General features: G+C 73.5%; 53 protein-coding genes (2 of these 53 cut by a window edge). 29 read left to right on the plus strand and 24 right to left on the minus strand.

Annotation, left to right across the window (positions count from 1 at the left end; all coding sequences use genetic code 11):
• Positions 1–111, plus strand: the 3' end of a protein-coding gene (locus ACGFIS_RS24990) for a GNAT family N-acetyltransferase (protein ID WP_392904182.1). 234 nt of this gene lie to the left of the window's left edge; 111 of the gene's 345 nt are visible here — the last part of the coding sequence; its start codon lies off the left edge, out of view; the stop codon is at positions 109–111.
• Between the two features lie 90 nt (positions 112–201).
• Here the strand turns inward: ACGFIS_RS24990 and rox are convergent, their stop codons facing one another.
• The gene (gene rox, locus ACGFIS_RS24995; protein WP_392904180.1) at positions 202–1,629 is read right to left on the minus strand and encodes a rifampin monooxygenase; all 1,428 of its coding nucleotides are present in this window, start codon (positions 1,627–1,629) and stop codon (positions 202–204) included.
• Between the two features lie 593 nt (positions 1,630–2,222).
• Here rox and rph point away from each other — a divergent pair.
• Positions 2,223–4,856, plus strand: a complete 2,634-nt coding sequence (gene rph / locus ACGFIS_RS25000) for a rifamycin-inactivating phosphotransferase (protein WP_392972711.1) — start codon at positions 2,223–2,225, stop codon at positions 4,854–4,856.
• A gap of 74 nt (positions 4,857–4,930) precedes the next feature.
• Here the strand turns inward: rph and ACGFIS_RS25005 are convergent, their stop codons facing one another.
• Complete coding sequence (locus ACGFIS_RS25005; RefSeq protein WP_392972713.1) at positions 4,931–6,448, minus strand: MFS transporter; 1,518 nt, start codon at positions 6,446–6,448, stop codon at positions 4,931–4,933.
• A 194-nt stretch (positions 6,449–6,642) separates the two neighbouring features.
• Between ACGFIS_RS25005 and ACGFIS_RS25010 the strand changes: the two genes are divergently transcribed.
• The 3 genes from ACGFIS_RS25010 to ACGFIS_RS25020 all read left to right on the plus strand — a co-directional run bounded on the left by ACGFIS_RS25010 (position 6,643) and on the right by ACGFIS_RS25020 (position 8,619).
• Positions 6,643–7,572, plus strand: coding sequence for an RNA polymerase sigma-70 factor (locus tag ACGFIS_RS25010; protein ID WP_392972715.1), 930 nt, complete (start codon positions 6,643–6,645; stop codon positions 7,570–7,572).
• 178 nt (positions 7,573–7,750) lie between these two features.
• The gene (locus ACGFIS_RS25015; RefSeq protein WP_392972717.1) at positions 7,751–8,248 is read left to right on the plus strand and encodes a pyridoxamine 5'-phosphate oxidase family protein; all 498 of its coding nucleotides are present in this window, start codon (positions 7,751–7,753) and stop codon (positions 8,246–8,248) included.
• A gap of 5 nt (positions 8,249–8,253) precedes the next feature.
• A complete protein-coding gene (locus ACGFIS_RS25020) occupies positions 8,254–8,619 on the plus strand; it encodes an XRE family transcriptional regulator (protein ID WP_392972719.1) in 366 nt (121 codons plus the stop codon).
• Between the two features lie 421 nt (positions 8,620–9,040).
• On the opposite strand, the gene ACGFIS_RS25025 is transcribed toward ACGFIS_RS25020, so the two are convergent.
• Positions 9,041–9,436: a RidA family protein gene (locus ACGFIS_RS25025; protein ID WP_392904168.1), complete on the minus strand. Its 396-nt coding sequence runs from the start codon at positions 9,434–9,436 to the stop codon at positions 9,041–9,043.
• A gap of 136 nt (positions 9,437–9,572) precedes the next feature.
• Between ACGFIS_RS25025 and ACGFIS_RS25030 the strand changes: the two genes are divergently transcribed.
• A complete protein-coding gene (locus ACGFIS_RS25030; protein WP_392972721.1) occupies positions 9,573–10,547 on the plus strand; it encodes a helix-turn-helix transcriptional regulator in 975 nt (324 codons plus the stop codon).
• Here ACGFIS_RS25030 and ACGFIS_RS25035 read toward each other — a convergent pair.
• Positions 10,529–10,738 carry a hypothetical protein gene (locus tag ACGFIS_RS25035; protein WP_392972723.1) on the minus strand — a complete coding sequence of 70 codons (210 nt, stop codon included), beginning with the start codon at positions 10,736–10,738 and terminating at the stop codon, positions 10,529–10,531. The two genes, ACGFIS_RS25030 and ACGFIS_RS25035, sit on opposite strands and share 19 nt — an antisense overlap.
• Positions 10,739–10,877: 139 nt before the next feature.
• Between ACGFIS_RS25035 and ACGFIS_RS25040 the strand changes: the two genes are divergently transcribed.
• Positions 10,878–12,149 (plus strand): PQQ-binding-like beta-propeller repeat protein, encoded by a 1,272-nt coding sequence (locus ACGFIS_RS25040; protein WP_392972725.1) that lies wholly within the window; start codon positions 10,878–10,880, stop codon positions 12,147–12,149.
• A 207-nt stretch (positions 12,150–12,356) separates the two neighbouring features.
• The gene (locus ACGFIS_RS25045; protein WP_392972727.1) at positions 12,357–13,406 is read left to right on the plus strand and encodes a hypothetical protein; all 1,050 of its coding nucleotides are present in this window, start codon (positions 12,357–12,359) and stop codon (positions 13,404–13,406) included.
• Between the two features lie 165 nt (positions 13,407–13,571).
• On the opposite strand, the gene ACGFIS_RS25050 is transcribed toward ACGFIS_RS25045, so the two are convergent.
• From ACGFIS_RS25050 to ACGFIS_RS25065, 4 genes are all read right to left on the minus strand, one after another.
• The gene (locus ACGFIS_RS25050) at positions 13,572–14,801 is read right to left on the minus strand and encodes a PQQ-binding-like beta-propeller repeat protein (RefSeq protein ID WP_392972729.1); all 1,230 of its coding nucleotides are present in this window, start codon (positions 14,799–14,801) and stop codon (positions 13,572–13,574) included.
• Positions 14,802–14,879: 78 nt separating this feature from the next.
• On the minus strand, positions 14,880–15,191 hold the full coding sequence (locus tag ACGFIS_RS25055; protein WP_392972731.1) for a hypothetical protein: 312 nt from the start codon (positions 15,189–15,191) through the stop codon (positions 14,880–14,882).
• 68 nt (positions 15,192–15,259) lie between these two features.
• Positions 15,260–15,697 carry a DUF4267 domain-containing protein gene (locus ACGFIS_RS25060; protein ID WP_392904148.1) on the minus strand — a complete coding sequence of 146 codons (438 nt, stop codon included), beginning with the start codon at positions 15,695–15,697 and terminating at the stop codon, positions 15,260–15,262.
• Positions 15,698–15,735: 38 nt separating this feature from the next.
• Positions 15,736–16,374 (minus strand): hemerythrin domain-containing protein, encoded by a 639-nt coding sequence (locus ACGFIS_RS25065; RefSeq protein WP_392972733.1) that lies wholly within the window; start codon positions 16,372–16,374, stop codon positions 15,736–15,738.
• Positions 16,375–16,446: 72 nt separating this feature from the next.
• Here ACGFIS_RS25065 and ACGFIS_RS25070 point away from each other — a divergent pair, with 72 nt between their 5' ends.
• Both ACGFIS_RS25070 and ACGFIS_RS25075 read left to right on the plus strand, forming a co-directional pair.
• On the plus strand, positions 16,447–19,692 hold the full coding sequence (locus tag ACGFIS_RS25070) for a BTAD domain-containing putative transcriptional regulator (protein ID WP_392904142.1): 3,246 nt from the start codon (positions 16,447–16,449) through the stop codon (positions 19,690–19,692).
• A 336-nt stretch (positions 19,693–20,028) separates the two neighbouring features.
• Positions 20,029–22,068 (plus strand): hypothetical protein, encoded by a 2,040-nt coding sequence (locus ACGFIS_RS25075; RefSeq protein WP_392972735.1) that lies wholly within the window; start codon positions 20,029–20,031, stop codon positions 22,066–22,068.
• Positions 22,069–22,085: 17 nt separating this feature from the next.
• Here the strand turns inward: ACGFIS_RS25075 and ACGFIS_RS25080 are convergent, their stop codons facing one another.
• Together ACGFIS_RS25080 and ACGFIS_RS25085 are read right to left on the minus strand one after the other, a co-directional pair.
• Entirely contained in the window at positions 22,086–22,283 is a 198-nt protein-coding gene (locus tag ACGFIS_RS25080; RefSeq protein ID WP_392972737.1) for a hypothetical protein, read from the minus strand.
• Positions 22,284–22,514: 231 nt separating this feature from the next.
• A complete protein-coding gene (locus ACGFIS_RS25085; RefSeq protein WP_392972739.1) occupies positions 22,515–23,537 on the minus strand; it encodes a tyrosine-type recombinase/integrase in 1,023 nt (340 codons plus the stop codon).
• Between the two features lie 123 nt (positions 23,538–23,660).
• Between ACGFIS_RS25085 and ACGFIS_RS25090 the strand changes: the two genes are divergently transcribed.
• Complete coding sequence (locus ACGFIS_RS25090) at positions 23,661–24,800, plus strand: hypothetical protein (RefSeq protein ID WP_392905104.1); 1,140 nt, start codon at positions 23,661–23,663, stop codon at positions 24,798–24,800.
• Positions 24,801–24,882: 82 nt separating this feature from the next.
• On the opposite strand, the gene ACGFIS_RS25095 is transcribed toward ACGFIS_RS25090, so the two are convergent.
• Positions 24,883–25,335: a DUF6069 family protein gene (locus ACGFIS_RS25095; protein ID WP_392904133.1), complete on the minus strand. Its 453-nt coding sequence runs from the start codon at positions 25,333–25,335 to the stop codon at positions 24,883–24,885.
• 131 nt (positions 25,336–25,466) lie between these two features.
• Here ACGFIS_RS25095 and ACGFIS_RS25100 point away from each other — a divergent pair, with 131 nt between their 5' ends.
• Positions 25,467–26,648, plus strand: a complete 1,182-nt coding sequence (locus ACGFIS_RS25100) for a sensor histidine kinase (RefSeq protein ID WP_392904130.1) — start codon at positions 25,467–25,469, stop codon at positions 26,646–26,648.
• Positions 26,636–27,298 carry a response regulator gene (locus ACGFIS_RS25105; RefSeq protein ID WP_392904127.1) on the plus strand — a complete coding sequence of 221 codons (663 nt, stop codon included), beginning with the start codon at positions 26,636–26,638 and terminating at the stop codon, positions 27,296–27,298. The genes ACGFIS_RS25100 and ACGFIS_RS25105 overlap by 13 nt, the downstream gene beginning before the upstream one ends.
• A 127-nt stretch (positions 27,299–27,425) precedes the next feature.
• On the opposite strand, the gene ACGFIS_RS25110 is transcribed toward ACGFIS_RS25105, so the two are convergent.
• Positions 27,426–28,040 (minus strand): TetR/AcrR family transcriptional regulator, encoded by a 615-nt coding sequence (locus tag ACGFIS_RS25110; RefSeq protein WP_392904124.1) that lies wholly within the window; start codon positions 28,038–28,040, stop codon positions 27,426–27,428.
• A 125-nt stretch (positions 28,041–28,165) separates the two neighbouring features.
• Here ACGFIS_RS25110 and ACGFIS_RS25115 point away from each other — a divergent pair, with 125 nt between their 5' ends.
• From ACGFIS_RS25115 to ACGFIS_RS25145, 7 genes are all read left to right on the plus strand, one after another.
• Positions 28,166–29,062, plus strand: a complete 897-nt coding sequence (locus tag ACGFIS_RS25115) for a virginiamycin B lyase (protein WP_392904122.1) — start codon at positions 28,166–28,168, stop codon at positions 29,060–29,062.
• A gap of 95 nt (positions 29,063–29,157) precedes the next feature.
• On the plus strand, positions 29,158–29,946 hold the full coding sequence (locus ACGFIS_RS25120) for an RNA ligase family protein (RefSeq protein WP_392904120.1): 789 nt from the start codon (positions 29,158–29,160) through the stop codon (positions 29,944–29,946).
• Complete coding sequence (locus ACGFIS_RS25125) at positions 29,930–31,054, plus strand: AAA family ATPase (RefSeq protein WP_392904117.1); 1,125 nt, start codon at positions 29,930–29,932, stop codon at positions 31,052–31,054. Before ACGFIS_RS25120 ends, ACGFIS_RS25125 begins: the two co-directional genes overlap by 17 nt.
• Before the next feature lie 128 nt (positions 31,055–31,182).
• Positions 31,183–31,689 carry a phage holin family protein gene (locus ACGFIS_RS25130; RefSeq protein WP_392904114.1) on the plus strand — a complete coding sequence of 169 codons (507 nt, stop codon included), beginning with the start codon at positions 31,183–31,185 and terminating at the stop codon, positions 31,687–31,689.
• Positions 31,686–32,114, plus strand: coding sequence for a DUF3618 domain-containing protein (locus ACGFIS_RS25135; RefSeq protein ID WP_392972741.1), 429 nt, complete (start codon positions 31,686–31,688; stop codon positions 32,112–32,114). Before ACGFIS_RS25130 ends, ACGFIS_RS25135 begins: the two co-directional genes overlap by 4 nt.
• A gap of 13 nt (positions 32,115–32,127) precedes the next feature.
• The gene (locus ACGFIS_RS25140; protein WP_392904110.1) at positions 32,128–33,186 is read left to right on the plus strand and encodes a YihY/virulence factor BrkB family protein; all 1,059 of its coding nucleotides are present in this window, start codon (positions 32,128–32,130) and stop codon (positions 33,184–33,186) included.
• 109 nt (positions 33,187–33,295) lie between these two features.
• Positions 33,296–33,862: a GNAT family N-acetyltransferase gene (locus ACGFIS_RS25145; protein WP_392904107.1), complete on the plus strand. Its 567-nt coding sequence runs from the start codon at positions 33,296–33,298 to the stop codon at positions 33,860–33,862.
• Positions 33,863–33,886: 24 nt separating this feature from the next.
• On the opposite strand, the gene ACGFIS_RS25150 is transcribed toward ACGFIS_RS25145, so the two are convergent.
• The gene (locus ACGFIS_RS25150) at positions 33,887–34,030 is read right to left on the minus strand and encodes a hypothetical protein (RefSeq protein ID WP_392904104.1); all 144 of its coding nucleotides are present in this window, start codon (positions 34,028–34,030) and stop codon (positions 33,887–33,889) included.
• A gap of 191 nt (positions 34,031–34,221) precedes the next feature.
• Between ACGFIS_RS25150 and ACGFIS_RS25155 the strand changes: the two genes are divergently transcribed.
• A complete protein-coding gene (locus tag ACGFIS_RS25155; protein WP_392972743.1) occupies positions 34,222–34,986 on the plus strand; it encodes an alpha/beta fold hydrolase in 765 nt (254 codons plus the stop codon).
• 165 nt (positions 34,987–35,151) lie between these two features.
• A complete protein-coding gene (locus tag ACGFIS_RS25160) occupies positions 35,152–36,201 on the plus strand; it encodes an alpha/beta hydrolase (RefSeq protein ID WP_392904099.1) in 1,050 nt (349 codons plus the stop codon).
• A gap of 134 nt (positions 36,202–36,335) precedes the next feature.
• Here the strand turns inward: ACGFIS_RS25160 and ACGFIS_RS25165 are convergent, their stop codons facing one another.
• From ACGFIS_RS25165 to ACGFIS_RS25175, 3 genes are all read right to left on the minus strand, one after another.
• Entirely contained in the window at positions 36,336–38,201 is a 1,866-nt protein-coding gene (locus ACGFIS_RS25165; protein WP_392972745.1) for a glycoside hydrolase family 3 protein, read from the minus strand.
• Between the two features lie 113 nt (positions 38,202–38,314).
• Entirely contained in the window at positions 38,315–39,517 is a 1,203-nt protein-coding gene (locus ACGFIS_RS25170) for an AI-2E family transporter (RefSeq protein ID WP_392972747.1), read from the minus strand.
• A gap of 75 nt (positions 39,518–39,592) precedes the next feature.
• The gene (locus ACGFIS_RS25175) at positions 39,593–40,162 is read right to left on the minus strand and encodes a YdeI family protein (RefSeq protein ID WP_392904092.1); all 570 of its coding nucleotides are present in this window, start codon (positions 40,160–40,162) and stop codon (positions 39,593–39,595) included.
• A 191-nt stretch (positions 40,163–40,353) separates the two neighbouring features.
• Between ACGFIS_RS25175 and ACGFIS_RS25180 the strand changes: the two genes are divergently transcribed.
• Both ACGFIS_RS25180 and ACGFIS_RS25185 read left to right on the plus strand, forming a co-directional pair.
• Positions 40,354–41,133 carry an NYN domain-containing protein gene (locus ACGFIS_RS25180; RefSeq protein ID WP_392904089.1) on the plus strand — a complete coding sequence of 260 codons (780 nt, stop codon included), beginning with the start codon at positions 40,354–40,356 and terminating at the stop codon, positions 41,131–41,133.
• A gap of 149 nt (positions 41,134–41,282) precedes the next feature.
• A complete protein-coding gene (locus ACGFIS_RS25185) occupies positions 41,283–41,645 on the plus strand; it encodes a YybH family protein (RefSeq protein WP_392904087.1) in 363 nt (120 codons plus the stop codon).
• Positions 41,646–41,741: 96 nt separating this feature from the next.
• Here the strand turns inward: ACGFIS_RS25185 and ACGFIS_RS25190 are convergent, their stop codons facing one another.
• A complete protein-coding gene (locus ACGFIS_RS25190) occupies positions 41,742–42,281 on the minus strand; it encodes a DUF1062 domain-containing protein (RefSeq protein ID WP_392904085.1) in 540 nt (179 codons plus the stop codon).
• A gap of 357 nt (positions 42,282–42,638) precedes the next feature.
• On the opposite strand from ACGFIS_RS25190, the gene ACGFIS_RS25195 reads away from it, so the two are divergent.
• The gene (locus ACGFIS_RS25195; protein ID WP_392906529.1) at positions 42,639–43,370 is read left to right on the plus strand and encodes an HAD family hydrolase; all 732 of its coding nucleotides are present in this window, start codon (positions 42,639–42,641) and stop codon (positions 43,368–43,370) included.
• Positions 43,371–43,497: 127 nt separating this feature from the next.
• Here the strand turns inward: ACGFIS_RS25195 and ACGFIS_RS25200 are convergent, their stop codons facing one another.
• On the minus strand, positions 43,498–43,761 hold the full coding sequence (locus ACGFIS_RS25200) for a hypothetical protein (RefSeq protein WP_392972749.1): 264 nt from the start codon (positions 43,759–43,761) through the stop codon (positions 43,498–43,500).
• A gap of 418 nt (positions 43,762–44,179) precedes the next feature.
• Between ACGFIS_RS25200 and ACGFIS_RS25205 the strand changes: the two genes are divergently transcribed.
• Positions 44,180–44,647 carry an acyl-CoA thioesterase gene (locus tag ACGFIS_RS25205; RefSeq protein WP_392906533.1) on the plus strand — a complete coding sequence of 156 codons (468 nt, stop codon included), beginning with the start codon at positions 44,180–44,182 and terminating at the stop codon, positions 44,645–44,647.
• Between the two features lie 135 nt (positions 44,648–44,782).
• On the opposite strand, the gene ACGFIS_RS25210 is transcribed toward ACGFIS_RS25205, so the two are convergent.
• Positions 44,783–44,911 (minus strand): hypothetical protein, encoded by a 129-nt coding sequence (locus tag ACGFIS_RS25210; RefSeq protein ID WP_392906535.1) that lies wholly within the window; start codon positions 44,909–44,911, stop codon positions 44,783–44,785.
• A 128-nt stretch (positions 44,912–45,039) separates the two neighbouring features.
• Positions 45,040–46,164: a DMT family transporter gene (locus ACGFIS_RS25215; RefSeq protein WP_392906536.1), complete on the minus strand. Its 1,125-nt coding sequence runs from the start codon at positions 46,162–46,164 to the stop codon at positions 45,040–45,042.
• A gap of 115 nt (positions 46,165–46,279) precedes the next feature.
• Here ACGFIS_RS25215 and ACGFIS_RS25220 point away from each other — a divergent pair, with 115 nt between their 5' ends.
• Positions 46,280–49,213 (plus strand): hypothetical protein, encoded by a 2,934-nt coding sequence (locus ACGFIS_RS25220; RefSeq protein WP_392972751.1) that lies wholly within the window; start codon positions 46,280–46,282, stop codon positions 49,211–49,213.
• A gap of 212 nt (positions 49,214–49,425) precedes the next feature.
• Positions 49,426–50,544, plus strand: coding sequence for a helix-turn-helix transcriptional regulator (locus ACGFIS_RS25225; protein WP_392906540.1), 1,119 nt, complete (start codon positions 49,426–49,428; stop codon positions 50,542–50,544).
• A 367-nt stretch (positions 50,545–50,911) separates the two neighbouring features.
• Here ACGFIS_RS25225 and ACGFIS_RS25230 read toward each other — a convergent pair whose 3' ends face one another.
• The 4 genes from ACGFIS_RS25230 to ACGFIS_RS25245 all read right to left on the minus strand — a co-directional run bounded on the left by ACGFIS_RS25230 (position 50,912) and on the right by ACGFIS_RS25245 (position 54,852).
• Positions 50,912–51,118, minus strand: coding sequence for a DUF3040 domain-containing protein (locus tag ACGFIS_RS25230; protein WP_392906541.1), 207 nt, complete (start codon positions 51,116–51,118; stop codon positions 50,912–50,914).
• A gap of 47 nt (positions 51,119–51,165) precedes the next feature.
• The gene (locus ACGFIS_RS25235; protein ID WP_392972753.1) at positions 51,166–52,770 is read right to left on the minus strand and encodes a glycoside hydrolase family 10 protein; all 1,605 of its coding nucleotides are present in this window, start codon (positions 52,768–52,770) and stop codon (positions 51,166–51,168) included.
• A 222-nt stretch (positions 52,771–52,992) separates the two neighbouring features.
• The gene (locus tag ACGFIS_RS25240) at positions 52,993–53,958 is read right to left on the minus strand and encodes a S1C family serine protease (RefSeq protein ID WP_392972755.1); all 966 of its coding nucleotides are present in this window, start codon (positions 53,956–53,958) and stop codon (positions 52,993–52,995) included.
• A 93-nt stretch (positions 53,959–54,051) separates the two neighbouring features.
• On the minus strand, positions 54,052–54,852 hold the full coding sequence (locus ACGFIS_RS25245) for an SDR family NAD(P)-dependent oxidoreductase (protein WP_392906545.1): 801 nt from the start codon (positions 54,850–54,852) through the stop codon (positions 54,052–54,054).
• 93 nt (positions 54,853–54,945) lie between these two features.
• Here ACGFIS_RS25245 and ACGFIS_RS25250 point away from each other — a divergent pair, with 93 nt between their 5' ends.
• Positions 54,946–55,432 carry the 5' portion of a spermidine synthase gene (locus ACGFIS_RS25250; protein WP_392906547.1) on the plus strand. It continues 203 nt past the right edge of the window, so 487 of the gene's 690 nt are visible here — the first part of the coding sequence; its start codon is at positions 54,946–54,948; the stop codon falls past the right edge of the window.

Consider the following 55,432-nt stretch of genomic DNA (forward strand, 5'->3'; position numbering starts at 1 on the left):
GCCCGCAGCATCCGGTACCTGTCGTGCGCCGACGCCCACGACGACCACCGGTTCTGGCAGACCCTGGGTTTCGAACCCGACATGGTGTGCCTGTCGCTCTACCAGAGGTGAGCCCGGGGCCGGCGGACCCTTCCGGGCGTCCGCCGGCCCCCCGCCGCACGCGGCGCAAGGCGGGCCCGTCCGGGCGGCGACCCGGCGCGGTCAGCCGGTGGCGGCGCCGAACCATCTGGACAGCCCGCCGAGGAGATCTTGCTGATCTTCACCGGCCCAGGCCACGTGGCCGTCCGGCCGCAGCAGCACGGCGGGTGCGTCCAGCCCCTCGCCGACGTCGGCGACGTGGTCGACCCGGTCGGCCCAGCCCGCCACCGAGAGCCCGCCGGTCTGGTCGAGGAGCAGCCCGCGGCCGGTGCGCATCAGCTCGTAGAGGCGGCCCTGCTTCAGCTCCACGTCCCGCATCCGCCGGCCGAGCAGTTCGTGGCCCTCACCGAAGTCGTAGCGGACGCCGATCGCAGTGATCTTCTCGATCAGGTGCCGGTTCACCTCCTCGAAGTCCATCAGTTCCGACACCAGCCGGCGCACCGCCCGCGGACCCGGCTCGGGCGTCATCAGCTGCATCTGCGCGCGGGTGTTGTCCAGGACGTCGGCGGCCACCGGGCGCCGTTCGGCGTGGTAGCTGTCCAGCAGCCCCTCCGGCGCCCAGCCGCCGACCTCGGCTGCCAGTTTCCAGCCGAGGTTGAACGCGTCCTGGATCCCGAGGTTGAGCCCCTGCCCGCCGGTCGGCGGGTGGATGTGCGCCGCGTCGCCCGCCAGCAGCGCCCGGCCGGCCCGGTACCGCTCGGCCAGCCGGGTGGCGTCGCCGAACCGCGACAGCCAGCGCGGTGAGTGCACGCCGAAGTCGGTGCCGGCGAACCGCCGCAGCTGCCGCTTGAACTCCTCCAGGGTCGGCGGGGCCGCACGGTCCTCGGCGACCCCCTCGGCGGGAACGACGACGCGGTACACCCCGTCCTGGAAGGGCCCGACGCCGAACCGCAGCTGGGTCTTGCGGACCTCGGCGACGACCGCGGCGACCGTCGCCGGGTCCTCGGGCACCTCCATCTCGCCCAGCAGCGTCTCGACCCTGGAGGGCTCGCCGGGGAAGCCGACGCCGAGCAGCTTGCGCACCGTGCTGCGGCCGCCGTCGCAGCCGACGAGGTAGCGCGAGCGCAGCCGCGCGCCGCCCGCCAGCTCAACGGTCACGCCGTCCTCGTCCTGGTTCAGCCCGACCACCTCGCAGCCGCGCCGGATCTCGGCGCCGAGCTCGGCGGCGCGCTCGGCCAGCAGGCGATCGGTGGTGGTCTGCGGGATGCCGAGGACGTAGGAATGCGCGGTGTCCAGCCGGTCGGGCGCGGGCTTGGCGATGGCGGCGAAGAAGCCGGCGACCGGGTGCCGCTCGCCGTGCGCGAGGAACCGCTCCAGCAGGCCGCGCTGGTCCATCACCTCGATGCTGCGCACGTGCAGGCCGAGCGAACGGACATACCTGGCCGGCTCCGCCTCCTTCTCCAGCACGAGCACCCGCACGCCGTGCAGCCGCAACTCGCAGGCCAGCATCATGCCGGTCGGTCCACCGCCGGCCACGATCACGTCGATCATGAGATCCCCCTTCGTCCTGATGGCGCTTCGCCCGGCCCCCACGCGGTCCGGCGGCGCGCCTCCCGCGCCTCCGCGGCGGCGCATGCGTCGCCGCGTCCCGCATTTCCGCAGGTTCTGGCCTCGGCGGACGATTCTGCGGCACGACCGGGGTCTTGCCGCAAGCCCCCCGGTGCGCTATACGTTGAGAGTGGCAAGGGGTGGGTTCTCCTCCTTGCCTCTCCTCTCCCCCGCCCCCACTCCCGTCCGCTGTGGACGTACCGTCACGCCAGTGGTGGATCCGCCGCAGGATCAGGTGCGGGTGAGAAGCGGCTCGGCGCCGTAGGCGTCCTGCGCCGCCCTGCTCGGGGCCGCGCGGTGTTCATCGGGACGGCGAGATCGGGTCCCTCTGCCTTGTCCCCGAAGAGCGCTGCGAGGGAATCAGCCCCTTCCGGGCGGCAGCGCCCGCCGAGTCCGAATGAGCAGCGGCCGGAGATATGGAACGCCGCTTGCCGTTGCTTTCATTTTACACAGGATTCGGGACCCTCATGAGGCTCGGATTCATGTTCCATAATCGCCTGTCGCAACCCGGAACCAATCGGAATGGAGCCGCGGGAATGGGCTACGTGTTGGGACTCGACGAGGTCGGCCGGACGCATGTCGCCGCCGTCGGCGGCAAAGGGGCTCACCTGGGGGAGCTCTCGCGGATCGAAGGCGTCCGGGTGCCGGACGGCTTCTGCGTGACGACGGACGCCTTCCGGCGGATCATGGCCGGAGCGCCGGCGATCGATGATCTGCTCGATCGGCTGGCGCGCCTCGAGCCCGACGACCGCGAAGCGATCGGCACGGTGAGCGCGGAGATCCGCCGGATGATCGAGGCGATCCCGCTCCCCCGCGACCTGGTGGCGGCGATCGGCGGCCCGCTCGCCCGGCTCGGCGAGCACGCCGCCTACGCGGTCCGATCCAGCGCGACGGCGGAGGACCTGCCGACCGCGTCCTTCGCGGGCCAGCAGGACTCGTACCTGAACATCGTCGGCGAGGCTGCGGTCCTCCAGCACGTCAGGCGGTGCTGGGCCTCGCTGTTCACCGAGCGGGCGGTGACCTACCGCCTGCGCAACGGCTTCGACCACAGAAGGGTCCACATGGCCGTGGTCGTGCAGCAGATGGTGTTCCCGCAGGCGGCCGGGATCCTGTTCACGGCGGACCCGGTGACCTCGAACCGGAGGACCGCCACCGTGGACGCCGCCTGGGGCCTCGGCGAAGCCCTGGCGTCCGGCCTGGTCAACGGGGACCTCTACACCGTGCGCGACGACGAGGTCGTCGCCAGGACGGTCGCCACCAAGCAGCGTGCCGTCCACGCGGCGGCCGAGGGCGGGACACGGGAGCGGACGGTCGAGCCGGAACGGCGGGAACAGCCGGTGCTGACGGACGCGCAGGCCGTGCGGCTGGTGCGCCTCGGCCGGAGGATCGAGGCGCACGCCGGTCATCCCCAGGACATCGAATGGTGCCTGGCCGGCGAAGACTTCCACATCGTCCAGAGCCGGCCGATCACCACGCTGTTCCCCGTCCCGGAGACCGCCGACCGGGACGACCACGTCTACATCTCCGTCGGTCACCAGCAGATGATGACCGACGCGATGAAACCCCTCGGCCTTTCCCTGTGGCAGCTGACGACCCCCCGGCCGATGGCCGAGGCCGGCGGGAGGCTGTTCGTCGACGTCGCCCGGGCGCTGGCCTCGCCGGTCGGCCGCGCGGGCATCATGGAGGGCGCCGGCAGGTCCGATCCGCTGATCAAGGACGCGCTGCAGACCGTTCTCGAACGCGGCGACTTCATCCGCACACTGCCCGACGACGTCAGCGCCGGTACCCCGGCGGCGCCCGCGCCGAGCGGTGCGACGGCCGCGATCGAGACCGACCCGGCCGTCGTCACCGAGATCATCGAGCGCGGCGAGGCCTCCCTCGCCGCCTTGGAGCGCGACATCCGCACCAAGTCCGGACCGGCGCTGTTCGACTTCATCCTGGCCGACATCGGCGAGCTGAGGAGGACCCTGTTCGACCCCCGGGGCCTTCAGGTGATCACCGCGGCGATGGAGGCGGCCTGGTGGCTCAACGACCACCTCCGGCAGTGGCTGGGCGTGAAGAACGCGGCCGACACGCTCACGCAGTCCGTTCCTCACAACGTCACCTCGGAGATGGGGCTGGCGCTGCTCGACGTCGCGGACGTGATGCGCCCGCACCGTGACGTGGTGGCGTTCCTGCAGCACGCCGAGGACGCGGGCGGCAAGGACGACGGTTTTCTGGACGACGGTTTCCTGGACGACCTCGCGAAGGTCGCGGGCGGCCGAGAGGCACGAGACGCCCTGCGGGCCTTCCTCGGCAAGTACGGCATGCGCTGCGCCGGCGAGATCGACATCACCAGGCCGCGCTGGAGCGAGCGCCCCGCCATGCTCGTGCCCACGATCCTCAGCAACATCAAGAACTTCGAGGCGGGCGCCGGCGAGCGGCGCTTCGAGCAAGGACGGCGGCAGGCCCGGGCGAAGGAGAAGGAGCTGCTGACGCGCCTGCGGGCCCTGCCGGACGGGCGGCGCAAGGCCGATGAGACCAAGCGGATGATCGACCGCGTCCGCACCTTCTCCGGGTACCGGGAATACCCCAAGTACCGCATGGTCAGCCGCTACTTCGAGTACAAGCAGGCCCTGCTCGCAGAAGCCGAACGCCTCGTGCGGGCCCGCGTCCTGCGCGAGACCGAGGACATCTTCTACCTCAGGTTCGACGAGCTCCACGACGTCGCGCGCACGCACCGCGTGGACGACGGACTCATCCGCGAGAGAAAGGAGGCGTTCAGGTCCTATCAGGCGCTGACGCCGCCTCGGGTGCTCACCTCGGACGGGGAGGTCGTCCAGGGTGCCTACCGGCGCGACGGCATCCCGTCCGGGGCGCTGGCCGGCCTGCCGGTCTCCGCCGGGACCGTCGAGGGACGGGCCCGCGTCATCGCGGACATGGCGCGGGCCGATCTCGGCACCGACGACATCCTGGTCACCGCCTACACCGACCCCAGCTGGACCCCCCTGTTCGTCGGGATCAAGGGCCTGGTGACGGAGGTGGGCGGCCTGATGACCCACGGCGCGGTGATCGCACGGGAGTACGGCCTGCCGGCCGTCGTGGGAGTGGGGAACGCCACCCGGCTGATCCGGGACGGGCAGCGCATCCGCGTGCACGGGACGGAGGGGTACATCGAGATCCTGCCCTGACCGGCCCGAGAGGTGTCAGGGACTCCTCCCGGGCGCGGCACGGCCCCGCCCCGTCCGGGCACGGCGGGGCGGCACTACCCTCTGACCGCCTTTTCCAGCCGGGGCGAGTTCTCGTCGGCGGCGTCGGTGGCGTCGGCGTCGTCCAGGTGCCCGGGGCGCGGGGTGTTCATCAGAACGGCGATGATCAGCGCGCCGGCCAGGAGGATCCCCGCGGCCCAGGTGCCGGCCACGCCGAAGCCCTCCACCACCGCCTGCTTGGCGACGGCGGGGCTCCCGACCTGGGAGGCGTGCGAGGCCAGGTAGTCCGCGGTCGCGCCGGTGGCGATGGTGTTGAGCAGCGCCGTGCCGATCGAGCCGCCGATCTGCTGCGCGGTGTTGACGCTGGCCGAGGCCACGCCCGAGTCGTCCTGGCCGACGTCGTGGGTGGCGTAGTTGAGCGCGACCGGCATGATCATGCCCGCTCCGAAGCCGAGCAGGAGCTGCGCGACGAGCACGCCGGCGGCGTAGCCGGTGCCGGTCTCCAGGGTCCGCATCCACAGCATGCCGGACGCGCTGATCAGCATGCCGGGGACGGCCAGCGTCCGCGGCGCGACCTTGGGCAGCAGCCGGGTGGAGAGCCCGCCGGCCGAGACCAGGACCGCCGTGACCATCGGGAGGAAGGCCACGCCCGTCTTGACCGGCGAGTATCCCTTGACGACCTGCATGTAGTAGGTCAGGAAGAGGAACGCCCCGAACATTCCGATGACGGCCAGGCCGACGGTCAGGTAGGCGCCGCCGCGGGTGCGGTCGGCGATCACGCGCAGCGGCAGCAGCGGCTGCGGCACCCGGCTCTCCACGAGGATGAACGCGGCGAGCAGCACCGCGCCGGCGGCCAGCAGGCCCGCGACCTGCACCGAACCCCAGCCTTGGGACTCGGCCCGGCTGGTGGCGTACACGACCGCGACCAGCCCGCCGGTCACCAGCAGCACACCGGGGACGTCGAACCGGGCCCTGCCCGCGTGCCGCGACTCGGTCAGCACCGCGTACCCGCCGATCGCCGCGATCAGGGCGATGGGGATGTTGACGTACAGGCACCAGCGCCAGTCCAGGTAGTCGGTCAGCGCCCCGCCCGCCAGCAGCCCGAGCGCGCCGCCCGCGGCGGAGATGGCGCCCCAGATCCCGAACGCCTTGGCGCGCTCCTTGGGCCGGGTGAACGTCACCGTCAGCAGCGACAGCGCGGACGGCCCGAGCAGCGCACCGAACGCGCCCTGCAGGGCACGGGCGGTCAGCAGCATCTCGAAGTCGGCGGCCGCGCCGCCGAGCGCCGACGCGCCGGTGAAGCCGGCCAGCGCGATCAGAAAGGTCCGCTTGCGGCCGGTGTAGTCGGCGATCCGGCCGCCGAGCAGCAGCAGGCTGCCGAACGCCAGCATGTACGCGGTGATGATCCACTGCCGGTCGCCGTCGGAGATCCCCAGGTCCCGCTGGAGCGACGGCAGCGCGATGTTCACGACCGTCGCATCCAGAACGATCATGAGCTGGGCCAGGCCGATGAAGAGCAGCGCAGCCCAGCGGCGCGAGGTTGCCCCCTCGGCCTGCGCCTTCGTGGTTGCCATGACGTCGTCCTCACTCGTGGAGTTGTGCCGCGCGGATCGTTCGCGCGGACCTGACGAACACGAGATGCCGGCGGCCCGCTCCCTGTGACGGCGCCGCCCTATGACGTGCGCCACCGCGCGCGGATGTCACACGGCGGCGCCGGACGGCGTCTTGTGCGCGCAGGGAATCGAGAGCGAACGGACGGGGGACGGCGATGAGCGAGCGAACCACGGACACGGGCGGGCCGCCGGCTCATGGCGACGGCGCGGACCCCGCCACCGAGGCGTTCGTCGCCCACCGCAACCTGCTGTTCACCGTCGCCTACGAGATGCTCGGCTCGGCCGCCGACGCCGAGGACGTCCTGCAGGAGACCTGGCTGCGGTGGGCGGGCGTCGACCTGGCCGCGGTGCGGGACCGGCGCGCGTACCTGGTCCGGATCACCACGCGGCAGGCGCTCACCCGGCTGCGCACGCTCGGCCGGCGCAAGGAGTCCTATGTCGGCACGTGGCTGCCCGAGCCGCTGCTGACCGCACCCGACGTGGCCGAGGACGTCGAGCTGGCCGAGAGCGTCTCGATGGCGATGCTGCTGGTGATGGAGACGCTCGCACCGACCGAGCGGGCCGTGTTCGTGCTGCGCGAGGTGTTCGACCTCGGGTACGACGAGATCGCCGAGGCCGTCGACAAGAGTCCCGTCGCGGTCCGCCAGATCGCCCACCGGGCACGGGCGCACGTCGCCGCGCGCCGGCCGCGCGACGTCGTCTCCCCGGCCGAGACCCGAGCCGCGATCGCGGCCTTCCAGCGGGCGGTCGAAACGGGCGACCTGCAGGACCTGCTGGACGTCCTCGCGCCGGACGTCGTCATGTTGAGCGACGGTGGCGGACTCAGGCGGGCCGTGCCGCGGCCCATCGTGGGGTCCGGCAAGGTGGCCCGCCTGCTGGCCGGCGGGTTGAACCGGTTCCGCGCCGTGACGTCGGCCGAGCCGGTCCAGGTCAACGGCCACCCGGGTCTCATCCTGCGGTTCAACGGCCGGATCGCCGGAGTCGTGGCGGTGCGGGTCGAGGACGGCCTCGTCACCGGCCTCTACGTCGTACGCAATCCCCAGAAGCTCTCGCGTGTGGAGCGGGAGACCGCGCTGAGCCGCTGAGACCGGACCTTGACGCCCCTTCGGCAGCGGGTACACCCGGCTGCACGGCCCGAGGACGGACCGCGTCCTGGAAATCGGCGTGCCCGCGGATGTCGAGAACGCGGCGCCGGCTCCGTCCCAGGGACACAGGCGGCCTCGGGCTCGAAGAGGCCGCAGAACGGCAGCGAAGGGGAAGACCGTGCAACCGAACGAGATCACCGAAGTTCTGAACCGGCCGCTCAGCCAGGAGATGCTGGCCCGCGACCTGACCCGCCTGGCCTACGTCGCCAAGGACGGAACACCCCGCAATGTCCCGATCGGGTTCTCCTGGAACGGCTCGCAGATCGTCATGTGCACGGCGAAGAACGCGCCGAAACTCACGTCCCTGCGGGAGAACCCGGCGGTCGCCCTGACGATCGACACAGAGGTGCACCCGCCGAAGATCCTGCTCATCCGCGGCCGGGCGGAACTGGACGTCGTCGAAGGCATTCCGGACGAGTATCTCGAGATGAACGGCTCCTATCAGATGACGCCCGAGCAGCGGGTCGAATGGGAGGCGGGGGTGCGTTCGCTCTACGACGGCATGGTCCGGATCGTGGTGACCCCGACGTGGGCGAAGCTGATCGACTTCGAGACGACCCTGCCGAGCGCGGTCGAGGAACTGATCCGGCAGCGGGACGAGCGTCAGGACGCCTGACCCGGGTGGGGAGCGGTCTGCGCTGGTCGCTGGAGGAACTGGCGACCCGCGCCCACCTCAGCCAGTCGTCACTGAGCCGCATCGAGGTGCGCCAGCGCATGACCGAGCCGCCGCCCGAGAACCCGGCGCGCATGCGTGCCCACCCGGGCCGCGAATGGCTCGTCGTCCTGTCGGGCACCGCGGTCCTGATGCTCGGCCACCGCCGCTTCCGCCTCGAGACCAATCAGGCCGCCGAGTTCCCCACGATGATGCCGCACGCGATCGGCGCCGAGGGCGGGCCCTGCGAGATCCTGGGCATCTTCGACCGCGACGCCCGGCGCGGCCACCAGCGCGATGGCTACGGCGACGACGCCCAGGGCGCTCCCGAGTGACGGCGCATGCCCCGCGACGGCCCGCGCAGCGGTGAGCTTTTGACGGAACGGACGGCCAGGCGAAGATCCTCGACACGGACGCCGAGGTCCTCGCCGAACACACCGCCTCCATCGGCCGCTACGCCCACGGCATCCTCCAGCGCATCCGCGGCGCCGTCGCCGAAACGCTCTCCCCCGAGGACCTCACCGCGCTCGACCGGCTCCCCGACCCCGGCGGCCCGCACGGCATCCTGCGCCGCGACGACCTGACGGTACGCACCGAGCGCACCGTCTGGGCCGCCCGCCGCACTTGACCCCGGACACGGAACGCCGGTTGAGAACGCGGTCCCGCTCGTGTCGCGCGAGTTGAGCGCCGGAGATCCCCCACCCGCCTCCCGCCCGTGCCGCCTCCGGCGGGGCTGCCGGAGGCGGCACGGTCGCATCATGCGACGGCGGTCCCCTCAAGCTCGACCATCAGGGTGGGGATCGCCAGCCGCGTCACCCCGAGCATCGTGGTGGACGGCGCGACCCCGGCGGCGCCCAGCCGTGACGCCAGCACGCCGTAGTGCTCGAAGAGCCGGTCGACGTCGGTGGTGTAGACGTTGAGCCGGACCAGGTCGGCGAGGGACATGCCGGCCTCGCCGAGCACGGCCTCCAGGTTGTCGAGGCTCAGCGCCAGCTGCGCCGCCATGTCACCGGCATGCTGGGGCTTGCCGTCGCCGCTCATCGCGGTCTGCCCGGCGCAGTACAGGGTCCTGGTGTGCCCGGAGACGATCTCACCCTGGTTGTATCCCATCTCCGCAGACCAGGCCCACGGGTTGACCGCCGTCCGCTCCATATCCGCACCAGCTCCATTCGAATCGTCGACATCACGTACGTCCATCGGCTCGGTAGCCGCGGTCTTCTTCGACATGCCGATAACCCTCCCGGCAAATCACGACATCCCGTGTCATGTATCCTGGTAGGGTTTTCGGATGCGCGCCGACCGGCTGGTCTCGCTGGTGCTGCTGCTGCGGCAGCACGGCCGGCTGCCCGCCGCCGCGCTGGCCCGCGAGCTCGAGGTGTCCACCCGCACCGTGCTGCGCGACATCGAGGCGCTGTCCGCGGCCGGCGTCCCGGTCTACGCCGAACGCGGCCGGCACGGCGGGTTCGCGCTGCTGCCCGGTTTCCGGACCGAGCTCACCGGACTGAACCACGACGAGGCGCTTGCCCTGCTGGTCGCCGGATCGCGGCGCGGCGCGCAGGCGTTCGGTCTCGGGTCGGCGCTCGCTTCGGCCATGCTCAAGGTGGTCGACGCCCTACCCGAAAGCTATCGGGACACCGCGGCCGGCGCGGCCGAGCGGTTGCTCATCGACCCGGAGACCGACCTCCTCTCGCGCCGGCTGGTCACCGAGGAGGTGCCCGACGCCATCGTGGCCGAGGTCCGGCGCGCGGTGTTCGCCGGGCACAAGCTGCGCATCCGCTACGCGGCCAAGGACAAGGCGCCGCAGTGGCGCACGGTGGACCCGATCGGGCTGGTCACCGTACGCGACCAGGGCTACCTGCTGGCCACGAGGGCCGGCGCGGACCGCACCTACCGGCTGTCGCGGGTCTTGGCCGCCGAGGAACTCGCCGAACCCGCACAGCGACCCGACCGGGTCGATCTGGACCGGGCCTGGCAGGAGCGCAGCACGCGGTTCCGGACCGGCGGCGACCAGGTCACCGTGCTGGTACGGGTGAACCCGGCGCGGCGGGAGGACCTGGTGGGCACCGCGCTGGCCGTCCGCGCCGAAGAGGCCGACGCGGACGGCTGGCTGCGGCTGGAGGTGTCCTTCCAAGATCCGAGGCACGCCGAATGGGCGCTGTGGCAGCTCGCCACGAACGCGGAGGCCCTGGCCCCGCAGTGGTTGCGCACCTCCCTGCGCGACCGCGCCGCCATGATCGCCACCCGCTACGGCGGGCCGCCCTGAGAGTTGGCCGGAGTGAACCATGTGGTGCGGAGGCGTCCGTTGCTTCCGTTCGGGGTCTCGTGGTCGGCCGCGAGCCGTCGAACAACCGCCGGCGACCGCCCGAACAGCACCGGGACCAGATGGACCCGCACCTCGTCCAGCAGCCCGGCCTCCATCGCCCGCTGCGCCGTGTAGGCGCTGGATCTCTGCATGGCCGGGCTTCAGGCGCTGTGCTGAATCGGCTCGGGCCCGCGCCGGTGAAACCGATTCGGTGATGCGGTTGTGACCGCCACCAGGCCGGCATCTTCGGGGCCAGCCTCTGTTGGACGCGTTCGGCTACAGTCTCTCGGCATGATCGTGATGGGTTACGGGGACGAGAGGCGCAGCGGGGCGTACCCGGTGGCCGGGCCATTCGGGCCGGGGCGGGTGGACTGGGTCGCTCGGACGTCGGCGCCCGTGCTGTGTTCGCCAATTCTGGCCGGCGGCGTCCTGGTCGTCGCGGACATGGTCGGCACCGTGTACGTGTTCGACGCGGGCACAGGTGAGCTGCGCTGGCGCGTGCCTGAGGAGGACGACCCTGGCCTCGTGGTGCGGGACGAGGACGGCGAGTGGCTGGACCCGGTCACGATGGCGGTGGCGGTCTGGCGCGACCGGGCGTTCGTCGCGGAGGCCGACTCGGACCAGTTCGAGCACTACGAGGACTCCGACAGCGAAGTGCGCATCCACGATCTGGCCACGGGTGAGCGGATCGGGGCAGTTCCAGGCGGCGGGTACCCGGCCGTCGTTGGTGACACGTTGTTGTTGTACGGCCTGAACGACGGGGTCCGGGCGTTCGAACTGCCGGGCCTGGGGCCGCTCTGGCATGCAAAGGACGCGGAGGGGCGCGTGCAGACCGTCCCGGCGGTCGGCCCGGACGGTGCCCTCTATCTACCGGGGGGCTTCGAGGGCAACAAGACCCACGGCGGCGTGATACGCCTGGACCCGCTCACCGGCGAAGTCACCGAGTTCGATGAAGACCAAGGCGAAGGCGAGGGCGAGGACGCGGAGTACGAGGGCTGGGATGTGACGAAGGCCGTCCACGCCGTGGCGGCCGAGGGGCTGGTGTGGTTGCCGGCCGACCGGCTGCGGTCCGGGGAGGACCCCCCGTTCGACGGGGCGATCACCGGCCGGGATCCGCGCACTGGGGAGGTCCGCTGGATCCACCGGATGCCGGAGACCCCGGCCGGCGCGGTGACGGTGGTGGATGGGACGGTGATCGCCGCGGTGAACGGTCCGGGCGACGGGGGCCACGGCGAACCGTCGTTCGCCAAGTCCGTGACGGCGATCGGCATCACCGACCGGGTAGTGCGGTGGACGCGCCCGCTGCCCGATACGGGTGCGGGCACTCCCGTCATCGCGGACGGCTTCGTCTACATGGCCGTGCGGGACGGGCGGGTGCTCGCACTCGACGCCGGGTCCGGGGACGTCCGCTGGGAGGTCGACCTCGGCGAACGGATCCTCGACAAGGAGGAGATGGGTTACTTCGACGTGGAATGCGCCTTTGAAGAGGACGGACAGGTGATCATCCCGGCCAACGGCGTGCTCTACGTGCGAACTCAGGCGGGGATCATCGCCGTGCGCTGAGCCGCGGCGCTCCAGGGGGATCCGGCGTAGCTCGGCCAGCAGGTGCGGTGGTCAGGCGCAACCTGTGCGGGCAATGAACTTAGAACTCCGGCCGCCGAGGCGGGCTGCGGATAATCGAGGCTGTCGCCATGCGGTAGACGTGCCACGCCGCGGTCAGGCGGCCTCAGGTGGGGGGCCTGTCAGACCTCGCCCCTACACTCCGGGCGCATGACTGCACTTGCTCTCTCCAGCCAACTCCCGGCCGGGCGCCTCTGGGACCTCGACCTTGTCACCGTCGACGGTCGTCTCCTCGTCGTCTGCGCCGTCGAGCCGGAAGCGTGGGTCTGGGAGCCGTCCGAGGACCGATGGACGCGGTACCGGCTGGACATGCCGTACCGCCCCGACGACTTCCGCGCGATGGTCGGGCACCTCCCGTCCGACAATGACAAGGCCGCCGAGCTGTTCACCAGAGTCTGCGCCGCCGTCGTGGACGGTCGAATCGTGGTCGGTGGGGCCGAGTACCGAGAGTCCTTCGCGCAGTGGGATCTGGCCAGCGGAGCTGTCCGCGTGCACGCGCGTCTCAACCACGGCGGTACGGGGAAAGTGGCGACGGTGCGGCTGAACGGGCGACCGTTCTTCATCAGCTGTAGCGAGCGTACATACATGTGGGATGCGGCACGTACAGACACCAACGGTGCCACGGACGTCGAACCAGCCGTGCTCTACGGAGACCGGGACACCGTCACCGGGATCGCGGCCGGCACGCTGAACGGCCGCCCGGTCGCGATCTTCGGCTGCGACGACGACAGTGTGGTGGTGTGGGACGTCGACACCCAGAGCGCCGTCAGAAAGTTTCCCTGTCCCGTGCCCGTGGCGGACGTCGGTCTGGCGACGGTGGACGGCCGCCTTCGGGTGGTGGCGGCCAGCGGGGACCGGGTGATCCTGGGGGACCCCGACACCGGGGCATGGGAGTGGGAAGGGCCGATCGACGAGGATTCGATCGAGTTTGACACAGAGTTCGCCGAAGAGGAGGAGGACTCTGTTTCCTGCATGGATGTCGGCGTCGTGGGCGGCCGTCCGGTCGCGGTGACCGGTTCGAAGGACGGGCGGGTGTGCGTGTGGTCGCTGGCGGAGCGCCGCCTCGTCCATGGGCCGTTCGACGAACACCACGGCAGGGAGGTTGTCGGCGTCCGCGTCGCTGATTGGGACGGTCGCACGGTCGCCATCACGGCGGGGCGGGACGGCCGGGTACTCGTGTGGGACCTCGAACGAAGCTGACGTCGTGCCTGGTGGCTCCCGGGGTGCTGCCTCCCGAACTGCTATCGACACGTTGCTGTGCGACGTGAACAAAGCCACCCGTTCGACTGTACGGGCGCGCGGCCTCTTTACGGAACACCACACCCATGGTCACTTGCGGCTCATCCGCTCACCATGATTTCCGGCTCAGCGCAGGAGCCGGACGCTTCGCGCGGTCTGGACCAGTACGGAGCCGTCACCGGGGACGAGACGCGCGGGCTCCTCTTCGTAGGGAGCCGTATCCGCGAGATCGTCGTCGGTGACGCCGAGCGGCTCGCCGCAGGTGTAGGTCCACCGGGCCTCGCCGGTCGTGGACTCCAGCGCGACGATCGTGCCGTCACGGGTGACGACGTGGACGACGCCGCCTGCCAGGGCCGGTGAGCCGACTGGGAAGCCGTCCAGGGGACTGCTCCAGGCCGGCTCGGCCGTCCGGGTGTTCACCGCGGTCAGCCGGGACTCGCCGGGCTCAAGGGGCGATCCGTCGGCGGCGTCCAGCTCCGCGGTCGCCGTGACGCACAGCAGCAGCCTGTCCGTGTACGCCGGAGCCTTGAACGGCTGGAAGTGGTACCGCCTGGGGAAGGGAGTCCAGGTCCACTCCTCGGTCCCGGTCTTGAGGTCGCATCCGACGAACTCCATGGCGTCCCACGGCCAGACATGCGGCCACGCACCATCCTCGTGGCCACGCAGCCGGGTGAACCACACCCGGCCCTCAGCGATCACCGGATGGGTCAGGCCGGGTACCTCCCAGTCGCCCGTGTTGTCGCCCATGTTTCGGGCGGGAGCGACGCATTCGGCGTTCTGCCGGTCGCCGATCGACCAGAGCCGCTCGCCGGTCCCATAGCGGAAGGCGTGCACCCCGCCGTGGACGTGATGGCCCTCGAAACCGTCCGTCACGACCATGATGCCGTCATGCGTGGCCGGTGGCGCGAGCAGGCTCGCCCCCGGAGCCTCCCACAGGCCGGTGCGGGTGGCCAGATCCACCGCATACGCGCCGTCCACGAGCAGGACGCCGTCGAACGCCGTGATGTGCTGGCCACCCCAGTCCCAGACACCGTTCACCTCGCCGGTCCGGCGGTCGAGCTCGACGATCTCTTCTTCGTGGAGGTGCAGAACTCCGGTCGCCGTGATGACCGCCGAGCCGGAGGGCGACGCGGGGCCCCACTCGTTCTGGTGGGACCACCTGGGCTCCCCGGTTCCAGCTTCAAGCCCGTGCACGCCGCCGTCCACGTCGAGGACCACGACGAGGTCGCCGTCCCAGGCGGGCGACCCGGTCAGTTTCGCCTCGCCCCGGAAGACCCAGGCCGTCTCGGGAGCACCGGAGATCGCCGCGCCGAGGTGTTCGCCGGTACGGCGCGCGTTTCCAAACGGAAGGATCATCCCACGGACTTTAGCCGCGAAGCGCCCCCGACCCATCCACTGTGTTGGGCCGGCGTCCGAGGCCGTAAGTCAGCGCGTTTAAACTCCCTCCTCATCCTCCACCACCCCACCGCCCAGGGTGTAGCCGGTCACGCTGACCCCCGGCGCGCTGCCGGACAGGCCGGTCAGACCCAGCGGTCCGGCCGCCGCCAGCACCTGCCCCCACTTCACGCCCGCGCCCACCCGGACCACGCGCTCCTCCGCGCGTACCTCCACCTCGTTCCCCTCCGCCACGGCCGCCACGGGCTGCCTGGCGGTCAGATTCCACGCGGTGGCCGCCTGTTCAAAGCCGTCGTCATCGGGCAGGAGCACGCGCCCCTTGAGGACACCGCGCAGATCGTTGATCGTCATTGTCGTCTCCCTTTCGAGTTCTCAGAGAATGCGAAGGAACACCGTGAACCCCTTCGGGCGTGCAGACGTCAGGCGGGCTGCGCGGCGGACGCTGGGGCGGTGGCCTCCTGGGCCTTGCGGGCCTTGCTGGTCTCGCGGAGGATCAGCAGGCCGCTGACCGCGATCAGCGCCGAGGTCAGGCCGTGGATGCCGAACGCGGCGGCCATGGAGCCGTGGTGGGCCAGTACGGTGATCATGTCGCCGAACGGGGCGACGGCCACCATCAGCAGGACCCAGCCCAGGGCGCGGCGTTGGCCTGTCACCAGCAGGACGCCCATGGCCAGGCCCATCGCGAGTTCGCGGTTGCCCTTCACGTTGAGGAAACCGCCGCCGTCGCCAGAGGGCCAGGTCGGCAGGCCGAAGCCCGGGGCGGACGTCTCGGGGGTCAGGATGAAGGACATTCCCAGGTAGAGGCTGAACAGGACGCTGGCGGTGGCCAGGACGGTGTTGATGTTCTTCAGCGACATGGTTCTTCCCTTTGACGTTCAGACGGGTCGGGGTGGGTTCAGCCGCGGACGCGGCGGATGTGGCGGGCGTAGCGGGGGCGGCCGATGACGTGCCAGATGACGCGGACCGGGCCGGGGAGGCCGCTGAGGACGATGGCGCGCTCGGCCGGGTTCGCGTCTTCCAGGACGGCGCCGAAGAGCGTGAGCAGGGTGAGCTTGGGGGCGTTGTTCACCAGGTGGTCGCCCAGGGAGGCCCACTCCTGTTCGGTGATGTGCTTGGCCGCGAGCGGGAGGAGGGTGGCCTCCTCGTCGTCGAGGTGTTCCAGCAGGACCGCGCGGTGCTCGGTGAGGGCGGCCACGAGGGTGTCGCGTTCGTCGGCGCCGGCGGTGGTCTCCCAGGCGGGGAACGCGGCGTCCAGCCGGGTCAGGGTGGCCGCGATGCGTTCGTGCTGGGCCTGCATGCGCAGGACGATGTCGGCCTCCAGGTCCACCCGGGAAAGCAGCGGAGGCCACAGCAGCTCGTCCTCGCCCTCGTGATGGTTGTGCAGGCCCAGCCGGTAGACGCGGAAATGGTCGGCGATCACCTTGGCGCGAGCGGTGTCACCCGGGGTGACGGCCGCGACGAGCTCCACCAGCAGCCGTGACTCACGGCGGAGCACGCGGTGGACGATCTCCATCTCCCGGGTGTCGACGCTCATCTGTTCCCGCCCTTCATCGGTTGCGACATGTTCAGGCTGCTCCCGGGTGTTTGGAGGGGACTTGGAGCCGACTTGGAACCGTCCACGTACGATGTGCGGATCATGGTCTTCATCCGGGTGCTGGGCGCGTTCGCGACCGAGGTGAACGGTGAGTCCGTGCACCTGGGCGGGCCGCGGCAGCGGGCCGTGCTGGCGTTGCTGGTGGCGGCGCGTGGGCAGGTCGTGCCGGTCGAGCGGATGATCGAGGACCTGTGGCGCGGGGAGCCGCCCGCGCGGGCGCTGACGTCCCTGCAGGCGTACGTGTCCAACCTGCGCCGGCTGGTGGAGCCCGGGCGTCCGCCGCGCACGCCGGCCCGGCTGCTGGTGAGCGCGTCGCCCGGTTATGCGCTGCGGCTGCCGCCGGAGTCGGTGGACGCGTGGCGGTTCGAGGACCTGCTCGACCAGGCCCGTACGGACACCGACCCGCGCGCCGCCCAGGCTCGGCTCGCCGAGGCGCTCGGACTGTGGCAGGGCCCGGCGTTCGCCGAGGTCGCCGACGAGCCGTGGGCCGCCGCCGAGACGGCCCGGCTGAACGAGCTGCGCCTGGTCGCCACCGAACTGCACGTCGCGGCGGGTCTGCGAATCGGCGACTCCGCCGCGGTGGTGCCCGATGCCGAGCGGCTCACCCGCGACGAGCCGCTGCGCGAGGAGGGCTGGCGGCTGCACGCCCTGGCACTGTGGAGCAGCGGCCGCCAGGCCGACGCCCTGGCGACGCTCCGCCGCGCCCGCGGCATCCTCGCCGAGGAGCTCGGGCTCGACCCTGGCCCGGACCTGACGGCGTTGGAGGAGGCGATCCTCACCCAGCGCACGGACGTCATGCGCGAGACCGTGCCACCGCCACCGCCGACCGCACCGCTGCCGCGGCCGGCTCCGATCATCGAGGCGCCGTTCGTCGGACGCGAGGCACAGCTGTCGGCACTGGTCACGGCCGCCGCCCAGGCCACTACCGACGGCGCCCGCATCGCCCTTGTCACCGGCGAGGCCGGGCTCGGCAAGTCGACGCTGCTGGAACACCTCGGCAGGCGGCTCGAACGTGACGGATGGCTGGTCGCCGCCGGGCACTGCCCCGAGGTCGACAGCGCGCCGCCCGCGTGGGCCTGGACCGAGGCGCTCAGAGCCGTCGCCGCGACCATGTCCCCGGGCGAGTTCGCAGACGACCTCGCGCCGCTGCTCACCGACACCGGACCGGTGAACGACGACGCCACCGCGGGACGGTTCCGGCTTCGCCAAGCCGTGTGGAAGTGGCTCGCGGCGGTCGCCGCGGAACGCCCGGTCGCCCTCGTGCTGGACGACCTGCACTGGGCGGACGCCGCCACGCTGGAACTGCTCGGCGGCGGCCTCGGCACGCGGGCCCCGATCCTGGTCGTCGCCGCGTACCGCGCGGACGAGAGCGGGCACCTCACCCAAACGCTGGCCTCCCTCGCGCGCGCCACGCCCCTCCGCCTGGCGCTGCCGGGGCTGAACGACGAGGCCGTCGCGGAGCTCGTACGGACCGAATGCGAGGCCGACGAGGAGACCATCGCCGGGATCGCCGAGCGCACCGGCGGCAACCCGTTCTACGTGCGCGAAAGCGCCCGGCTGCTGAACGGCGAAGGCGCGCTGGTCGCCCTCTCCGAGGTCCCCGAGGGCGTACGGGACGTCCTCCGCCGCCGGCTCGCACGGCTGCCCGAAGGCGGCGTGTCCATCCTCCGGCTCGCCGCGGTCGCAGGCCGGGAAAGCTCAGTTGACGTCCTGGTCAAGGCCGCCGACACCGACGAGGACGGTGTGCTGGACGCGCTGGACGCTGGCGTCATCGCCGGGCTCCTCGACGAGCCCGGCCCGGGCCACATCCGCTTCGTCCACGCCCTCGTCAGGGACACGCTCGTCGCCGACGTCAGCAGGTTGCGTGCCACCCGGATGCACGCCCGGATCGCCGCCGCTCTTGAAGGCACCGACGACATCGCGGCGCTGGCCCACCACTACGCGCGCGCCGGCTCACCGAAGGCCGTCGGCTACTGCGTCCGGGCCACCGAGCTTGCTGAGGCCCGCTACGCCCACGACGTGGCGGCCGACCTCCTCACCGACGCCGTCACCAACTCGACCGGACCGGACGAACGCGTCGAACTGCTCGGCAGGCTGCTGCGCGCACAGATCCGGGCTGGAGCCGTCGGAGCCGCCCGCGAGACCCGCCGTGAAGCCGTGGAGTACGCGGAGTCACTGGGCCGCGACGACCTGATGATCGCAGCTTTCACCGCGTGGACAGAGCCGACCGTCTGGCAGGTCCGTACGTATGGCACGGTGGACCGGCCCATCGTCGACCGCCTGAGCCGCCTGCTGGAGCGCGACCTGCCCCCTTCGGTGCGGTCCCGGCTCCTGACGGTGTACGCGAACGAACTGGTCGGCGAGGACGACCCGACCGTCCTGGAGGCAGCGCGGGAGGCACTCGACCTCGCCACCGGACCCCGGCTGCGGGCCGCGGCACTCGAGATCCTGGTCGGGGTCCACGGCGACGCCGAGCTCTGCCGGGAGCTCGTGGAGATCGGCACCGAGCACGATCTGCCGGTCTACCGCATCACCGGGCTGCTCAACCATGCCTGTGCCGCCGCCGAAGCCAACGACCCGGTGACCATGCACCAGGTGATCACCGAGGCCCTGGAACTCGCGCGCGCCTACCGGGTGCCCGAGGCGATCGCCGTCGCCGAGATCACGCTGGCGACCCTGGCGCTCATCGAAGGCCGGCTCGCCGACGCCGAACTCCTCTACCTCAAGGTCGACGAGGGCATGCGGCGCATCGGGTCGGTGCACGCCACGGGCTTTCTGCAACTCGCCCTGGCCACGATCTGGCTGAACGACGGCACGCTCGGCGCGCACCTGGACGACGTGCGCGCACTCCACGCCGCGCTCGGCCCCATGACCTCCGACCTGCTCGCGCTCGCCCTCCACGCCAACGGCCTGGACGCCGAAGCCCGCGCGGTCCGCGCGTCACCCAGCCCGATCCGCCCCGACTTCTTCTTCACCTTCTTCGCAACGTTGCGGGCGATGGCCATCGTCGCCTTGAACGATTGCGCCGCCGCCGAGGAGATCTACGCGACGCTGCTTCCGCACCGCGACGGCCCCCCGGCGGGCGCGACGAGCCTGTCGGTGGCGCTGCGCCCGGTCGCTCACACCCTCGGCGAGCTGGCCGTCTTCCTCGGCCGCGACCACCAGGCCGCCGCCCACTTCGCTCAGGCCGCCGCCATCGCCGACCGGTGGAACGCCCCCCACTGGGCCGCCGAGGTCCGGTCGCGAACGACCACCTAGCCTCTGCCTACGGCGCCGCACATCTGCAGCGTCCGGCGTCCAGATCAGGGTGTGGTGAGGACTTTGGAGTCGGCTGGAGTGAACCATGTGGCCTCCATCGCCCGCTGCGCCGTGTAGGCGCTGGACGCTGGGCGAAGGGAGCCTTGAAATGGGAGGACCTGGGGCGGACGGGTGTGCCAGTCTGGCGAGCCGATCATGGAGGAGGCCCTATGCCGGACGGAGATGACGCGTCGTTTCTCGGGGCGTTCAGTCAGCGGCTGCACAGCGGTGACCTGGGTGTCGTGTGCGATGCGCTGAGCGATTATACAGCAGGCGCAGGCGGACACCAGGTGGGGAGTGGATAACCCGTACTGGCCACTGAACAACGAGGTGCTTTTCATCGCCCGCGACCTCCTGGACCGGTCGTCCAGGCTCGATGACGAGAACCGGCATCGGGCGCTCTCCTGGTCGCTCACCATGGTGTGGCACCTCGGCGAAGACGCGGACGCCGACCGGATCGCCGAGATTCTGGAAACCACCTCGGACCCCAGGCTGCGGGAGGAAGCGGTGATGGCCGCGTCCACCGCTCTCGGGGACGCGGAGGAGCCGAACCCTCGGCTCCTGGCGGCCGTTCGCGCGATCGCCCTCGACGAGAGCCTGGACGCGCGGGATCGCTGCTCCATCATCCATGCCCTGAGCGACCTCGACATGCCCGAGGTGGAGGCCCTCTTCATTCGCCTCACCGAGTCCGGTGACCTCAAGGTCCAGGTCAGCGCCGCCGGACAGCTGACATCGTCGCCCAAGAAGGTTCGTGTGCACCGCGAGCTGCTCCAGCAGCTCTTCGACTCCTGGCCAGAGGACGCCGGCCCCTTTTCCAGGAACGTTCGTGATGCGCTCGTGGGCTTCCACAGCACGTACTGGAAGGACGCCCACCTGGACGACCCGGCCCTCCGGAACGCTCACGACGAGCTGCGGTTCCCGCTGACCGACCAGACGTGCCTGGAGGCGTTCACCACGCTGCTGCGCAGCGACGACCCGGTCGCCGTGGGCATCGCGCTCGACCACTACGAACACTGGGAAGGGCTGCGGCACGTCCTGGATGACTCCGCCCTGGCGGACGCCTATCTGCCCGAGGTTCTGGAGCGCGCCCGCGAGGTGCTCCGTCGTCCGATCTCGCCCGCCGAGGTGAGCGCGCTGAACATGATCGGGGCGCAGCACGCGAAACCGGGTGACGCCGACCTGCTGGTGGACATCCTCGGCCGGACGGATTCCGACACGGTCCGGCATGAGGCCATCTGGATGGCGTACGGGCTCTTCGGCGAGGCCGAGACCGCAGACACCCGGCTCGTCGAGGCGGTGAGCGGTGTGATCTTCGACCCGTCCTCCGCCTCCCACGGCACCAAGGAGACGGCGATCCGGATCCTGGCCGACGGGCTCGGCGCGGGCGCCGACGACGTCCTTCTGCGTGCGATTCGCGAGGGAGAGCCGGACGTGCAGGTGCACGCGGTCTCCTACCTGGTGAAGACCGGCGGCCTGGACCGCCACCGTGCGGTCATGGAAGACCTGGCCGAAAGCTGGGAGGAGCATCCTCCGGTGCGCTTCCGGGGCCAGAGCCCCATCGACCTGGTCTTCGGAAAGCCGCACAGCGTTCACTGGGAGGGGCACCGGCTGCAGGACCCGGACCTGCACCGCGCGCACAGAAGGCTACGCCTCCCCACGGCGGACGAGGCATACCACGACGCCATGCGCACGATGCTCGTAAGCGGCGACGTGGCCGCCGTCGGCATCGCCCTGGACCATTGGTGGGACCCGGAAGGCGCCCTCGCACGAGGTGGCGAAGAGGCACGGCAACCGGCGAGGGCGCTCGTCCTCACGCTGATCCAGGAGATCCTGCGGGACCCGCCGTCCCCGCCCGAGCTCAGCCGCGACTACGGCCCCCGCGCCGCCCACCTCACCGCCCTGTCGGCGCTGAGGATCGCCGCGAAGGACGACCTGTCCGTGCTCGCCGACTCGCTCGAGAGCGCCGGCTCGCTTCGCGACCAGATCCTCGACACCATCAGAGACGTGCTCTGGTCCGTCGACCACTCCCACCCCCGGCTCGTCCAGGCTCTCGGGGACATCGTGTGCGACGAAGCCGTCCCAACGAGCGAGCGCAGCCAGGCCTTGCATCTGCTGGGGGAGTTCCGGAGCGACAACTCCATCGACGTCCTCTTGAGCGCGACCCGCTGCCCCGAGTTGGAGATCCAGGCGGCCGCCGCCCTGGTCCTCATACGGGATGAGACATTCGAAGAGCACCGTCGGATGCTCCAGGCCCTCGCCGCGAGCTGGCCCACGGAAGACGTCCCGACCGAAGTCATCGAAGTGCGCGAGTTTCTCGAAGACTTGGATGAAGAGTAGGGCCCCCTGGCGCAGGGTCACACGACGTGCCCGCTGTCCACCTCCGCATTCAAGTCACCCGGGATGACCATGGCCGGCTTGTGGGAATTCTCCACGGGGGCCGGCGCGCCGAGGTAGGAGAACACGCACACCTCCAGATGGCGGCGCACCAGCATCACCGGCCGGGCCGGGTCCTTGAGGATCTTCCGCCACATCCCCGAGGCGAACGCGTCCACGTCCGCAGGTCTCCGCCGTGGCGGACGGCAGTCGTTCACGGACGAGTTCGGCAAAGCGAGAAGCCGAGATCATCGGCGGATGGTGTCACATCCCACAGACGCTTGCGAAATCACGGCCGAGGCCGGTACCGAGGCCGGCCGCGGCCAGATACCTGGCGGTGGTCAACTGCAGAGCGAACCTCAGCCGGTCGCCGTCTGCGTCGCAGCCGGGAACCGCGTCCGGTCTGTGCCTCAGCCGCTCTCGCCGATGTCCTCGGGGGCGGGGAAGGGGAGGCGGTCGACGGCGCCGCGGCGGCGGCGTTCGGGGCGGCGGTCGTAGCGGGCGGTGGTGGCCGGGGAAGCGTGCCCGACCAGCTGCTGGACGGTGGAGAGGTCGACGCCCTGGTCGAGGAGGTCGCCGATGAACGTCCGCCGGAAGTCGTGCGGGGTCATCGGCGGCAGGGCGGCCTGCCTGCGGCGTTTGACGACCGCGTTGCGCACCGCCGCGTCGGTCATCGGGCGGTGCTGGACCGCGCCCGACCTGTGCACCGGCTTGAACAGCGGCCCGGACGGGCGGTCGTCGGCCGCCAGCCACGCGCCCAGCAGCGCGGCGGCGCCCTCGTGGACGTATTCCAGCCGCTGCTTGTCGCCCTTGCCGGAGATCCGCAGCGACCGCTCGCCCGGGTCGTAGTCCTCGCGGCGCAGGGCGGCGACCTCGGCGCGGCGCGCGCCGGTCGTGTAGAGGACGGCCAGGAGCGCGGCGTCGCGTGTGCCCGCCGGTGACCGGTCGGCGGCGCAGGCCCGCAGCAGCGCGGTGAACTCGGCGGCGTGGACGCTGCGCCCGGCGGGCAGCCGCGTCCCGCGGAAGTTCGCGACCGCCCTGGCCCGCTGGTAGTCGTCGGTGGACATCTCGCCCAGCCGCCACGCCGTGCGCAGCACCCCCCGCAGCGCCGACAGATGCAGGTTGCGGTAGGAGGGCGACCACGGCACCTGTTCCCCGGCCGGGCCCTGCGTGGTCTGCCGGCCGATCAGCGCCCGCAGGCCGGCCGTGTGCTCGGCCCGCATCCGCTCCCACGCGAACCTCTCCCCCGGCGCCGGGCCCGGCTCGTGTCCCGACGCCGTGTGCAGCATCGCGGCGAGGCGGTGCAGGCACGCGCCCATCGCCCGCCGCGACCTGGGGCTCTCCAGCGAGGCGACGTAGACGTGGAAGGTGTTGCGCGTGGACGGCGCGGGGCGCACCTCGGGGGCACCGGCGACCGGCTGGAGATCGTCCATGGCGGCAGCCTAGCGGCTGGCTTCTGAGAACGTGCATTGTCGTCAGTTAGACGTCCTGGTTTTCCAGGTGTTCCTATTTTCTGGAAATAGGAATACAGAAAAAGCTAGGATACGTGTGTGACCATGAGTGAACAGCCCGTGCAGGCGGCCGAGCGCGCCTGCCGGTATTGCGGCCGGCCCGTCCCGCAGCGCGAGGGGCGCGGGCGCCCGCGCGAGTACTGCCTGGACGGCGGCTGCCAGTCCCGCGCCAAGCGGGAACGGGAGCTGCGGCGCGCCACCCCCGGTCTGGAGGGCGCTCTGGCGCGGGCCGAGGACCTGTACGAACGCATGGAGCAGGGCCTCGCCGCGGCGCTGGCGCCGCTGGCCGAGGCCCTGGACGCGGAACTGTCCCCGCGCGGGGTGGAGGCGCGCATCAGCGCCGTCCGCGCCGAGGCGCAGCGGACCGTGGCCGCCGCGCTGGCCGACCGGGAGGACGCCGCCGGGCGGGCCTCCCGCGCCGAGGAGGCCGCGGAGAAGGCGCGGGAGGCCGCCCGAGCCGCCCGCGAGGACGGCCGGCGGGCCGGACGGGAACGCGACGACGCCGTCCAGGCGGCGGAGCAGGCCCGGTCCGAGGCCGACGCGGCCGTGCAGGCCGCCCATGACGAAGCCGAGCGGACGGTCCAGGCCGTGCGCGCGGAAGCGGATCAGCGCGTCCGGCAGGCCCGCCTGGACGCCGACCGCGCCACCGCCGAGGCGCACGCGCAGGCCGAGCAGGCCCGGCTGGACGCCCAGGACGCGCGGTCACTGGCCGCCGAGGCCGGCCGCACCGCCGAGGCCGCCCGGCGCGACGCGGAGCAGGCCCGGGCGGAGGCGGTCGGCGCCCGCGAGGCGCAGTCCCGTGCCGAGGGGGTGCGGGCGGCCGAGGAGGCACGCGCCCAGGCGGCCGGGCAGGCCCGCGAGCGCGCCGACCAGCGCGCCGACGCGGCGCAGCGCGAACGCGCGGAGGCGGTCGCCGCGCTGGAGGCCGCCCGCGCCGAAATCGGACGCCGCCGCCAGAGCGCGGACGAGGCGCACGTCCGGGCCGAGGGCGCCCGCGCGGAGGCGTCGGACGCGCGTGCGCTGGCCGAGCGGCTGCGTGAGGAACTCGGCGAGGCCCGCCTCGACCTGCGCGCCGAACAGGCGCGTTCCGCCGAGCTGGCCCGCGAGCGCGACGCCGCCCGCACCGAGGCGGGCGCCCAGCGCGAACGCGCCATCGTCGCCGAACTCGCCGCCCGCGACTCCTGACCGCCCCCTCGGCGGTCCGCGCACGGTGCGGCGGGGGTGGACGCGCCGCGCGCGGCCCGCGACCGGCCGCCGTGCGGGACGGTCACCGCCCGCGTGCCGTGAGACCGAGGCCGGGGATGAGGACGGCGGCGACGAGCAGGTGCATCGCGGCCAGGATCGCCGCGCTCGCGGTGTCGGCGGCACTGCCGAGCGGCCCGGTCATCGACAGGGCGAGCACAGCGACGGCGGCGATCGTCCAGACCCGTCCTGGCCGGCCGACGGTCCGTTCCAGCAGCGCGAGCAGGGCCCAGGCGGCCAGCCCCGCGAGCAGGCCCGCGACGGCGACCGGGACCGCGCCGACGGGTTGGGCGTCGCCGCCGGTCGCGGCGGACGGCGCGTGCCCGGCCACCGGGCCGGCCAGGGTCCACAGGAGGAGCGCGGCGGCCGTGGCGCCCGCGACGGTCAGTGTTCTGCGGGCGGGGCCGCCGTTCGGCTTGTGATTCTCCTTCGATGCCGGCGGGTTCACGGCCGGTGCCTTCATGGCTGCTCTGTTCATGGCCTCAGCGTCGCCGCGGCGCCGCGGCGACCGCATCGGGCGCGGGGCCAGGACGGGTCCGACCGCCGTGGGGGCGGGCACCGACTTTGGTCGGTGTCGGCGCCGTGACGTGCGGAGCTAGCCTTTGGCCGATGGACGAGCCGGCGCACGAGGAGACCCGCGGGCGGGCCGGGACCGGCCCGTGGTGGCGGGGCCGCGGGGCCGCTGCGGCGATGGTGTTCGCCGTGGCCGGGGTCCTGACCGGGGTGACGGTCTGGGCCCGCCACGACGCCGGCGCGGCCGGCGGGACGCCGGCCCTGGACCTCGCGGTCGGCGCGGCGGCCTTGCTGCTGTCGCCCGCGCTGCTGTGGCGTCCGGTCCCGGTGGCGCTGGTGCTCACCGCGCTGGCGGCGGTGTCACCGGCCGCGACGCCGGCGGCGACGATCGCCGCGCTGCAGGTGGCGCAGCGGCGGCCGTTCCCCGTCGCGGCGGGGGTCGGCGCGGCGGGGATCGGCGCGCACGTCGTCCAGGGGCTGTGGCAGCCGCCCGGCGGGATCTCGTTCGGGTGGTGGCTGCTGCTGATCGCGGCCGGCTACGGCGCGCTGGTCGGCTGGGGCGCGCTGGCCCGGGCGCGCCGCGCGCTGCTGGTGTCGCTGAGCGAACGCGCCCGCCGCGCGGAGGCCGAGCAGGGCCGCAGGGTCGCCGAGGCACGCATGGCCGAGCGGACGCGGATCGCCCGGGAGATGCACGACGTGCTGGCGCACCGGCTGTCGCTGCTGGCCACCTACGCGGGGGCGCTGGAGTACCGGCCCGACGCGCCGCCCGAGAAGCTGTCGCAGGCCGCGGGGGTGGTCCGCGCCGGGGTGCACCAGGCCCTCGACGAGCTGCGGGAGGTGATCCTGCTGCTGCGCGGCGAGGACGCGGCCGAGGAGGGCCGTCCGCAGCCCGTCCTGGCCGACGTGTCGCACCTGGTGCGGGAGTCCCGCGACGCCGGCGGGACGGTGGAGCTGCGCGATGAGGTGGCCGACCCGGGCGCCCTGCCCGCGGCGGCCGGGCGGACCGCGTACCGGGTGGTCCAGGAGGGCCTGACCAATGCCCGCAAGCACGCCGCGGGCCGGCCCGTCACGGTGGCGCTGGAGGGCCGGCCCGGCACCCGGCTGGTGATCGACATCCGCAATCCGCTGCCCGCCGCCGGCGCCGGGCCCGCCGCGCCCGGCAGCGGGACGGGGCTGGTCGGGCTGACCGAGCGGGTGCGGCTGGCCGGCGGGCGGCTCGACCACGAGACCACCGCGGGCGAGTTCCGGCTGCGCGCCTGGCTACCATGGCCGGCGTGACCCGTCCCCTGCGCGTGCTGATCGTCGACGACGACGCGCTCGTCCGCGCGGGGCTGTCGATGATGCTGGACGGGACGGGCGGCATCGCGGTGGCCGGGGAGGCCGCCGACGGCGACGAGGTGCCCGCGGCCGCCGACCTGCACGCCCCCGACGTCGTGCTCATGGATCTGCGGATGCCGCGGGTGGACGGCATCACCGCGACCCGCAGGCTGCGGGCCCGGGCGAACCCGCCCGAGGTGATCGTGCTGACGACGTTCGACTCCGACGAGAACATCCTGCGCGCGCTGCGCGCCGGCGCCAGCGGGTTCCTGCTCAAGGACACCCCGCCGGACCAGATCGTCCAGGCGGTCCGGCAGGTCGCGGCCGGGGACCCGATCCTGTCGCCGCGGATCACCCGCCGGCTCATGGACCGCGCCGCCGTGGAGGCCGGCGCCTACCAGCGGGCCCGCGCGGCGCTGGAGGGCCTCAGCCCGCGCGAGGGCGAGGTGGTCCTGGCGATCGCCCGGGGATGCTCCAACGCCGAGATCGCCGCGGAGTTGTTCATGAGCGTGGCCACGGTCAAGGCGCACGTGTCCAGCGTCCTGACCAAGCTGGACATGGGCAACCGCACGCAGATAGCCCTGCTGGCCCACGACGCCGGTCTCGTCTGAGGGCCGGGCCGCGGAGGGCGGCTCTCCGAATCCGGCCTCGGCTCGGACGCGCTCGATGGCCGGGTGCGATCCTGTGAAGGTGTCGGACGGGGGGCGGCGGCTCCGACGTCTCCGGTGGCGCCGCAGGTCAAGGGGTGACGAACGTTCCGGCGCGGGCGGCCGCGGCGGCGGCCGCGGCGGCGCGGTCGGCGGCGGCCTCGTCGACCGCCTCGCCGGTGACGAACAGCCGGTAGTACAGCGGCGCGACCGCGACCCGGACGACGTCGGCGGCGTCGGTCCCGGCGGGCGCCTCGCCGCGTCCGACCGCGCGCTCGACGACGGCCGCGGACTGCTCGTGCCGCCGCGCGAAGAAGGCGTGCAGGGCGCGGGCGGCGCCGGGGCTGTGCGCGGCGGCCAGCACGAACGCGCGGGCGACGGGTCCCTGCCCGGGGTCGGTGAAGCCGGTCAGGACGAGCCGGGCGATCGCGCGCAGGTCACCGGCGAGGGTGCCGGTGTCGGGGACCGGCCACGGTTCCCCGGCGGCGAGGTCCAGTGCGTCGGCGATGAGTCCGTCGGCGTTTCCCCAGCGCCGGTAGACGGTGGTCTTGTGGACGCCGGAGCGGGCGGCGACGCCGTCGACGGTGAGCCCCGGGTAGCCGTGTTCGGCCAGCTCGGCGAGGGTGGCCTCCCGGACGGCGTCGCGCACCCGCGCGGTGCGGCCTCCGGGGCGGACGGTCCCGGGCCCGGGGGCGGGGGCGGTCAAGCGCCGTCCCGGGGAGATCGGCGGTACGGGCGGCGGTTTTCCACGCGAACATCGTAACGCAACAACCGTTGCGTTAACCTCGCCTCCGCGAGGAAACAGCAGTTGAGGACGAGGGGGGACACGTCATGACGCAGGGTTCGTACGCCACGATCAGGGAGTTCACGGTCTGCGGACCGGACTCGGGCCCGTACGGCATCACCGCCGGGCCCGACGGCGCCCTGTGGTTCACGCTGGTCCACGAGGGCCGCGTGGGCCGGATGGAACCGGACGGGCGGCTCACCCTGCACCCCCCCGATCCCCTCCCCGGCGGGCCGATGATCATCACGGCGGGCCCGGACGGCGCGCTGTGGTTCACCGCCTTCCGCGGCGACGCGATCGGCCGGATCACCACCGGCGGCGACGTCGCGCGGTTCGCCGTCCCGGAGGGCTGCGGCCCGTGCGGGATCGCGGCCGGGCCCGACGGCGCCCTGTGGTTCACCCAGATGCACACCGGCCGCATCGGCCGGATCACCACCGGCGGGCGCGTCACCGAGCACCCGCTGCCCGTCCCGGACGCCATGCCCTCGATGATCACGGCGGGCCCGGACGAGGCGATGTGGTTCACCCTCAACCAGGGCAACGCGGTCGGCAGGATCGCGCCGGACGGGGACCTGGCCGTCCACCCGCTGCCCACCGAAGGGTCCGCGCCGGTCGGCATCACCGCCGGGCCCGACGGCGCGCTGTGGTTCACCGAGATCGGCACCGGGCACATCGGCCGGATCACCACCGACGGGAAGGTCACCGAGTACCCGCTGCCCGACCCCGCCGCCCGCCCGCACGCCATCGTCGCCGGCCCCGGCGGGGACCTGTGGTTCACCGAGTGGGGCACCGCGCACATCGGCCGCATCACGCCCCGGGGCCGCATCGACGAGCACCCGCTGCCGACCCCCGGATGCGAGCCGCACGGCATCGCGCTCGGCCCGGACGGCGCGCTGTGGGTGGCGCTGGAGACCGGGGCGCTCGCCCGCGTCACCGCCGCCTGACCCACCGGCTCGACCTCCGTTTCCCCTCCGGTTCACACGCGCCCGGGACGGAAAACCGGTTGGCATGATCGGCGCCGTTCACTACAACGGTCGGCATGCTCCGCAAATATCCCCGGACCCGGCACATCGAGGGGTCCCGGCTCCAGCCGGGCGACCACGACCTCGCCTCGGTGCCGTTCACCGCGATCGCCGGGCGGTATCTGGTGGTGGAGGAGAAACTCGACGGCGCCAACGCCGGCATCAGCTTCACCTCCGGTGGGGAGCTGCGGCTGCAGAGCCGCGGCCACTACCTGACGGGCGGGCCCCGGGAACGCCAGTTCGGGCCGCTGAAGGCGTGGGCGGCGTCCGTCCAGCACGTCCTGAGGGAACGGCTTGAGGACCGGTACGTCCTGTACGGGGAGTGGCTGTACGCCAAGCACACCGTCTTCTACGATTCGCTGCCGCACTATTTCTGCGAGTTCGACGTCCTCGACCGGTCCGACGGGACGTTCCTCTCGACCGGGCGGCGCCGTGAGCTGCTCGCGGGCACGCCGGTGGTGCCGGTGCCCGTGCTGCACGAGGGTCCGCTGCGGGACGTGGCGGCGCTGACCGCGTTCGCGGGGCCGTCCACGTGCCGAACCCCGCGGTGGCGGGACGCGCTGCGCGCCGCGGCGCGGGCGGGCGGCGCCGATCCCGGCCGCGTCGCCGAGGAGACCGACACCTCCGACGACATGGAGGGCCTCTACATCAAGGTGGAGGAGGGCGGGAAGACCGTCGACCGCTACAAGTGGGTGCGGCCGAGTTTCCTGACCGCGATCCTGGACTCGGGCACCCACTGGCAGGAGCGCCCGATCGTCGCCAACGGCCTGGCCGACCCGGAGGTGCTGTATGCGGGTGTTCGATGACCTGTGCCCGGCGCCGCCGCACTGGACCGTCCCGTGGGAGCGGATCCGGGACGCGTTCGGCTGGGTCCGCGACATGGCCGGCGTCCCGCAGGACGCGGTGTTCCACGGCGAGGGCGACGTCGAGATCCACACCCGGATGGCGTGCGAGGCGCTGGCGTCGCTGCCGCAGTGGCGGGCGCGCCCGCACGCCGAGCGGGTGCGGCTGTTCACGGCCGTGCTGATGCACGACATCGCCAAGCCGCACTGCACGAGCATCGACGGCGACGGCCGCATCACCGCGCGCGGCCATTCGCGGCGCGGTGACCTGATGGTGCGGCGGATCCTGTGGGAGATGGGCGCGCCGCCCGCCTGGCGCGAGCACGTCGCCGCGCTGATCCGCCACCACCAGGTGCCGTTCTGGGCGCTGGAACGCCCCGACCTGCAGCAGATCGTGTTCCGTGTCAGCCTGCTGGCCCGCAACGACGACCTGGTGCTGCTGGCGTCGGCCGACATCCTCGGCCGGATCTGCCCCGACACCGAGGAGCTGCTGGACAACGTCGCCTTGTACGGGGAGTACTGCGCCGAGCAGGAGTGCCTGGACGTCCCGCGCGTGTTCCCGTCCGACCACGCCCGGTTCTGGTACTTCCGCAAGCCCGGCCGCGACCCCGGCTACGCCGCCTACGACGACACGCGCCTGACCGCGACCGTCCTGTCCGGCCTGCCGGGCGCCGGCAAGGACCACTGGATCGCCGCCAACCGGCCGGGCGTGCCCGTCGTCAGCCTCGACCGGCTGCGCGGAGAGATGGGCGTGTCCCCCGCCGGCGACCAGCGCGCCGTGGCCGCCGCCGCGCACGAGGCGGCCCGCGGGCATCTGCGCGCCGGGCGGTCGTTCGTGTGGAACGCCACCAACGTGTCGCGGACGCAGCGTGATCTGTGCACCGGCCTCATCGCCCGCTACCGGGGCCGGGTCGAGGTCGTGGCGCTGGAGGCGCCGCCCGGCGTGCTCCGCGACCGCAACCGCGGCCGGCGCTCCCCCGTCCCGGACGCGGTCATCGACCGTCTCGTCCGCCGCTGGGAGATCCCCGATCCGACCGAGGCCCACCGGGTCGACTGGCTGACGACCGGCTGACCTGCGGCCGCGCGTCCCCGCCGGCGGCCCGGCCGCGCGCGGCCGGGGCCGCCGCCACGTTTAGTCCGCGACCTGGGGGAACGGCTGTACCCGGGCTTCGTAACGAGGACGTGGAGGAGGCCGGAGCCATGAGCATCGCGCGGCCGGCACAGGACGGCAGAACCGAGGCCGGGACCCGGACCGAAACGGGGACCGGGGGGGTGCACCGGCACGATTACGGGCGCGCCCCCGAATTCCACGGCGCGGACCACGAAGCGGGGACGGGCGAGCTGGTCAGGCAGGCGACGCGGCAGGCGTCGGAGTTGATGCGCGCCGAGCTGCGTCTCGCGGTGGCCGAGCTGAAGGACAAGGGCCGCCACGCCGGGACCGGCGCCGGAATGTTCGGCGGCGCGGCCCTGGTGGCGCTGTACGCGGTGGCCGTGCTGCTCGCGGCGGCGGTCGCCGCGATCGCGCTGGTCCTGCCGGTGTGGGCGGCCGCCCTCATCATCGGCGGGTTCCTCATGCTGGTCGCGGGCGTCCTGGCCCTGCTCGGCCGGTCGCAGGCCAAGCGCGCCACACCGGCCAAACCCGAGAAGGCCATGGACGGGGCGAAGCAGACCGTGGCGGAGCTGAAGGAGAGGGCGACGCACCGATGACCACGCAGGGCAAGCAGGGCGCCGGGACGGGGACCGAGGAGCTTCGGCAGGAGGTCGACCGGGCGCGCCACGATCTGGGCGAGACGGTGGAGCAGCTCGCCGCCAAGGCCGATGTGAAGGCCATGGCCAGGCAGAAGGCCGCCGACGCCAAGAGCAGGATGCGGGAGTCGGCCGCGTCGGCGCGGGAGGTCACCGCGCGGGTCAAGGGCGCCGGCGCGGCGGACCAGGCCAAGCGGGGCGGCGCCGTCGTCGCGTCGGCGGGCGCGGTCGCGCTCGCGGCGGTGTGGATGCGCCGGCGCCGCTCACCCAAGGCACGGCTGCGCCCGGGGCGCGGGCGGGGCCGCAACGCCCCGGTGCGTGTGGTGTTCCGCACCGGCCAGAGGCAGGCCGTCCGCGTGCGCCGCCGTCGCCGCACGCTGCTGTGAGGAGAGTTCGGTCATGACCGAACCGGGTGGACCCACCGCGCTGCGCGCCACGTCGTGGAAACAGGCGCTCAAGCGCACGATCGGGGAGTTCAAGAGGGACAACCTGACCTCCTGGGCCGCCGCGCTCACCTACTACGCCATTCTGTCGATCTTCCCGGCGATCCTGGTGGTGGTGTCCCTGGTCGGCCTGGCCGGCCAGTCGGCCACCGACGACCTGATCTCCAGCGTCAGCGACCTGGCCCCCGGGGCGGTCGGCGACCTGCTCATCAGCTCGATCAACCAGCTGCAGGGCAGCGGCGGAGGCGCCGGCGTCATCGCCCTGCTGAGCCTGGCCGGCGCCGTGTGGTCGGCGTCGGGGTATGTCGGGGGGTTCATGAAGGCCTCCAACATCGTCTACGACATTCCCGAGGGGCGGCCGATCTGGAAGACGGTCCCCATCCGGATCGCCGTGACGCTGCTGGCGCTGGCGGTGCTGGCGGCGTCGGTGATCGCGGTGGTGGTGTCGGGGCCGCTGGCCCGCGAGATCGGCGACGTCCTCGGCCTGGGCTCCCAGGCCGTCACCATCTGGAGCATCGCCAAGTGGCCGGTGATGCTGCTGGTGATCAGCTTCCTGTTCTCGCTGCTGTACTGGGCCTCGCCCAACGCCAAGCGGGGCTTCCAGTGGGTCACGCCGGGCGGGCTGGTCGCGGTCCTGCTGTGGCTGGCGGCCTCGGGCCTGTTCGCGCTGTACGTGGCGAACTTCGCCTCCTACAACAAGACCTACGGCAGCATCGCCGGGATCATCATCTTCCTGGTGTGGCTGTGGATCACGAACCTGGCGATCCTGCTGGGCGCCGAACTGAACGCCGAGCTGGAACGCGGCCGCGCCATCGCCGGCGGACACGACGCCGAGGCGGAGCCGTACGTGGAGTTCCGCGACACCCGCGCGTTCGACGACGAAGAACGCCGCGAGACCGGTGCCGGCGAGTCGGCGGACGGCGAGGACGGCCACCCGGACGGCGGCGCCCGACGCGCCGAGGCCGAGGCGGCACCGGCCCCCCGCCGGGGACGGCCGGGCGGCGGCCGCCCCTAGAAAGCCGCCCCCGGAGGCCGCTCCCGGCCCCGCTCGCGCGGCGGGGCCAGGCGCTTTCCCGGGCAATCACGGGTCGCATAAGGCCGAACACGGCGAATAGGATCATCGCATGCTCCGTCCGGCCTATCCGATCGAGACCGAGCGGCTGACCCTGCGGCCGTTCTGTCCGAACGACCTCGAGGACCTGTACGCCTACCAGTCCCTGCCCGAGGTGGCTCGCTTCCTGTACTGGGAACCCCGGAACCTGGAGGAGTCCCGCGCGTTCCTGAAGCAGAAGATGTCCGCGTCCACCGTGGAGAAGGAGGGCGACTGGCTCGTCCTGGCGGTGGTGTGGCGCCAGACCGGCGACCTGATGGGCGAGGTGAACCTGCAGTGGCGCAGCCGGGAGCACCGGCAGGGCGAGATCGGGTACATCTTCCATCCCGCCTACCACGGCAAGGGGTTCGCGACCGAGGCCGCCGAGGTCGTGCTGCGGCTGGGTTTCGAGGGGCTCGACCTGCACCGCGTGGTGGGGCGGCTGGACGGCCGCAACACCGCGTCCGCGCGGGTGCTGGAGCGGCTCGGGATGCGCCGCGAGGCGCGCCTGGTGCAGAACGAGATGGTCAAGGGCGAATGGTCCGACGAGGTCGTCTACGCGATGCTGCGGCACGAGTGGGACGCCCGCTCCGGGCGCTGAACCCGCCCCCGATCTGCTGACCGGTCAGCGGCCCGCCTGCTCGTCCAGGGTGCGGGCGAGGTCGCGGACGTGGCCGCGCAGCTCGGCGGGGCGGCGGATGACGAACGGGAGGCCGAGCCCGGCCAGCATCCGCGGCATCCCGTCCAGCCGCTCCGCCCGGGTGATCATGACCACTCCCCCGGCGGTCTCGGTGAGCGTGGCGGTGGTGGTGCGCCTGAAGCAGCTCCAGCATCGCCAGGACGCGGGTCGTCGGATGCGACGGTGCGGGGTATGACACGGGTCACTCACCAAATCCGGGCGGTTTCTGTCCGGTATTGACCGTAGCGTGAGGTCACATCCACGGAGAAGGGACGGCTGACATGGCTACGTTCGTCCTGGTCCCCGGCTACTGGCTCGGCGCCTGGGCGTGGGACGAGGTGGCGGCCGAGCTGCGTACCGCGGGCCACGACGTCCACGCGGTGACACCGGCCGGGCAGGCCGAGCGCGCCGGCGAGGCCGCGCCCGGCGTCGACGTCGACACCCACATCGCCGACATCGTGTCGGTCATCGAGGGCGGCGCCCTGGAGCGGGTCGTGCTCGTCGCGCACAGCGGCGCGAACATGGCCGCCACGGGGGCGTCGGACCGGATCCCCGGGCGGATCGCGCGGATCGTGTACGTCGACACCGGGCCGATGCCGCCGGGCATGGCCGGCATCGACTTCCACGACCCGCAGGCCCGTGCGGAGCTGGAGAAGCAGGTCGCCGAGCAGGGCGAGGGGTGGAAGATCCCGGTTCCGCCGTTCGACCCGGAGTCCGACCCGGACAACCTCGCCGGCCTGTCCGCCGAGCAGCTCGCCGTGATGCGCGAGCACGGCACACCGCAGCCGTTCGGCACGGCGACGCAGGCGCTGACGCGTCCCGATCCCCTGCCCGCGACGCCGCGCACGCTGATCGCGAACACGATCCCGCTCGCGGCGGTGAAGGCGATGGGCGAGCAGGGCCACCCGGTCTTCTCGATGATGACCGGGCCCGGCTGGACCTACCGGGAGCTGCCGACCGGCCACTGGCCGATGTTCTCCCGGCCGCGCGACCTCGCCGCGCTCCTCGGCGAGGTGTCGGCCCTGGAGCCCGCCGGGCGGTCGTGACCGTGCGCGGTGGCGGTGTGGCCGGGCGGGTCCGGATGACTCACTTCTTCACAGCCCGCGGCGCATTTCTTGTCAAAGGCCCCTGTAGATCGATCCGGTGGAGGCGAGGAAACTCGGCGTGGTCGCGCGGCCACGGGGGTCGGGCCGTTTCCGTGAGGAGCGCAGATGACAACGTCCGTTCGCCGTCGGCCACTCCAGGGACAGTGGAAGCGCTCGCTCGCCGCCGGCTCGGTCGCCGTCGTCCTCGTCGCCGGGCTCGGTGCGGTGGGTGCGGGCGCCGCGCAGGCCGCGCCCGCTCGGACTCTCGCGGCGCCGGTCGCGGCCGACAGCGGGGCGCGCATCACCGCGGAGAAGAAGGTCGGCGAGCACGCGGTCGACATCACGATCGACTCGCCGTCGCTGGGCACGTCGGTGAACGCCCGCATCCTGCTGCCGAGGGACTGGCAGCGCGGCGCGCAGGCGACGTGGCCGGTCCTGTACGCCTTCCACGGCGGCCAGGATGACTACACGTCCTGGGCCAGGAACACCGACATCGAGGCGTGGGCGCTCAAGTACAACGTCATCGTCGTCATGCCCGAGGGCGCCAACGGCTCCTACACCGACTGGTACAACTACGGCAAGGGCGGGACGCCCAAGTGGGAGACCTTCCACACCGCGGAGGTGCGCCAGCTGCTGGAGCGCAACTACGGCGCGGGCGCGCTGCGCGCGGCCATCGGCAACTCCTCGGGCGGCGCGGGCGCGATGAGCTACGCGGCCCGGCACCCGGGGCTGTTCAAGTACGCGGCGTCGCTGAGCGGCATCCTGTCGATGCGGTCGATCGGCATGCCGGCGATGCTGATGTTCACCAACGCCGGCAACGGCCAGGACCCGTTCGCGATCTGGGGGATCCCGTGGGCCGACGACGCCAACTGGGCGGCGCACGACCCGTACTCGCTGGCGCCGAAGCTGCGCGGCACCGGCCTGTTCTTCTCCGCCGGCACGACGGGGCGTCCCGGTCCCGGTGACCCGGGCGTCGCGCCGTGGGACATCGGCCTGCTCAGCGAGATCGCGATCGGCGCGAACACCAAGGAGTTCAAGAAGCGCCTGGACGAGCTGGGCATCCCCCACACGGCGCACATCTACGGTGACGGCCGGCACAACTGGCCCGCGTGGATCCGCGAGGCGGGCTTCATCTGGCCGTCGCTGATGGAGTCGATCGGCGCCCGGAAGTTCTGACACCGCCCGGCCCGTGTGACCGGCCCGTGTGACCGGCCCGTGTGACCGGCGCGTGCCACGGGCCCGTGTGATGATCCCGGCCCGGCCCGGTTCCGTGGCGGCTGCGGCTGCCGTCCCGGAACCGGGCCGCCCTGTCAGCGGCGGTAGCCGAGGCCGTGGCCGAAGCGGTACAGGGCGGTGCCGGGCTCGTCCCGGACGGGGATGGCGACCGGCAGCCGCCCGCGCGGGTTCAGCTCGCCGAACAGGGTCTTGGCGGCCGACCGCAGCGCCTCGGCGGTGTAGGAGTAGGTGGCCAGGTAGGTGGTGGCCTCGGGGAACCAGGCGATGTCGTAGGGGTCGCGGACGGCGATGACGACGACGGGCGTGCCGGTGGCGGCGAGGGCCTTGACGAGGTTCATCTGCCCGGGGCCGTTGTGGCCGGGCTCGTCTTCGACGTCCCAGGCGCGGTTGGTGACGGCGACGACGAGGTCCTGGCCGCGCGCGGCTTCGGCGGCCTCGTCGATCTGCGCCCGGGTGGGCCTGATGCCGGTCTGCCGGATGGTGGCGGTGGCGCCGCGCCGGGCGATCTCGGTGCCGAGGGCGGCGGTGGTGGACACGCCCCATCCGGTGACCAGGACGTCGCGGGCGCCGGGCCGCAGCGGCAGGACGCCGGCGTCGTTCTCGACCAGGGTGGTGGTGCGGTCGGCGGCGCGCTGCGCGGCGGCCAGGTGCGCGGGCGTCCCGACCACCTCGCCGACCCGGGACTCGTCGGTGTAGGGGTCGCGGAACAGGCCGCGCTCGTGCTTGAGCTCGAGGATCCGGTAGACCGACGCGTCGATGCGCTCCTCGGTCAGCTCACCGGACTCGACGGCGGCGACGACGGCGGCGAGCTGCCGGGGGAACACGCCGGCGCCGTCGTCGTCCACGGGCGGTTTGAGCAGCACGTCGGCGCCGGCCTTGAGGGCGAGGACGGGGATGCGCTCGTCGCCGTACTTGTCGCGGACACCCTGCATGTCGAGGGCGTCGGTGACGACGACGCCGCGGTAGCCGAGCCGGTCGCGCAGGATGCCGGTGAGGATGGGCCGCGACAGGGTCGCGGGGTCGCCGGACGGGTCCAGCGACGGCACGACGATGTGCGCGGTCATGATCGAGTCGACGCCGGCGGCGATGGCTGCGCGGAAGGGCGGCAGGTCGAGCCGTTCCCATTCCCGGCGGGTGTGGTCGATCTCGGGGACGCCGCTGTGGCTGTCGGTGGTGGTGTCGCCGTGGCCGGGGAAGTGCTTGGCGGTCGCGGTGACGCCGCCGGACCGGTATCCGCGGATCTGCGCGGTGACCATGTCCGACACCAGGCCGGGGTCGGAGCCGAAGGACCGGACGCCGATGACGGGGTTGGCGGGGTTGACGTTGACGTCGGCGTCGGGGGCGTAGTCCTGGTTGATGCCGATGGCGCGCAGTTCCCGTCCGGTGATGCGGGCCAGGGCGCGGGCGTCGCCGGTGCGGCGGCCGGCGGCCAGGGCCATGGCGCCGGGCGACTGCGTCGCGGGCGGCTGGATGCGGGCGACGATGCCGCCCTCCTGGTCGGTGGCGATCGTCGCGGGGATCCGGTGGGGCCCGGCCATCGCGGCGCGCTGGATGCCGTTGGAGAACGCGGCGACCTGGTGGGGGTCGTCGATGTTGTTGCCGTAGTAGATGAATCCGCCGGGCCGGTACCGGGCCATGACCTGCGCGGCGTTGCCGGCCCCGTACAGCCTGCGGTTGGCGGCGACGTCGGCGGGGTCGGTGGTGTCGGCGCTCTTGCCGTGGATCTGCAGGACGAACAGCTGGGCGGCCTTCTCCTCCAGTGTCATCGACCGCAGGATGCGCATGAGCTCCGGGTTCTTTCCGTGGCCGCCGCCGTTTCCGCCGCCGGGCGGCGCGGCGTGCGCGGCGGGCGTCATCATGGCGGTGAGGCCGGTGACGGCGAGAGCACCGGCGGTAAGGCCGGCGAGCCACCGGCGGCGGCGCGTGCGGGGACGGTACATGACGGCTCCCTCCGGCCCCCGAACTTCGGATGATCAAGGTCTTTCTCGCACGCTAGCCCCGGGCGGCGGCGCCGTCCACGGCAAGGGTCGACGACGCCGCGGCCGGGGGCGCGTCAGTTGCGGCGCAGCCACCGCCACCAGTGACCGCCGGGCGGGTCCGGTTCGGTCAGCGGATGGTCCTCGACGCGGTAGCGGCGGACGTAGGCGCTCGCGAACGCCTGCACGCTGGCGCCGAGCGGCACCGCCAGCAGCACCCCGGCGGGCCCGGCGACGGCGGCGCCGGCCAGGATGAGCCCGAACGCGACGGCGGGGTGCACGTCGACGGTGCGGGCGGTGATGCGGGGGTGCAGCAGGTAGTTCTCCAGCTGCTGGTAGGCGAGGACGAACAGCAGCATCCACAGCGCGGTCGACGGCGCCACGGTCAGCGCGATCAGGACGGGCACCGCGCCGGCCAGGTAGGTGCCGACGGCGGGGATGAACTGCGACACCACCCCCACCCACAGAGCCAGGACCGCGGCGTAGGGGACCCCGAGCCCGACCATGGCGATGTAGTGCGCGATCCCGGAGACCAGGGCCAGCAGCCCGCGCGAGTAGAGGTAGCCGCCGGTCTTGTCGACGGCGATCTCCCAGGCCCGCAGCGCCTGCCGCTGGTGGAGGGGCGGCAGCAGGGAGCACACCGTCCGGCGGAACCGCGGGCCCTCGGCCGACAGGTAGAAAGTGAACAGCACCACGCCGAGGGCCTTGAACACGACGCCGAACGCGGTGGCGCCGATCCCCCACACGTTGGTCGCCAGGGACGACAGATGCCGCGACAGGGCCCCGGTGACGGTGGGGAGCCGCTGGAACAGGGTGTCCTGCGACAGGCCGGTCCCGAAGGTGGCGTTGACCCATCCGATGACCTGGTCGACGTATCCGGGGAACCCTTCGACGAGGCCCGCGGCCTGGGTGGCCAGCAGCGATCCGATGCCGCTGAGGAACCCGCCGGTCAGGACGGCGACGACCAGGAACATCGCGGCGGTGGCGGGGCCGCGCCGCCACCCGTGCCGGGCCAGGAAGTTGACGGCCGGTTCGATCGCGAACGCCAGGAACAGCGAGATCAGCAGGAGCAGCAGCAGGTCCCGCAGCCGCTGCAGCAGCCACATCGCCGCCATGAACGCCAGGACGACGGCGCCGGCGAGCACGAACGCCTTCGGCAGCCAGGGCGGCATCGCGTGCGCGTCGCCGGCTGCGGGCCGCCCGGCGGGCGGTTCGGCGGGGGCGTCGGGCGGGACGTCGGCGGGCGCGTAGGCGGGCCTGTCGCCGGGCGTCTGCGACATGCCCGCACGCTAACCGTGTCCCGCCGCCCGTTTCGGGCGTCCCGCCCCGCCGCGGGGCCGATCTTTGCCGAGATTTCAGCCGGGCGCGTTACCGGCGGTGTTCAGGGGGTTCGACAGGTCGGAGATCGCCCTGTCGAGCCGGGCCCGGCGCCCGGCCGGGGTCCTGGCCTTCAGCAGCGGAAGGATCACCAGGTAGCGGGCGGTCTTGTCGAGGGCCTCGAACCGGGCGGCGGCGCCGGGGTGGGCGGCCAGTGCCTCGGCCAGGTCGGGCGGGACGGTGGCGTTGCGCTGGGCGGTGTAGGCGGCGTCCCAGCGGCCGTCGGCCCGGGCGGCGGCGACCTCGGCGAGGCCGGGCGGGCGCATCCGCCCGGCGGCGGTGAGCGCCTCCACCTTCTCGACGTTCACCCGCGACCAGGGGCTGCCCTTGCGGCGGCGCGAGTACCGCTGCAGGTAGAAGGTCTCGTCGCAGGACTTGCGCCGGCTGTCGATCCAGCCGTAGCACAGGGCGACGTCCAGCGCCTCGGCGATGGTGACCGAGGTGGCGTCCGCCCCCTTCTTGGCGATCTTCAGCCAGGCGCCGCCTTCGCCGTCGTGGTTGGCGGCCAGCCACGCCTCCCACTGGGCGGCGTCCGCGAAATGCATCATCGTCCCAGGATGGCACCCGGCACCGACAACCGGCGCCGCCCCCTTGCCGGGACCCGATGGTGGACTCCTCGTGCGCGCGTGCCGCCTCATCGGCTTCCCACCCCATAGGCTACGGCCGGACGGGAGGCGCGTCAGGGCGTGTGATGAGCGGATCGGCGCGGCCTCCGGGCGGATCGCGGTGAAGGAGTGGGATGGTCAGCGACAACGCCGACAGGCTGGCGGTGCTCATCGACGCCGACAACGCCCAGCCCACGATCATCGAGGGGCTGCTGGCGGAGGTCGCCAAGTACGGCACCGCCCATGTCAAGCGCGCCTACGGCGACTGGACCGGGACGAGCCTGCGCGGCTGGAAGGAGCGGCTGCTGGAGCAGTCGATCCAGCCGATCCAGCAGTTCGCCTATACGACGGGCAAGAACGCCACGGACGCGGCGATGGTCATCGACGCGATGGACCTGCTGTATTCGGACCGGTTCGACGGGTTCTGCCTGGTCTCCAGCGACAGCGACTTCACCCGCCTGGCCGCGCGGATCCGCGAGTCGGGCCTGACCGTGTACGGGTTCGGGGAGCGCAAGACGCCCAAGCCTTTCGTGGCGGCGTGCGACAAGTTCATCTACATCGAGAACCTCGCCTACGACCAGGTCTCGGCCGCGCCCGCCGCCGCGGCGCTGCAGCCGGCGCCCTCTTCGTCGGCCGCGACGCTCAAGCAGGACACGGCGCTGGTGAACCTTCTGCGCAACGCCGTGGAGGGCGCCTCCGACGAGGACGGGTGGGCGGCGCTGGCGGGGGTCGGCCACATCATCACCAACCAGCGCCCCGAGTTCGACTCCCGCAACTACGGCTTCGCCAAGCTCAGCGAGCTGATCGCGGCGACGACGCTGTTCGAGCTGGACCGCCGCAGCCCGGGCGACGGGAAGCCGGGCATCATCTACGTCCGCGACAAGCGCCGCCGGGACAAGAGGCCGGCTTCCTGACGGGCGCTGAGTTCCTGACGGGCGCTGACCCGGCGGCGCCCCCGCCGACCATAACTTCTACTTCTGGCATTCAGAAGGACCATGTCTTTGACTTCTGGATGGGCGGTGCCGACGATGGAGGTGACGGCGTCCGGCACAAGGGGGAGTTCATGACGGAGTACGAGAAGGCCATGCGGCCGGAGGACATCACGCGGCTGTTCGTCGAGCGGTCCAACGCCGGTGACGCGGAGGGCGTCGCGGCCCTCTACGAGAAGGACGCGGTGATGGCCTACCCGCCTGGTTCGCAGACGGTGGGCCGGGACGCGATCCGCGAGCTGTGGGAGAAGGTGCTGGCCGGCCGCCCGCGTTTCGAGCCGGAGGAGCCGCTGCCGACCCTGGTCAACGGTGACGTCGCGCTCACTTCGACGCCGCCGAGGGACGGGGCCGGTGCCCGCGCGCAGGTCGCGCGGCGCCAGCGCGACGGGAGCTGGCTGCGGGTCCTGGACCAGCCCGAGTTCGTCGCAGCGCGGTAGGGCGGTCGAGGCCGCATGCGGGCGGGCCCGCATGCGGCCTCTTGGACGAGGCGTGTCTCGCGCGGAGGGGAACGCGCGCGCCGCGGCCGCATCCCGCTAGTCCCCGGCCATCACGGTGAAGGTGAAGCCGGCGCTCGTGGGGCGGTGCAGCGGGATGCCGCACTTGATCCGGCGCCGTACCTGGTTGCGGGTGAGGCCGAGCCCTTGCGCGATGAGCCGTTCCGGGCGCACCGGCACCGGGTCGTCGAAGGCGACCTCGACCCGGAACGGCCACGCGTCGTCGGGCCGGGCCGGCGGGGCGTCCAGCCGCCAGGCGCCCGTCCAGTCCAGGGCGATGCGGTTGCGGCGGGCGAACAGCGGGTCCAGCAGCGTGACCGCCACCAGTTCCGGGTCGTTGACGCGGTAGCCGTGGAGCTCGGCCGGATCGATGGATCTGACCGGCGCTCGCTCGTGCACGGTGAGCTTGCTCGTCCGATCGCAGGACACGCAGGCGACCAGCAGCCAGACGTCCAGCCGCCTGCCGTTGGCGTTGACGCGGAACCGTCCCCGGCCGGTGGTGGCCGACTCGGCGCGGCAGTGCGCGCACCGCAGCGACAGCAGGGGCAGCCTGGTCCGGCGGACGACCCAGGGCAGCACGGTATGAGGTTGTGAAGACATGAGCTCTCTAGACCTGACACGAGGCCGATTACGCGCGGCCTCGAACGCTGTACGACCGGGCGCGCCAGGGCAGCCCGGCAGAGCCGGCGGGGGCGCCGGCTACAGGTGAGCGGAAGAAGGTGTCAGGTCTGAAGGGCAGGCGGGGTCACGCGGTCTCGTCCTTTGTCTTCACTGCGATCGGCCGCAGGCAACGTACGGGAACGCGGAGGGAGCCTTCAAACGGTTTTCCGGCCGAGGCTCCGTCAGTGCTCCCGGGGCCCCAGCGGCGCAGGCGGCGGCCTTCGGTCTCGGCGATCCCCTCGGCGGTCCGCGGGTCGCGCCTGAGAGGATCGGCCCGTGGCGGATGTGGTCTTCTTCGATTTGGACGGCACCCTGGTCGATCACCGGGGCGCGGTGTGGGACGCGATCGGCCAGATCGTCCGGGCCGCGCCGGACGCGACGGCTCCGCCGGAGGAGCTGGTGGCGCTGTGGTGGACGCTGGAGGGGCGCCACATGCGGGAGTACCTGGCCGGCCGGTGCTCCTTCGCCGAGCACCACCGGCGCAGGCTCCGCTCTTTCCTGCCCGCGCTCGGCGAGCCGGTTCCCGAGGATCCCGGCCGTCTGGACGCCTGGATGGCCGAGCGCTACCTCACCGCGTTCGAGGAGTCCTGGCGGTCCTATCCCGATGTGCGGCCCTGCCTGGAGAGCCTGAAGCGGCTTCCGCGGGGGCCGCGTCTGGCCGTTCTCACCAACGGGGACCCAGGGCAGCAGCGCGCCAAGCTCGCCCGCTTCGGCCTGCTGGAGTACTTCGAGGCGGTCCTGACCCCGTCCGAGCTCGGCGCGGCCAAGCCCGGCGCCTACGCCGCCGCCTGCCGGTGGATGCGGACCGACCCCGGGCGGGCGGTCAACGTGGGCGACATGCTGGAGAGCGACGTGCACGCGGCCGCCCTCGCGGGGCTCACCGGCGTCTGGCTGGACCGCGGCGTCGACTTCGTCACCGGCGGGCCGTCACCGGCGGCGGACCGGGCGGTACCGCGCATCGAGCGGCTCACCGACCTGCCCGGACATCTGGCGCGCATGGACGCCTGACATTCGTGAGAGCGTCCGGCGCTCACGGGCGCCTGCGCGGCCGGGGACGGCGGGTCCGGGGACGGCGGGTCCGGTGCCGCCCACCCACCGGGCCCCGGTGGGTGCCCCCGGGCCCGGTGGGGCCGGGTCAGGGCAGGGCGGCGAGGAACGCGGCGAACCGCCGCAGGAGCAGCGCGCACGCCTGCCCGTCGTAGGAGGGCAGGCTGCTGTCGGTGAACAGGTGCCGGTCGCCGGGGTAGAGGAACAGCTCGGCGCCGGCGGTTTCGGAGACGAGGGCGCGGGCGGCGTCGGGGGCGTGGACGGTGTGGCCAGCCCGCCGCAGCGCGTCGGCGAAGCCGCGCACACCGTGCGTCAGCCCCTGCACGTGGTGGAACAGCAGCACTTCGGCCATGCCGTGATCGTGCCACGGTGCGGGCGCGGCGGCGCGGACTCCGCCGGACGAGCTGGTCGCGCTGGCGCCGCGGGCGGCGGGGGGCTGACCACGGCGGAGATCGCGCGGGCGTTCCCGGTGCCGGAGGCGACGATGGCGCAGCGCATCAGCCGCGCCATGTGCAGCGCATCAGGGCGGCGGGCGGCCGGTTCCGGCTGCCGCCCGCGGGTGAGCGGGACGCGCGGATGCGCGCCGTCCTGCACGTGCTGTACCTGATCTTCAATGAGGGGTGCACGGCCGGTTCGGGCCCGGATCTGCGGCGCGCCGAGCTGACCGGGGAGGTCGCGGGGCTGCTGGCGCCCGACCACCAGCGTGCCCGAGCGGCGGTATCTGCGGGGCCGCGCCGACCACCTCACCGCGATGCGGCAGGATGCCCGGTATGGGTGATGTTTTCGCGCATCGGCTGCGGGTGCGGTACAGCGAGTGCGACCAGCAGGGCGTGGTGTTCAACGGCCATTACCTGTTCTTCTACGACGTGGCGCTGACGGAGATGTGGCGGGCGCTGATCGGCGAGTACGGGCAGATGGTGCAGGACGGCTACGACCTGGTGGTGGCCGAGTCCCGGATCCGGTTCCGGGAGGGCGCCCGGTTCGACGAGCTGGTGGAGGTGTCGATGCCGGTGGCGCGCCTGGGGGTGACGAGCATGGTGGTGCGGCCGGTGTTCCGGGTGGGTGAGCGGGTCATCGCTGACGGGGAGGTGCGGCATGTGTTCATCGACCCGGCGTCCAAGGCCAAGCGGGAGATGCCGCCGGAGGTCAGGGCGGCCCTGGAGCCCTATGTGGAAGGGGCGGGCCCGGACGGGGCGGGACAGGCGGCCGGCGCGGCGTCGGGCGCTCAATCGCCTTGACGACGTCTCCGACATCGCGCGCATCCCGATCTGGAATCGGGTTCCGCCTGAGGTGCCCGGCACAGTTCCCGCACGGGTGATTCAACTGGGCGCCGCACCCCCGGGGCAACCCTTTTCCGGGCGGCCCCGCGGGGTTCAGCGGGCGAACAGGGGGCGCGGCGCCCGGGATCGGCGGGCCGGCCGCGCGCACACCTGCGACAGCACCATCCGCAGCGCGGCGGCCTGCGACAGCACCGCCCATTCACGGTCGCCGTAGCCGCGCATGGACGCCGAGGCGTCCAGGACGAGCGCGACGGTCCCCTCGAAGCGGGGGAACTGCGCGGCGGCGGCGCCGACGTGGCGGTCTCGACACTCATTTTCCCCGCCCCGCCCCGACCGGCCCGGTGCCGCCGCTACGCTTCGGCGGCGGTCGCGGAGGGGGCGCCGGTGGTGTCGGGCGCCCGCCTGCTCGGCGGCGAGGACGTCCGTGCCGCGTCCGGCACGGCGCCGCCGCGCCGTTCGGCGGGCGGTTCGGCGGGCAGGCCGGCGGGGCGGGCGGCGGCGCGCTGGGCGAGGTAGGCGCCGGTCAGCACGATGGCGCCGCCGAGCATCTGCGCGGGGGTGAGGCGTTCGCCGAGCACGGCCCAGGCGATGAGGGCGGCCGCGACGGCCTCGGTGTAGCAGATCGCGCCGCCGACCTGCGCCGGGAGCCGCTGCAGCCCGGCGACGCCGGTGAGGTAGGCCACCACGGTGCTGACGACGCCGATCCAGGCGACGAGCGTCCAGCCGGGCGCGGCGAACCCCGCGACGGGGACCGGCGCGGGCAGCACGTCCCACGGCAGCGCCCAGGGCGCGGCGAGGGCGGTGAGCGCGACGGCCGCGACGGCGGTGCCGGACGCGGTGATGACCAGCGGGTCGACCTGCCCGGCGAGGCGGTCGACGATGAGGAAGTAGGCGGCCTGGCAGGCGGCGGCGCCGAACCCGGCGGCCAGGCCGAGCGGGTCCAGCGACAGGCCCGCCCACACCTGCACGACCATCGCCAGCCCGGCCATGGCGACCGCGACGCCGGCGGCGGCGGTGCGGTGCACCGGGACGCGGCGTACCAGCCGCAGCCACGCCAGCACGATCACCGGGCCGCTGAACTCCAGCAGGATCGCCACGCCGACCGGCAGCCGCGACGCGGCCACGAAGTAGCACGCCTGGCAGCCCGCGACGCCCGTCAGCCCGTAGACGGCCAGGCGGCCCAGGTGGGGGCGCAGGCCGCGCGCCGCCGACCGTCCCCGCAGGACGACCGCGACCGGCACCAGCACCACCGCGGCGGTCGCGATCCGCAGCCACACCGCCTGCAGCGGGCCGAGCCCGGCCTCGATGAGGGCCTTGCCGAACGGCCCGGACGCGCCGAAGCACACCGACGACACCAGCACCAGGCCCACGCCCCAGGCGCGCGTCCGCGCCGCGCCGTCCGCCGCCCCCACCGCCCACCCCCGCGCCGCACCGTGCGTCCGTCCGTTCACCCGCCCGCAAGGGCTAATGAGCATGGTGCCATAACGCTCCTTACACGTCGATGGCGGGGAGCACGCCCGCCCGGAGGGATACCGGGCCGTGACTGCGGTGATGCCGGACGCGCCGCCCGGTGGGACTACTATTCGCCGAATGAGCTGGCAGGCGGCCGGGGCGGGGCCCGGTGGAACCGGAGGCGGGCCGAGCGGGGACCTGTTCGCGGCGGTCGAGGGCAACGTGCGCGAGCTGGTGGCGTCCCCCTGGTGGCAGACCGCCCAGCCCGCCGACCGCGCCGGCCAGATCGCCGCGCGGATGCTGTGGGGCGCGGGCGAATGGTGGCTGTACGGGGCGTGGGGCCGCTGGTACCGGTGCGGCCTGGACGGCGCCTGGCACCCCTGCCCCCCGCCCGAGGCGTTCGAGGACCGCCGCGTCGCGGTGCCCGCACCGCCCGGCGCGGGGATCCCGCCCGTCCCGCCGCAGCTGTACCCCACCGGCCCGGACCTGTCCGCCGGGCGCGTCGCGCCGCTGGGGTTCCTCGGCCCGGTCCCCGACACCGCGGTCGTGGCGCGCATCTCCCAGGCCCTCACCACCGCGCTGGCGGTCAACCCGCAGCAGTTCGCCCAGCGCGACCCCATGTTCCAGCCCGGGACGCCCAGCACCGTCGCCGCCGCGTGGGGCGCGCTGCTGTGGTGCGCCGGGTCCCCGGTGGTGCTGACCGAGCATCCGCTGATCGAGTCGTTCATCCCGTTCCTGACCACCTCGGCGGACCGGCTGCACTGGATGATGCCGCCCGACTTCGCCACCCTGGCCGGCTACTACATCCACCGCCTGGGCGCCGGCGACGGCGGCGGCGCCGCCCACATCGCCCGCGTCATGTACGAGGTCGCCGCCGGGCTGCAGGCCGACCCCCGGTTCCGTCCCGGCGCCGACGCCCTCGCGGCGGTGACGGCGGCGTCGCTGCGGATGGTCAACCAGGACATGGCCACCGTCCGGTACGGGCCCGAGGCGATCCTGCAGGAATGGCGGCGCCGCTGCCCCGCCGAGTTCGCCACGCCGATGGTCCGCGACACCGCGCCCGGCGAGTACCTGCGCCTGGCCCTGTACGACCTGCAGCAGATCGTCGCCGGGCTGACCGGCCCCCGCCCCGCGGCGCCCGGCCGCGGCCACGACGAGGTCCGCCGCGCCGGGATCGCGGTGCTGGCCGCCGACCTGCAGGCCGCGCCGGGCGCGCTGCCGGCGCTGCAGCGGTGGCTGGACCCCGACAGCTCCCGCACCCTGCAGGCGGTGCTGGGCGACCCGGCCAACCCGCTGCGGTCGCTGTGGCCGCGCGACGGGCGGCTGCCGGACGCACTGCGCACCGACGACGCCGACGCGCTGGCGGCGCTGCTGTCCACGACCTACACGCTGGGGCTGACGTGGTGCCGGCTGGCGCAGGTCGCGCCGCCGGCGGCGGGTTTCGCTGTGCCGCAGGCGGTCGCGGCGGAGCTGACGTCCCCGGCGATGCACACCCCGCCGTCCACCGACGAGCTGTCGGCGTGGGACATCATCAAGGCCGCCCGCGCCCACATGGCCGCCGAGCGCGCCGACCGCCCGGTGGCGCCGGTGCCCGAGCCGGCGACGGACGCGCCGGGCCCGCCGCCCGCGGTGGCGCCTGCCCCGCCCCCCGGCGCGCCGGTGCCGCCCCCGGCCGCACCGGAACCGCCCGCACCCGCATCGCCGGTGCCGCCGCCTGCGCCGCCGGTCTCCCCGCCGCCCTTCCCGGGACCGCCGGCCCGTCACGAGCAGCCCGCGCCGCCCCCGCCCCCGCCCGCTCCCCCGCCCCCCTCGTCCTCCCCGTCTCTGTCGGATCCGTTCGAGCCGGGGGCGCCCCACTCTTCACCGCCCTCTTCACCGCCCTCTTCACCGGCGCCGCCTCCGGCGCCCGTTCCCGAGCCGCCCGTTCCCGAGCCGCCCGCGCCGGAGTGGCCGCCGCCCGACGCGACGACCGCCGACGCCGCGCCCCCGGCCCCGCCGCCCATGCCCCCGCCCCCGCCCCCGCCCCCGCCTCCGCCTGCTCCGGCGGAGTCTCAGCCGCCGGCGGAGCCGGTGTGGCCGCCGGAACCGCAGCGGACGCAGCTGGACACCGACGCGTTCCGGACCCAGCTCGACCCGGGTCCCGCGTGGCCCGGCGCCGACGCCCCCGCGGTTTCGGCGCCGCCGCCGGGTCCCGCTCCGCAGGCGGATCTGCCTCCGCCTCCGGCGCCGGTTCCCGAGCCGCCGCCGCCGATGCCTCCGGCGCCCGTCCCTGAGCACAGCCCGCAGATCGCCGAGGCGTACGGGATCCGGTTCCTGTGCGGCGCCGACGACATCGAGCGCGTGGTGACCGAGGTGCGGCGGCGCGGCAAGTGGGCGCGGCGGCTGCGGGGGCAGGAGGTGTCCAGCGCGTCGGCGCCGGCGCTGCTGCTGATCGGGTCGCCGTCCAGCGGGCAGCGGCGGCTGGCGCGGATGGCCGCGGCGGCGCTGGCGGAGGTGGAGGCCTCCAGCGGCGAGGTCCACAGCGCCCACGCCGAAGACCTGCGCGAGCACGGCCCCGACGGGCTGCGCGCGGTGCTGGACGAGCACGCGGGCCATGTCCTTCTCCTGGACGGCCTGGACGGCCTGATCCTCGACGAGGCGCAGGGCCCGGCGTACGCGTCGGTGCTGTACCGGGCGCGGCTGGAGGGCGTCAACGACACCGCGCTGCTGGCGACGTGCGAGCCGGACCGGGTCGGGGAGCTGTCGGCGGCGTCGCCGGAGCTGGTGACCGATCTGCGGGCCGTGCGGCTGCCGGACCTTGACGTCCCCGAGGCGCGTTCGGCGCTGGTGGGGCTGCTGGCCGAGGAACGCCGCCTGCGGCTGGGCCCGGACGCCTGGACGGTGGTGAACCGCGACGTGGGAACGCTGCGTGCGCGGGGGCGGCTGACCGGCGCACGGCTGGTGGAGGCCTATCTGGACCGGGCCGCGACACGGCATCTGGGCAGTGCGGAGGCCACGCAGGCGATCGGGAGCGCGCTGTCGCTGACGGCGGCCGATTTCGAGGGCCTGGCCGCGGAGCTGTCGGGCCGCTGACGGCGCCGTCCCCGGACGCGCGCGCCTCGATCGGCCGGTGCCCGGCCGTGTCCGTGCCCGGCACCGTCCTTGCCGTGCACCTGCCGTGTCCGTGCTCGGCCGCGGCCCCGGCCGGTACGGGGTGGTCTCGGGGGCTCGATTCGCCTTGCCCGCAGGCGATCTGGGCCCCCGTGCGGCGGCGGAATGTCGGTGGGCGGGGTCACGATGGGGGTGTGGATCGCGTTGACCGGCTGCTGGCGCTCGTCGCCGAGTTGCGTGCGGCCTCCCCCGAGCCTCTGGACCCGGCCGCGCTGGCGGGGCGGCTGCGGGTCAGCGAGCGGACCGTCCGCCGCGATCTGGAGCTGCTGACGCACGGCGGGCTGCCGGTGCGGCCGGTGAAGGGCCGAGGGGTGGTGCTGCCGGACGCGCCGGCGCCGGACGCGCTGAGCGAGGCGGGGTCGCTGACGGGCCCGGTGCACGACACCCTGGCCGAGGCCGTCCGGGGCCGCCGCGTCGTCCGGCTCGCCTACACCGACCAGGCGGGGTCGCGCAGCTTCCGCGACGTGGAGGCGCACGGCCTGGTCGTCGCCCCCTACGCGGAGTACCTGGTGGGGTGGTGCCGGATGCGCGACGGGCCGCGGATGTTCCGGCTGGACCGGATCGGCGCGGCGTTCCTGTCGGGGCGGGCCGCGGAGGTCCGCGATCTGGACGCGCTGCTGGCGGCGCTGCGGGTGCCGGTGCCGCGTCCCCCGGCCGAGCCGGGGCCGCGCGGCCCGGCGGGTGCGGCGCGGGCGCGGGCGTGGACGCTGGACCGGCTGCAGTTCGTGCGGTCCCGGCTGCGGGACGCGGCGGCGGAGGTCCGCGGCGGGACGGGCGGTGCCGCGCTGCGGTGCGTGCTGGGGCATCTGGCGGAGTGGACGCGGTGGCAGGCGGCGGCGATCCGGGCGGCGGCGACGGGTGAGGAGCCGGTCCTGTCCGGGCGGCCCCCGCGGTTCCCGGAGGGGTTCGGCCGGGAGATGCCCTTCGACGCGCGGGAGCGGATGATCCAGGACGCGATGGCGCTGCGGTCCCTGGGCGAGCTGGCGCGCGATCTGCAGGAGGTGCTGGAGTCGGTGGGGCACTGGGCGGCGGGCTGCGACGACGCGCTGTGGGAGGCCGAGCTGCCCGACCCGCGCCCCTACGGCCCGCCGGGGCCTCCGCGTCCGCTGGCGGACCTGCTGGCGGGGTGGCGCGGCCCCCTCGCCCACATCGAGTGGCATCTGGACCGCCTGGCCGATGGGCCGCCGCCGGCGCCGCCGGGCGGCGCCGGCGAGGAGGTGTGGATCGTGGACCGCTGCCCTCTGCAGGCGTGACCCGGGCGGGGGCACTCGCGGGGAGCCGTTACAGTGGGTGGGTCGGTGTGGCATGTGTCCCCCGGGCTCTACCTGATGCCTTCGGGGAATACCGCCGGTCCCATGCGGTCCGGGCTGGAGCTTCGTTGTGCCTTTCGCCGTGAGGCGACCACCACACCGGCCTGAACGCCGAGGCCCCGGCGAGGTTCATCTCGTCGGGGCCTCGGCGTTCGCGCGTCTGCGGGACGTCGTGTCCGGGCGGGCGGGGCCGCGCCCCGGTCGCCGCGCCCCGGGCCGGGGGCCGCCGGGTGCGCGGCGGCGGTGTCCCGTCGGTGTCCGGGGCGGGGGGCCGGGACGGTGTCACGGTGGGGGTGTCACGGTGGCGGGTTCATAGTGCGGCCGCCGCGATCGCGGCGCCGATCGCGGCGAGGACGATGATGACGGCGGCCGCGGCGAATGCGACGGTGCGGGCGCGGCGGCGGCGGGGTGCGCCGAGCCGTGCGAGGCGATGGGCCAGCCGCGGGTCGTCCTCGCTCAGGCGGACCTCGATCTGCGTGAGGATCCGCTGCTCCTCCATCGACAGCGCCATGCTCATACCTCCGGGGGGTCAGGTGTCTGGTTCTTCCCCACGGAGCATGATCATTATCCCTTGGGGGTGGTGACGGTCACGCCGCGTGCGGGGGCGCTCTGGTGGTGGAGGCGGTCCAGTGCGGTGACGTAGTAGGTGTAGGTGCGGCCGGGTTCGGCGGACGGGTCGATGATGCCGCCGCCGCGGACGCCGGCGACGAGGTGCGCGGGGTCGACGGGCGCGCAGGCGGCGCGTTCGCCGTCCACGCGGTAGACGGCGTAGACGGCGGCGCCCTCGGACGGCCGCCAGGTGACCTTCACGCCGTCGTCGCCGTGCGGGGCGGCGGTGGTGTCCTGGACGGGCGGGGGCGCCTTGCCTCCGGCGGCGGCGGGCCGCAGGGCGGGGCGGGCGTAGTGGTCGTCGCGGAGCCGCTGGGCGAATCCGCGGCGGTTCTCGGCGATGTCGGAGGCGCTGAAGAACACGTCGCCGTCCACCTGCGGGTATCTGGCGTTGAGGGTGAGGTGGCGCGACAGTTCGGCGGGGTCCTTCCAGGCGGAGTCGGCGCCGACGCGGTAGGCGCCCTGCCCGATGGTCAGGTGCACGTCGGTGCCCTCGACCTGCCGGGCCCACCAGGCGACGAGTTCGGCGTAGTCGGCGCGGGGGTCGCCGATGGGCCAGTACAGCTGGGGGGTGACGTAGTCGAGCCACCCCTTGGTGATCCATTTGCGGGTGTCGGCGTAGATGTCGTCGTAGCTCTGCAGGGCGCGGGTGCCGGATCCGGCGGGGTCGCTGGACTTGTTGCGCCACACCCCGAACGGGCTGATGCCGAACCGCACCCACGGCTTGGCCTGGTGGATGCGGCGGGACAGGTCCTCGACGAGGAGGTCGACGTTGCGGCGCCGCCAGTCGTCCTTGTCCATGCCGCCGCCGTGGGCCTTGTAGGTGGCCTGGTCGGGGAACTCGCCGTCCTCGGGGTAGGGGTAGAAGTAGTCGTCGAAGTGGACGGCGTCGATGTCGTACTTGCCGACGACGTCCATGACGGCCTTGGTGGCCAGTTCCCGCACCTGCGGGATGCCCGGGTCGTACCACAGGCCGTCGCCGTACTCGCGGACCCATTCGGGGTGCTGCCGCGCGGGGCTCTTGGGCGACAGTTTCCTCAGGTCGTCGTCGCGGGAGACGCGGTAGGGGTTGAACCAGGCGTGGAACTCCAGGTTGCGGGCGTGCGCCTCCTTGAGCATGAACGCCAGGACGTCGTAGCCGGGGTCCTTGCCCTGCGTCCCGGTGATCCACTGCGACCACGGCTCGAGGGGCGAGTCGTAGAACGCGTCGGAATTGGGGCGGATCTGCACGAACACCGCGTTCATGTTCATCTGCCGGGCGGTGTCCAGCAGCCGGGTGAACCGCTTCTTCTGCTCGGCGGCGGAGTCGCCGGTGTCCTTGGGCCAGTCGATGCCGCCGACGGTGGCGATCCACATGCCGCGCAGCTGCCGCCCCTTGCCGCCGTCCGGTGCGGGCACGCCGGCGCATTCGGCGTCGGCGCCGGCGGGGACGGGTGCGCGGGCGGCGTCGCCGCGTTCGTCGGTGCCGCCGAGGGCGGGGATGCCGCAGCCGGCCAGCGCCCCCGCCGACATCGCCGCCGTGAGTGCCGCCGCCGCAATTCGGATCTTGGATCGCCACATAGCGCGCCCATTCTCACCCACGCGACGGGATGCTGCGTACGAAACGACGCGCAGGACCAGGTCGGCGTCGTAGTCGCCGCCGAGTTCGGCGCGGTACGGCAGGGGCGCCGCGGTGGGCAGGGCGCGCAGGCACTCGTCGAGGGCGGCTCCTACGCCGACGAGGGTGACGTGCTCACCTCGGCCGGGGAGGCGGCGACGCCGGCCGCGCGCCCGCCCGCGCGGCTAGGTGTACTCGGCGTCGAGTTCGACGGGTTCGGCGATGACGTCGACCATGGCGCCGTTGCGCAGCACGGTGATGGGCAGGGGACGCCCGATCGCCTCGGCGAACATGAGCTTCTGCAGGGACTGGGCGTGCGCGACCGGGTTCCCGCCGGCGGTCAGGACCAGGTCGCCGCGGCGCAGCCCCGCCCGGTCGGCGGGGCTGGCGGGCACGACCTCGGCGACGCGCAGCGCCGCGTCCTGCCCGGTGCGGGCCCGCAGCGCCGCCGGGACGGGGACGGGCGCGGCGGCCAGGCCGAGGAACGCGCGGCGGACGCGGCCGTCGCGGATGAGGGCGCCGATGATGCGGCGGGTGATGGCGTTGATGGGGACGGCCAGGCCGAGGCCGATCCCGGCGACGGCGGTGCTGACGCCGACGACGCGGCCGTGGGCGTCGGCGAGCGCGCCGCCGGAGTTGCCCGGGTTGAGGGCGGCGTCGGTCTGGATGACGTCCTCGATGACGCGGACGGCGGTCCCGTTGCGGGTGGGCTGCGAGGCGGGCAGGGACCGGCCCAGGGCCGACACCACCCCGGCGGTGACCGATCCGGTGAGGCCGAGGGGGTTGCCGACGGCGACGACGAGCTGCCCGACGACCAGGGCGTCGCTGTCGCCGAGGGTGACCGGATCGGGGACGGGGCCGTCGGCGCGGACGACGGCCAGGTCCGACAGGGGGTCGGTGCCGACGACGGTGAACGCGCCGGCCGCGCCGCCGGCGAACGCGGCCTGCCCGCCGGCCGCGGCCCCGACGACGTGGGCGTTGGTGATCAGGAACCCGTCGCCGGTGAACGCCACGGCCGATCCGCTGCCCTCACCGCGGCGGTGCCGCACGCGCAGCGCGGCCACGCGCGGGGTCAGCTCGCGGGCGACGGCGGACACGACACGGGAGTAGGCGTCCAGCGGCGGACCGCCGTCCTGGGGGTCGGGGATCATCGCACCTCCCGGATGATTACATCGTTACACGGTAACCACCGAAGGAGAAGAGGTGTTCCCGCCGCGCCCGGCCAGGCGCCGCCGCCGGGGGGCTCAGCGCAGGGTGGACAGGCCGCCGTCGACGTGGACGACCTGGCCGGTGACATAGGACGCGCGGTCCGACATCAGGAACACCGCCACGTCGGCGACCTCCCACGCGGTCCCCTGCCGCCGCATCGGGATCAGCCCGGCGGCACGGTCGCGGCCCTCGTTGCCCGCCGACGCGGCACGACCCATCACGGTGTCGATGAGGCCGGGCGCCACGACGTTGGCGCGCACACCGCGCGGCGCGCCCTCGGCCGCGATGTGCCGCACCAGCCCCGCCAGGCCCGCCTTGGACGCGTCATAGGACGGCGACCGCGACCCCGGCTTCGTCCCCGCCAGCGACCCGATGAACACCATCGCCGCGCCCGCCTCCAGCGCCGGCATCGCCGCCTTCCCGACCAGGAACGGGGCCCGCAGGTTGACGTGCAGGACACGGTCCCAGTCGGCCAGCGCCGTGCCCGCCAGCCCGTACCCGGCACCGATCCCGGCGTTGAACACCACCCCGTCCAGCCCCCCGAGCCCCTCGGCCGCCTGCGTCACCACCCGGTCGCACGACACGGGGTCGGTGACGTCGGCGACCACGACGCACGCGTCCCCGCCCCCGTCGGCGATCATCGCGGCGGTCCGCCCGGCGGCGCCGGCGTCGACGTCGGCGCACGCGACCCGGGCGCCCTCCCGCGCCGCCGTGATCGCGATGGCACGGCCGTTGCCGACCGGCGCCGACGGATCGTCGCTGGGACTCGTCCCCGCGCCGACGACCAGGATGCGGCGCCCCGGCAGCAGGCCACCGGACGAGGGAGAATCGGGCATGACCGGCACCGTAGCCGACACCCCCCGCACCCGCCCAGACCCAAGATCGGCGACGCGGCACGGCGGCCCCGCGGCGGCGGCTAGGGTGCGGGCATGGGCAGCGCCGCGGGGACGACCGGTGAACCGGTGGTGATCGAACGCGCCGACGGCGCCGGAGGCGAACTGGTGCTGCGCCGCGCAGGCGCCCACTACGAGATCATCAGCAACGGCGTGTTCCTCATGGACACCCGCGGCGGCGCGTCCGAACGGCTCCTGGTCCGCGCCGCGGCCGACGGCCTGGACGGCCCGGCGCGGCTGCTCATCGGCGGCCTCGGCGTCGGGTTCTCCCTCGCCGAGGCCCTCACCCTCCCCGGCATCGCACACGTCACCGTCGTCGAACGCGAACCCAAGGTGATCGCCTGGCACGCCGCCGAACTGCGGCCCTGGTCGCGCGGCGCCCTCGACGACCCCCGCGTCACCGTCGAACACGCCGACCTGCTCGACTACCTCGCCTCCCCCCGCGGCGGCCGGTTCGACGCACTGTGCCTGGACATCGACAACGGCCCCGACTGGACGGTCACACCCGGCAACGCCCGCCTGT

The sequence above is a fragment of the Spirillospora sp. NPDC048824 genome, assembly GCF_043198455.1.
In the GTDB taxonomy this organism is placed as follows: domain Bacteria; phylum Actinomycetota; class Actinomycetes; order Streptosporangiales; family Streptosporangiaceae; genus Spirillospora.

Bases quoted from the DNA above. Each gene is read 5' to 3' on its own strand.
- rox (WP_392904180.1), bottom strand. From the start codon at position 1,629: ATGATCGACGTGATCGTGGCCGGCGGTGGACCGACCGGCATGATGCTG.
- rph (WP_392972711.1), top strand. From the start codon at position 2,223: ATGGGCTACGTGTTGGGACTCGACGAGGTCGGCCGGACGCATGTCGCC.
- ACGFIS_RS25005 (WP_392972713.1), bottom strand. From the start codon at position 6,448: ATGGCAACCACGAAGGCGCAGGCCGAGGGGGCAACCTCGCGCCGCTGG.
- ACGFIS_RS25010 (WP_392972715.1), top strand. From the start codon at position 6,643: ATGAGCGAGCGAACCACGGACACGGGCGGGCCGCCGGCTCATGGCGAC.
- ACGFIS_RS25025 (WP_392904168.1), bottom strand. From the start codon at position 9,436: ATGGAGCGGACGGCGGTCAACCCGTGGGCCTGGTCTGCGGAGATGGGA.
- ACGFIS_RS25030 (WP_392972721.1), top strand. From the start codon at position 9,573: ATGCGCGCCGACCGGCTGGTCTCGCTGGTGCTGCTGCTGCGGCAGCAC.
- ACGFIS_RS25035 (WP_392972723.1), bottom strand. From the start codon at position 10,738: ATGCAGAGATCCAGCGCCTACACGGCGCAGCGGGCGATGGAGGCCGGG.
- ACGFIS_RS25040 (WP_392972725.1), top strand. From the start codon at position 10,878: ATGATCGTGATGGGTTACGGGGACGAGAGGCGCAGCGGGGCGTACCCG.
- ACGFIS_RS25045 (WP_392972727.1), top strand. From the start codon at position 12,357: ATGACTGCACTTGCTCTCTCCAGCCAACTCCCGGCCGGGCGCCTCTGG.
- ACGFIS_RS25050 (WP_392972729.1), bottom strand. From the start codon at position 14,801: ATGATCCTTCCGTTTGGAAACGCGCGCCGTACCGGCGAACACCTCGGC.
- ACGFIS_RS25055 (WP_392972731.1), bottom strand. From the start codon at position 15,191: ATGACGATCAACGATCTGCGCGGTGTCCTCAAGGGGCGCGTGCTCCTG.
- ACGFIS_RS25060 (WP_392904148.1), bottom strand. From the start codon at position 15,697: ATGTCGCTGAAGAACATCAACACCGTCCTGGCCACCGCCAGCGTCCTG.
- ACGFIS_RS25065 (WP_392972733.1), bottom strand. From the start codon at position 16,374: ATGAGCGTCGACACCCGGGAGATGGAGATCGTCCACCGCGTGCTCCGC.
- ACGFIS_RS25085 (WP_392972739.1), bottom strand. From the start codon at position 23,537: ATGGACGATCTCCAGCCGGTCGCCGGTGCCCCCGAGGTGCGCCCCGCG.
- ACGFIS_RS25090 (WP_392905104.1), top strand. From the start codon at position 23,661: ATGAGTGAACAGCCCGTGCAGGCGGCCGAGCGCGCCTGCCGGTATTGC.
- ACGFIS_RS25095 (WP_392904133.1), bottom strand. From the start codon at position 25,335: ATGAACAGAGCAGCCATGAAGGCACCGGCCGTGAACCCGCCGGCATCG.
- ACGFIS_RS25100 (WP_392904130.1), top strand. From the start codon at position 25,467: ATGGACGAGCCGGCGCACGAGGAGACCCGCGGGCGGGCCGGGACCGGC.
- ACGFIS_RS25105 (WP_392904127.1), top strand. From the start codon at position 26,636: ATGGCCGGCGTGACCCGTCCCCTGCGCGTGCTGATCGTCGACGACGAC.
- ACGFIS_RS25115 (WP_392904122.1), top strand. From the start codon at position 28,166: ATGACGCAGGGTTCGTACGCCACGATCAGGGAGTTCACGGTCTGCGGA.
- ACGFIS_RS25120 (WP_392904120.1), top strand. From the start codon at position 29,158: ATGCTCCGCAAATATCCCCGGACCCGGCACATCGAGGGGTCCCGGCTC.
- ACGFIS_RS25125 (WP_392904117.1), top strand. From the start codon at position 29,930: ATGCGGGTGTTCGATGACCTGTGCCCGGCGCCGCCGCACTGGACCGTC.
- ACGFIS_RS25130 (WP_392904114.1), top strand. From the start codon at position 31,183: ATGAGCATCGCGCGGCCGGCACAGGACGGCAGAACCGAGGCCGGGACC.
- ACGFIS_RS25135 (WP_392972741.1), top strand. From the start codon at position 31,686: ATGACCACGCAGGGCAAGCAGGGCGCCGGGACGGGGACCGAGGAGCTT.
- ACGFIS_RS25140 (WP_392904110.1), top strand. From the start codon at position 32,128: ATGACCGAACCGGGTGGACCCACCGCGCTGCGCGCCACGTCGTGGAAA.
- ACGFIS_RS25145 (WP_392904107.1), top strand. From the start codon at position 33,296: ATGCTCCGTCCGGCCTATCCGATCGAGACCGAGCGGCTGACCCTGCGG.
- ACGFIS_RS25150 (WP_392904104.1), bottom strand. From the start codon at position 34,030: ATGATCACCCGGGCGGAGCGGCTGGACGGGATGCCGCGGATGCTGGCC.
- ACGFIS_RS25155 (WP_392972743.1), top strand. From the start codon at position 34,222: ATGGCTACGTTCGTCCTGGTCCCCGGCTACTGGCTCGGCGCCTGGGCG.
- ACGFIS_RS25160 (WP_392904099.1), top strand. From the start codon at position 35,152: ATGACAACGTCCGTTCGCCGTCGGCCACTCCAGGGACAGTGGAAGCGC.
- ACGFIS_RS25165 (WP_392972745.1), bottom strand. From the start codon at position 38,201: ATGTACCGTCCCCGCACGCGCCGCCGCCGGTGGCTCGCCGGCCTTACC.
- ACGFIS_RS25170 (WP_392972747.1), bottom strand. From the start codon at position 39,517: ATGTCGCAGACGCCCGGCGACAGGCCCGCCTACGCGCCCGCCGACGTC.
- ACGFIS_RS25175 (WP_392904092.1), bottom strand. From the start codon at position 40,162: ATGATGCATTTCGCGGACGCCGCCCAGTGGGAGGCGTGGCTGGCCGCC.
- ACGFIS_RS25180 (WP_392904089.1), top strand. From the start codon at position 40,354: ATGGTCAGCGACAACGCCGACAGGCTGGCGGTGCTCATCGACGCCGAC.
- ACGFIS_RS25185 (WP_392904087.1), top strand. From the start codon at position 41,283: ATGACGGAGTACGAGAAGGCCATGCGGCCGGAGGACATCACGCGGCTG.
- ACGFIS_RS25200 (WP_392972749.1), bottom strand. From the start codon at position 43,761: ATGGCCGAAGTGCTGCTGTTCCACCACGTGCAGGGGCTGACGCACGGT.
- ACGFIS_RS25205 (WP_392906533.1), top strand. From the start codon at position 44,180: ATGGGTGATGTTTTCGCGCATCGGCTGCGGGTGCGGTACAGCGAGTGC.
- ACGFIS_RS25210 (WP_392906535.1), bottom strand. From the start codon at position 44,911: ATGCGCGGCTACGGCGACCGTGAATGGGCGGTGCTGTCGCAGGCCGCC.
- ACGFIS_RS25215 (WP_392906536.1), bottom strand. From the start codon at position 46,164: ATGCTCATTAGCCCTTGCGGGCGGGTGAACGGACGGACGCACGGTGCG.
- ACGFIS_RS25220 (WP_392972751.1), top strand. From the start codon at position 46,280: ATGAGCTGGCAGGCGGCCGGGGCGGGGCCCGGTGGAACCGGAGGCGGG.
- ACGFIS_RS25230 (WP_392906541.1), bottom strand. From the start codon at position 51,118: ATGAGCATGGCGCTGTCGATGGAGGAGCAGCGGATCCTCACGCAGATC.
- ACGFIS_RS25235 (WP_392972753.1), bottom strand. From the start codon at position 52,770: ATGTGGCGATCCAAGATCCGAATTGCGGCGGCGGCACTCACGGCGGCG.
- ACGFIS_RS25240 (WP_392972755.1), bottom strand. From the start codon at position 53,958: ATGATCCCCGACCCCCAGGACGGCGGTCCGCCGCTGGACGCCTACTCC.
- ACGFIS_RS25245 (WP_392906545.1), bottom strand. From the start codon at position 54,852: ATGCCCGATTCTCCCTCGTCCGGTGGCCTGCTGCCGGGGCGCCGCATC.